This is a genomic window from Acinetobacter sp. ANC 4558, assembly GCF_002135375.1.
GTDB lineage: Bacteria > Pseudomonadota > Gammaproteobacteria > Pseudomonadales > Moraxellaceae > Acinetobacter.
In genome coordinates, this window is record NZ_NEGH01000007.1 from 112,335 (window position 1) to 170,005 (window position 57,671).

At 35.5% G+C, this 57,671-nt stretch carries 45 protein-coding genes and 1 pseudogene (1 of these 46 only partly in view); 24 read left to right on the forward strand and 22 right to left on the reverse strand.

Features of this window, described 5'->3' with window-relative positions:
- The first annotated feature begins 229 nt into the window (after positions 1–229).
- On the forward strand, positions 230–1,672 hold the full coding sequence (locus B9T31_RS10090) for an APC family permease (protein ID WP_086181834.1): 1,443 nt from the start codon (positions 230–232) through the stop codon (positions 1,670–1,672).
- Positions 1,673–1,724: 52 nt separating this feature from the next.
- On the opposite strand, the gene B9T31_RS10095 is transcribed toward B9T31_RS10090, so the two are convergent.
- The 8 genes from B9T31_RS10095 to rplU all read right to left on the reverse strand — a co-directional run bounded on the left by B9T31_RS10095 (position 1,725) and on the right by rplU (position 8,224).
- Positions 1,725–2,186 (reverse strand): hypothetical protein, encoded by a 462-nt coding sequence (locus tag B9T31_RS10095; RefSeq protein WP_139840915.1) that lies wholly within the window; start codon positions 2,184–2,186, stop codon positions 1,725–1,727.
- Between the two features lie 235 nt (positions 2,187–2,421).
- Positions 2,422–2,901, reverse strand: a complete 480-nt coding sequence (locus B9T31_RS10100; protein WP_086181836.1) for a tRNA (cytidine(34)-2'-O)-methyltransferase — start codon at positions 2,899–2,901, stop codon at positions 2,422–2,424.
- Positions 2,902–2,940: 39 nt separating this feature from the next.
- A complete protein-coding gene (gene cysG, locus B9T31_RS10105; RefSeq protein WP_086181837.1) occupies positions 2,941–4,317 on the reverse strand; it encodes a siroheme synthase CysG in 1,377 nt (458 codons plus the stop codon).
- Positions 4,318–4,378: 61 nt separating this feature from the next.
- The gene (serS, locus tag B9T31_RS10110; protein WP_086181838.1) at positions 4,379–5,650 is read right to left on the reverse strand and encodes a serine--tRNA ligase; all 1,272 of its coding nucleotides are present in this window, start codon (positions 5,648–5,650) and stop codon (positions 4,379–4,381) included.
- A gap of 128 nt (positions 5,651–5,778) precedes the next feature.
- Positions 5,779–6,555 carry an RsiV family protein gene (locus B9T31_RS10115; RefSeq protein WP_416202534.1) on the reverse strand — a complete coding sequence of 259 codons (777 nt, stop codon included), beginning with the start codon at positions 6,553–6,555 and terminating at the stop codon, positions 5,779–5,781.
- 183 nt (positions 6,556–6,738) lie between these two features.
- Complete coding sequence (lolA, locus tag B9T31_RS10120; RefSeq protein ID WP_086181840.1) at positions 6,739–7,434, reverse strand: outer membrane lipoprotein chaperone LolA; 696 nt, start codon at positions 7,432–7,434, stop codon at positions 6,739–6,741.
- Between the two features lie 204 nt (positions 7,435–7,638).
- Entirely contained in the window at positions 7,639–7,893 is a 255-nt protein-coding gene (gene rpmA / locus B9T31_RS10125) for a 50S ribosomal protein L27 (RefSeq protein ID WP_054580114.1), read from the reverse strand.
- 19 nt (positions 7,894–7,912) lie between these two features.
- Positions 7,913–8,224, reverse strand: a complete 312-nt coding sequence (rplU, locus tag B9T31_RS10130) for a 50S ribosomal protein L21 (RefSeq protein WP_086181841.1) — start codon at positions 8,222–8,224, stop codon at positions 7,913–7,915.
- Positions 8,225–8,661: 437 nt separating this feature from the next.
- Here rplU and sdsA point away from each other — a divergent pair, with 437 nt between their 5' ends.
- The 6 genes from sdsA to adeK all read left to right on the forward strand — a co-directional run bounded on the left by sdsA (position 8,662) and on the right by adeK (position 18,321).
- Complete coding sequence (gene sdsA, locus B9T31_RS10135; RefSeq protein WP_086181842.1) at positions 8,662–9,639, forward strand: All-trans-nonaprenyl-diphosphate synthase; 978 nt, start codon at positions 8,662–8,664, stop codon at positions 9,637–9,639.
- A 20-nt stretch (positions 9,640–9,659) separates the two neighbouring features.
- Positions 9,660–11,687 carry a site-specific recombinase gene (locus B9T31_RS10140; protein WP_086181843.1) on the forward strand — a complete coding sequence of 676 codons (2,028 nt, stop codon included), beginning with the start codon at positions 9,660–9,662 and terminating at the stop codon, positions 11,685–11,687.
- A gap of 456 nt (positions 11,688–12,143) precedes the next feature.
- Positions 12,144–12,461, forward strand: coding sequence for a phosphatase PAP2 family protein (locus B9T31_RS18035; protein ID WP_228146021.1), 318 nt, complete (start codon positions 12,144–12,146; stop codon positions 12,459–12,461).
- Positions 12,462–12,481: 20 nt separating this feature from the next.
- The gene (locus tag B9T31_RS10150; RefSeq protein ID WP_086181844.1) at positions 12,482–13,717 is read left to right on the forward strand and encodes an efflux RND transporter periplasmic adaptor subunit; all 1,236 of its coding nucleotides are present in this window, start codon (positions 12,482–12,484) and stop codon (positions 13,715–13,717) included.
- Between the two features lie 12 nt (positions 13,718–13,729).
- Positions 13,730–16,909, forward strand: coding sequence for an efflux RND transporter permease subunit (locus B9T31_RS10155; RefSeq protein ID WP_086181845.1), 3,180 nt, complete (start codon positions 13,730–13,732; stop codon positions 16,907–16,909).
- Positions 16,909–18,321 carry a multidrug efflux RND transporter AdeIJK outer membrane channel subunit AdeK gene (gene adeK, locus B9T31_RS10160; RefSeq protein WP_086181846.1) on the forward strand — a complete coding sequence of 471 codons (1,413 nt, stop codon included), beginning with the start codon at positions 16,909–16,911 and terminating at the stop codon, positions 18,319–18,321. The genes B9T31_RS10155 and adeK overlap by 1 nt, the downstream gene beginning before the upstream one ends.
- A 117-nt stretch (positions 18,322–18,438) precedes the next feature.
- Here the strand turns inward: adeK and B9T31_RS10165 are convergent, their stop codons facing one another.
- Together B9T31_RS10165 and B9T31_RS10170 are read right to left on the reverse strand one after the other, a co-directional pair.
- Positions 18,439–19,245 (reverse strand): SDR family NAD(P)-dependent oxidoreductase, encoded by an 807-nt coding sequence (locus B9T31_RS10165; protein WP_086181847.1) that lies wholly within the window; start codon positions 19,243–19,245, stop codon positions 18,439–18,441.
- 38 nt (positions 19,246–19,283) lie between these two features.
- On the reverse strand, positions 19,284–19,946 hold the full coding sequence (locus B9T31_RS10170) for a hypothetical protein (RefSeq protein WP_086181848.1): 663 nt from the start codon (positions 19,944–19,946) through the stop codon (positions 19,284–19,286).
- Positions 19,947–20,128: 182 nt separating this feature from the next.
- On the opposite strand from B9T31_RS10170, the gene B9T31_RS10175 reads away from it, so the two are divergent.
- The 3 genes and pseudogenes from B9T31_RS10175 (at position 20,129) to B9T31_RS18045 (ending at position 25,066) form a co-directional block, all read left to right on the forward strand.
- Entirely contained in the window at positions 20,129–23,023 is a 2,895-nt protein-coding gene (locus B9T31_RS10175; protein ID WP_086181849.1) for a valine--tRNA ligase, read from the forward strand.
- Between the two features lie 63 nt (positions 23,024–23,086).
- Positions 23,087–23,794 (forward strand): annotated as a pseudogene (locus tag B9T31_RS18040) (DUF262 domain-containing protein); the annotation flags it as partial.
- Positions 23,795–24,283: 489 nt separating this feature from the next.
- On the forward strand, positions 24,284–25,066 hold the full coding sequence (locus B9T31_RS18045) for an HNH endonuclease family protein (RefSeq protein ID WP_228146024.1): 783 nt from the start codon (positions 24,284–24,286) through the stop codon (positions 25,064–25,066).
- Positions 25,067–25,178: 112 nt separating this feature from the next.
- Here the strand turns inward: B9T31_RS18045 and B9T31_RS10190 are convergent, their stop codons facing one another.
- Positions 25,179–26,207, reverse strand: coding sequence for a molecular chaperone DnaJ (locus B9T31_RS10190; protein WP_086181852.1), 1,029 nt, complete (start codon positions 26,205–26,207; stop codon positions 25,179–25,181).
- A 961-nt stretch (positions 26,208–27,168) separates the two neighbouring features.
- On the opposite strand from B9T31_RS10190, the gene B9T31_RS10195 reads away from it, so the two are divergent.
- The 4 genes from B9T31_RS10195 (at position 27,169) to B9T31_RS10210 (ending at position 30,343) form a co-directional block, all read left to right on the forward strand.
- Positions 27,169–28,110: a transporter substrate-binding domain-containing protein gene (locus B9T31_RS10195; protein ID WP_086181853.1), complete on the forward strand. Its 942-nt coding sequence runs from the start codon at positions 27,169–27,171 to the stop codon at positions 28,108–28,110.
- A 63-nt stretch (positions 28,111–28,173) separates the two neighbouring features.
- Positions 28,174–28,917: an amino acid ABC transporter permease gene (locus tag B9T31_RS10200; RefSeq protein ID WP_086181854.1), complete on the forward strand. Its 744-nt coding sequence runs from the start codon at positions 28,174–28,176 to the stop codon at positions 28,915–28,917.
- Positions 28,917–29,600 (forward strand): ABC transporter permease subunit, encoded by a 684-nt coding sequence (locus B9T31_RS10205; protein ID WP_086181855.1) that lies wholly within the window; start codon positions 28,917–28,919, stop codon positions 29,598–29,600. Before B9T31_RS10200 ends, B9T31_RS10205 begins: the two co-directional genes overlap by 1 nt.
- A gap of 14 nt (positions 29,601–29,614) precedes the next feature.
- Positions 29,615–30,343 carry an amino acid ABC transporter ATP-binding protein gene (locus B9T31_RS10210; protein WP_171264737.1) on the forward strand — a complete coding sequence of 243 codons (729 nt, stop codon included), beginning with the start codon at positions 29,615–29,617 and terminating at the stop codon, positions 30,341–30,343.
- A gap of 97 nt (positions 30,344–30,440) precedes the next feature.
- On the opposite strand, the gene B9T31_RS10215 is transcribed toward B9T31_RS10210, so the two are convergent.
- The gene (locus B9T31_RS10215) at positions 30,441–31,133 is read right to left on the reverse strand and encodes an HAD family hydrolase (RefSeq protein WP_086181857.1); all 693 of its coding nucleotides are present in this window, start codon (positions 31,131–31,133) and stop codon (positions 30,441–30,443) included.
- Positions 31,134–31,295: 162 nt separating this feature from the next.
- Here B9T31_RS10215 and B9T31_RS10220 point away from each other — a divergent pair, with 162 nt between their 5' ends.
- Together B9T31_RS10220 and B9T31_RS10225 are read left to right on the forward strand one after the other, a co-directional pair.
- Positions 31,296–32,015 (forward strand): phosphatase PAP2 family protein, encoded by a 720-nt coding sequence (locus B9T31_RS10220; protein WP_086181858.1) that lies wholly within the window; start codon positions 31,296–31,298, stop codon positions 32,013–32,015.
- Between the two features lie 114 nt (positions 32,016–32,129).
- Positions 32,130–32,885 carry an RIO1 family regulatory kinase/ATPase gene (locus B9T31_RS10225; RefSeq protein ID WP_086181905.1) on the forward strand — a complete coding sequence of 252 codons (756 nt, stop codon included), beginning with the start codon at positions 32,130–32,132 and terminating at the stop codon, positions 32,883–32,885.
- A 63-nt stretch (positions 32,886–32,948) separates the two neighbouring features.
- On the opposite strand, the gene B9T31_RS10230 is transcribed toward B9T31_RS10225, so the two are convergent.
- From B9T31_RS10230 to B9T31_RS10240, 3 genes are read right to left on the reverse strand one after another with little or no spacing between them, the layout of a single operon-like run.
- On the reverse strand, positions 32,949–34,253 hold the full coding sequence (locus B9T31_RS10230; RefSeq protein ID WP_086181859.1) for an ATP-binding protein: 1,305 nt from the start codon (positions 34,251–34,253) through the stop codon (positions 32,949–32,951).
- A gap of 21 nt (positions 34,254–34,274) precedes the next feature.
- Complete coding sequence (locus B9T31_RS10235; protein WP_086181860.1) at positions 34,275–34,946, reverse strand: response regulator transcription factor; 672 nt, start codon at positions 34,944–34,946, stop codon at positions 34,275–34,277.
- Positions 34,943–36,634, reverse strand: a complete 1,692-nt coding sequence (locus tag B9T31_RS10240; protein WP_086181861.1) for a phosphoethanolamine transferase — start codon at positions 36,632–36,634, stop codon at positions 34,943–34,945. Before B9T31_RS10240 ends, B9T31_RS10235 begins: the two co-directional genes overlap by 4 nt.
- A 438-nt stretch (positions 36,635–37,072) precedes the next feature.
- Here B9T31_RS10240 and B9T31_RS10245 point away from each other — a divergent pair, with 438 nt between their 5' ends.
- The 4 genes from B9T31_RS10245 to putP all read left to right on the forward strand — a co-directional run bounded on the left by B9T31_RS10245 (position 37,073) and on the right by putP (position 41,260).
- The gene (locus B9T31_RS10245) at positions 37,073–37,990 is read left to right on the forward strand and encodes a patatin-like phospholipase family protein (RefSeq protein WP_086181862.1); all 918 of its coding nucleotides are present in this window, start codon (positions 37,073–37,075) and stop codon (positions 37,988–37,990) included.
- Between the two features lie 221 nt (positions 37,991–38,211).
- Positions 38,212–38,682, forward strand: a complete 471-nt coding sequence (locus B9T31_RS10250; RefSeq protein ID WP_086181863.1) for an NfeD family protein — start codon at positions 38,212–38,214, stop codon at positions 38,680–38,682.
- 9 nt (positions 38,683–38,691) lie between these two features.
- Complete coding sequence (locus B9T31_RS10255) at positions 38,692–39,549, forward strand: SPFH domain-containing protein (RefSeq protein ID WP_086181864.1); 858 nt, start codon at positions 38,692–38,694, stop codon at positions 39,547–39,549.
- Positions 39,550–39,766: 217 nt separating this feature from the next.
- The gene (putP, locus tag B9T31_RS10260) at positions 39,767–41,260 is read left to right on the forward strand and encodes a sodium/proline symporter PutP (protein WP_086181865.1); all 1,494 of its coding nucleotides are present in this window, start codon (positions 39,767–39,769) and stop codon (positions 41,258–41,260) included.
- Between the two features lie 62 nt (positions 41,261–41,322).
- Here putP and B9T31_RS10265 read toward each other — a convergent pair whose 3' ends face one another.
- Positions 41,323–42,969 carry an ATP-binding protein gene (locus B9T31_RS10265; RefSeq protein WP_086181866.1) on the reverse strand — a complete coding sequence of 549 codons (1,647 nt, stop codon included), beginning with the start codon at positions 42,967–42,969 and terminating at the stop codon, positions 41,323–41,325.
- Between the two features lie 34 nt (positions 42,970–43,003).
- Positions 43,004–43,720: a response regulator transcription factor BfmR gene (gene bfmR / locus B9T31_RS10270; protein WP_086181867.1), complete on the reverse strand. Its 717-nt coding sequence runs from the start codon at positions 43,718–43,720 to the stop codon at positions 43,004–43,006.
- Between the two features lie 556 nt (positions 43,721–44,276).
- Here bfmR and B9T31_RS10275 point away from each other — a divergent pair.
- The 3 genes from B9T31_RS10275 (at position 44,277) to B9T31_RS10280 (ending at position 48,772) form a co-directional block, all read left to right on the forward strand.
- Positions 44,277–47,108 (forward strand): ribonucleoside-diphosphate reductase subunit alpha, encoded by a 2,832-nt coding sequence (locus tag B9T31_RS10275; RefSeq protein ID WP_086181868.1) that lies wholly within the window; start codon positions 44,277–44,279, stop codon positions 47,106–47,108.
- A gap of 101 nt (positions 47,109–47,209) precedes the next feature.
- Complete coding sequence (locus tag B9T31_RS17780) at positions 47,210–47,374, forward strand: hypothetical protein (protein WP_171264733.1); 165 nt, start codon at positions 47,210–47,212, stop codon at positions 47,372–47,374.
- A 114-nt stretch (positions 47,375–47,488) separates the two neighbouring features.
- Positions 47,489–48,772, forward strand: a complete 1,284-nt coding sequence (locus B9T31_RS10280) for a ribonucleotide-diphosphate reductase subunit beta (RefSeq protein WP_086181869.1) — start codon at positions 47,489–47,491, stop codon at positions 48,770–48,772.
- A 508-nt stretch (positions 48,773–49,280) separates the two neighbouring features.
- Here the strand turns inward: B9T31_RS10280 and B9T31_RS10285 are convergent.
- The 4 genes from B9T31_RS10285 to qatB form a co-directional block, all read right to left on the reverse strand.
- Positions 49,281–53,075, reverse strand: coding sequence for a hypothetical protein (locus B9T31_RS10285; RefSeq protein WP_086181870.1), 3,795 nt, complete (start codon positions 53,073–53,075; stop codon positions 49,281–49,283).
- 265 nt (positions 53,076–53,340) lie between these two features.
- On the reverse strand, positions 53,341–54,069 hold the full coding sequence (gene qatD, locus B9T31_RS10290) for a Qat anti-phage system TatD family nuclease QatD (protein WP_086181871.1): 729 nt from the start codon (positions 54,067–54,069) through the stop codon (positions 53,341–53,343).
- Positions 54,066–55,352 (reverse strand): Qat anti-phage system QueC-like protein QatC, encoded by a 1,287-nt coding sequence (gene qatC, locus B9T31_RS10295; protein WP_086181872.1) that lies wholly within the window; start codon positions 55,350–55,352, stop codon positions 54,066–54,068. The genes qatD and qatC overlap by 4 nt, the downstream gene beginning before the upstream one ends.
- Positions 55,349–55,975 carry a Qat anti-phage system associated protein QatB gene (gene qatB / locus B9T31_RS10300; protein WP_213033233.1) on the reverse strand — a complete coding sequence of 209 codons (627 nt, stop codon included), beginning with the start codon at positions 55,973–55,975 and terminating at the stop codon, positions 55,349–55,351. Before qatB ends, qatC begins: the two co-directional genes overlap by 4 nt.
- Between qatB and B9T31_RS17925 the strand changes: the two genes are divergently transcribed.
- On the forward strand, positions 55,974–56,129 hold the full coding sequence (locus B9T31_RS17925; protein ID WP_213033234.1) for a hypothetical protein: 156 nt from the start codon (positions 55,974–55,976) through the stop codon (positions 56,127–56,129). The two genes, qatB and B9T31_RS17925, sit on opposite strands and share 2 nt — an antisense overlap.
- Here the strand turns inward: B9T31_RS17925 and B9T31_RS10305 are convergent.
- On the reverse strand, positions 56,106–57,671 hold the 3' portion of the coding sequence (locus tag B9T31_RS10305; protein ID WP_086181873.1) for a KAP family P-loop NTPase fold protein. 282 nt of this gene lie beyond the right edge of the window; 1,566 of the gene's 1,848 nt are visible here — the last part of the coding sequence; its start codon lies beyond the right edge, outside the window — the gene reads right to left on this strand; its stop codon occupies positions 56,106–56,108. The two genes, B9T31_RS17925 and B9T31_RS10305, sit on opposite strands and share 24 nt — an antisense overlap.

Sequence of the window (57,671 nt, forward strand, 5' to 3'; positions counted from 1 at the left end):
TGATGTTTTTTTAAACATTGGGCTTTTATATTGTAGATGATGATGCGACTTCTCTTTCGATATGAGTGGCATAATTTCTGCTAAAAAATCTTGGAAGACTACTGACAAAAGTGTGCATTTAAGATAGATTGGCGCTCTTTTGTTTGAAAGCACAGGGGGGATCGTTCGTCTCAAACGATCCTATAGAAACATGACTGATCCTTGATCAACGATTAAGAGGATACCGCCGTTGACTAATATTTCTGGGACTCAATCGGCAGCTAAACTGCAAAAAACGCTAGGTCTCTGGCATATCATTATTATTGGTTTAGCTTATATTCAGCCTATGACACTGTTCGATACTTTCGGACTGGTTGCTGAAGAGAGTAATTCACATGTACCAACCTCTTATATTATTGCCTTAGTTGCAATATTATTTACCTCTATTAGCTATGGTCATATGATCCGTCGTTATCCATCGTCGGGTTCAGCATATACCTATGCTCAAAAATCTATTCACCCGAATGTTGGCTTTATGGTGGGGTGGTCATCACTGCTTGACTATCTGCTCTCTCCAATGGTGAATATTATTCTGGCTATTATTTACTTAGAAGCACTTTTTCCTTCTGTAAACCATTGGGTTTGGGTCATTGTTTTAACTGCCTTTATGACTGGGGTTAATTTACGAGGTGCTCGCTTCGTCGCAAACTTCAACAGTTGGATTGTATTTGTACAGCTTATTGTAATCTCAATATTTACAGGATTACTCTTCTACAAATTAAATGCAGGCTTTAATGCTGATGGTACATTAACTGCTGAAGCACCTCAATTATGGAGCTTAGAACCTTTTTGGAATTCTCTAACATCCGTAGGTGCTTTAATTACGGGTGCAACATTACTGTGCTTCTCGTTTACCGGTTTTGATTCACTGAGTTCGCTTGCAGAAGAAACAAAAGATACTGAAAAGACTTTACCACGTGCAATCTTTTTAACCGCCTTAATTGCAGGTGTTATCTTTATTATCAGCTCTTACTTTATGCAATTATATTTTCCAAATAATCCAGCCACATACTTTAAGGATATTGCAGCGACTCAGCCAGAAATACTTTTGGTTGGAAATGGATTATTTTCTCCATTTACGCTCCACATGTTCCAGTTATTTATTACCGTAACATTCCAATCACTTGTGCTTTCTTTTGCAATTGTGACCGTGATGGCTTCTGGTATTTCAGCACATGCTGGTGTCTCTCGCCTCATGTATGTAATGGGTCGCGATGGTGTAATTAATAAGAAAATTTTCGGACATATTAGCCCTAAAAGTTTCACACCATCATACAACATCATGATTGTTGGAGCAGTTGCTTTGACAGCTGGATTCATGGATTTAGATATTGTAATTTCCATGATTAGCTTCGGTGCTTTAACTGCATTTACATTTGTTAACTTATCGGTAATTTCACGATATGCCTTAAGAGATGGACGCACCAAAAGCTTTAAAGAAATCTTTAGTTTTGTGATTATTCCACTTTTAGGCTTCATTAGTATTTTTGCAATGTGGCTTGAAATTGAAGAGACCGCTTTAAAATATGGCTTATGGTGGGCAATGTTTGGAATCATGTACTTAGGTTATAAAACCAAAGGATTCAAACAACCTGCACCACAACACAATGAATTTGATGATACTCACCACTAATCATCAAGCATTTAAAAAGGCGCTTTATGCGCCTTTTTAATATTTTATCCATTTATTTAACAATGCAGTTAAAGCCCATTTTTGTTGGAATCGTATTATTTTTTATTCCTAGTTGTTGAATAAATACTTGACGATTTTCAATATTTTTCTGATCAGTATCACTAAGTGACTCTTGGTTTTGACGCAAGAGTAAATAGGTATCATTAATCACACTTTGGAAAATATTACATATTTGCACTCTTTTAGATTGTTTCAGCATTTTACCTTGCCAAGTCCATTCAAAATCATCACGTGTGAGACGGCTCCCCCATTCTTCAATACTGGCATTTAAGCGTAATTTCATTACTTCTAATTTTTGTTTCGTATCTTCTTGTGTTAAAGATGGAAATGCTTGCTCTACGCTAGATATCTCAGATTCAGTAGGTGCTGCATGAACCATACAAAAGCTAGATATTGAAAATAAAATAACAGCGAGACTACCTTCAATAGGCTTTAAAAGGTATTGTTTGACCATTAAAAATATACTCTCAGTTTTTAAAATTCTTTCCAGCATATTCTTACATAAAATAGATGATATTTAATACAAAATATTTATTTGAATACCTAATCGAAATACTGTGATTCAGCTGCATCATTTATACAAATAGATTTTTTATTTAAGCTTATCTTTATGATAGTACATCACATACTTATTTTACTAATTAAAAAAGGTTACCACATGATAACCTCATTTAATCAAATTCAAAATTTTAGATTAATGCTTTAAAGTTCTGTTGACGCCATGCTTCATATAGAATAATTGCCGTTGCATTAGACAAATTTAAACTACGAGAGGTTTCTGCCATTGGTAATCTAATCCAGTGTTGCTGCGGAAACATCAACCTCACATGCGCTGGTAACCCACGTGTTTCTGGTCCCATGAGTAGCGCAATTGATCGATTTAAATCTGATGTGTGTGGTGTTTCAACACCTTTGGTTGTCAATGGATAGATCGCATCCAAATCAACCCCCTGAGATTTTAGATTTGCAATACACTCATCCAAGTTTTCCCAAATTTTCATTCGAGCATACTCATGATAATCCAAACCAGCACGCTTAAGCTTTTTATCATCCAACTCGAAGCCTAAGGGCTTAACTAAATGTAACTGCGCACCTGTATTTGCACATAAACGGATAATGTTTCCCGTATTACTTGGAATTTCAGGTTCATACAATACAATATGTATCACAGTTGTTCTCTACTCTTTTCTTCAATATGAATAAGTGTTTTAATCTTGCCACTTCAATTGTTCGCGTAAAGTTACAACTTCACCAATAATTGTTAAAGTGGGTGCTTGTATCTGGCTATCTGCAACTTTAGTGACGATATCTGCCAAAGTTCCAATGACTACCTTTTGTTCAGGTGTTGTCCCTTTAGAAATTAATGCCACGGGCATATTAGATCTTTGACCATGCTCAATTAATTTTTGACAAATTTTTTCCAGTCCCATCAACCCCATATACAAAACTAAGGTTTGGTTTTCATACACCAGTTCATTCCATGGCAATTCTGGTGAGCCTTCTTTAAGGTGCCCCGTTAAAAATCGTACACTTTGCGCATAATCTCGATGAGTTAATGGAATTCCTGCATAAGCAGAACAGCCTGAAGCCGCTGTAATTCCTGGAACAACCTGAAAAGCTACATTGGCATCGAATAACTCTTGGATCTCTTCACCACCACGACCAAAAATAAACGGGTCTCCGCCTTTTAAGCGACAAACTCGCTTACCCTCTTGCGCATATTGAACCAACAAGGCATTGATACCTTCTTGTGGTACAGCATGATTTGATCTCGCCTTCCCAACATAAATTTTAGTTGCATCTCTACGGCACAATTCTAAAATAGGCGTAGACACTAATCGGTCATAAATCACAACATCTGCTTGTTGCATAAGCCGCAGGGCTTTTAAAGTTAATAACTCAGGATCACCTGGACCTGCTCCAACCAAATAAACCTCGCCTTTCGGAGTGTTCCATTCAACTAAAGCTTGTTCAATCAAAACATCTGCTTCACTGATTTGATGATTAAATACTTTTTCTTTCAAAGAGCTTTTATATAAATTTTCCCAGAAAATACGACGCTCATCTGGGTTTTGAATTACTTCTTTTACACGGTTTCGCCATTTTCCAGAAAATTCAGCGAGTGCTCCCATTCCATGCGGAATAATAGCTTCAAGCTGCGTTCTAATTTGTCGTGACAGAACTGGAGAAGTTCCATTACTTGCAATAGAAATAATCAAAGGGGATCGATCGACAATTGCTGGAACCATAAAACGGCAATGTGGCGGATCATCCACACTATTTACTAAAATATTTGCTGCTTCACATACTTCAAATACAAGCCGATTTATTTCTGCATGATCTGTTGCCGCAATTACCAATCGATAATGACGTAGTTCAGCAGTTGCTTTAAATTTTTCCTGAAAATACTGACCTTGACGCTGTTGGATCAATTTCAATAAATCAGCTTGAATTTCTGGTGCGATAACATCGATTATTGCACCAGCTTTTACTAAAAGTACTGCTTTACGATAAGCAATATGACCACCACCAACAATCAAACAGCGCTGTTGTTGCAACTTTAAAGAGATTGGAAAAATATCCACCAAATAACCTCAGAACTTAGCTGATTATTGAGCTGATCATTAGATAAAACATAGACTGACTTTAATCAATATACGCCACGCCACCCATATACGGGCGTAATACTTCTGGAATTTCAATCGAACCATCTGCACGCTGATAGTTTTCCATAACCGCAAGCAAAGTACGTCCAACCGCTAAACCAGAACCATTTAATGTATGAACAAATTCAGTTTTCTTTTGATCGGCACGATAGCGTGCTTTCATACGACGTGCTTGGAAATCTCCCATGCATGAACAAGATGAAATTTCACGATATGTATTTTGACTCGGTACCCAAACTTCAAGATCATAAGTTTTAATTGCACCAAAGCCCATATCCCCACCGCAAAGAACAATCTTACGATATGGTAGACCAAGTGCTTGCAAGATACCTTCAGCATGCCCTGTTAATTCTTCTAAGGCCTGCATAGATGTTTCTGGTTTAACAATTTGCACCATTTCAACTTTATCAAATTGATGCTGGCGAATTAAACCACGCGTATCACGACCATAAGAACCTGCTTCACTACGAAAACACGGTGTATGAGCTGCATATTTTAAGGGTAAACGCTCAGCATCAATAATTTCATCACGCACAAAGTTCGTTACAGGGACTTCTGCAGTTGGAATTAAATAAAGCTCTTTTTCACCTTGAAGTTTAAATAAATCTTCTTCAAACTTTGGAAGCTGCCCTGTACCACGCAATGAATCTGCATTCACTAAATAAGGTACATAAGCTTCTGTATAGCCATTTTGCTCAGTATGCGTATTGAGCATAAATTGCGTTAAGGCACGCTGTAAACGCGCTAATGGTCCTTTCAATACACTAAAACGTGTTCCAGTTAATTTTGTCGCTGTTTCAAACTCAAGCCCACCCATCATTTCGCCTAAATCGGTATGATCTTTAATTTCAAAATCAAATTGGCGAGGTGTTCCCCAAGTTAAAACTTCAACATTATCATCTTCATCTTTACCTTCCGGTACAGACTCATGTGGTAAATTTGGAATTGAAAGTGATTTTATTTCTATTTCAGCTTGTAATTCAGTAAGTTCGACTTCAGCAGCTTTAATTTCATCTGCAATTGCACCCATACGTGCCATAATTTCTGAAGCATCACCGCCTGCTTTTTTAATTTGGCCAACTTGCTTTGCACCAGCATTACGTTCAGCCTGTAAATTTTCAGTTTTGGACTGAATTTCTTTACGACGAGCTTCTAATGATGCCCATTCTTCTACATTAAGCTGGATTCCACGTTTAGAGAGCGCTAAATTAACAGTCTCAATATCATTTCTAAGTAATTTTGGGTCGATCATAGTCAATCTTATGTAAAGAAAAAAACTAACCGTAGTGTAAGCGCTTCACACTAAAAAATACAGTAAAAGCGCTTATACCAAGTCATATTCAAGAACGAAAATAATAAAAATATCTTTATTCTTATTATTTAAGGCATTTTGTAGTTCGGTAAACTTGGTAGATATTCTGGTTTAATGAGTACTTGACTCACCTGATAAGGCAATACCAATTCTGTCATTCCTTCGGCATAACTTGCTAACTCATATAATGGATAAACAAAAACAATACCATCAGCACCATAATAAAAGTTATCACTCAGCTGAAGTTTTTCTCGAGTAATCGAATGATCATTCAACCAATTAGAATTCGCATCATATAATGCATTTATAACCTTTCCTTCCACACCCTGAATCAAAATATCTTGTAGCGATATCCGCTTTTTGTGTGTTAAATCAAAATTCACATATTCTGCATGTGACAAACCATGTGCAGCCCCAGAATTAAAGGTATATGAATTAATAACAAATGTCGCAATATTATACCATTGATTCATATAGCGAACGGTCATGCTACTTTGGTTTAAGCTCGCATCCTTTGCAGACAAGTTTACTTTTTCATTTGGCTCAGTAGAAAATGCAATTGGCTCAGTTTTTTTAATACGATTGTCAAAATACTCATTAATCCAATCTACATTGGTATTGACGGTCTGTAAGTTAAACTGTGTACAACCACTTTCAACACACACTTCAGGCTTAGCCAATTCTACCGTTACCGTTTTTGATTGGATTAAAGGAATTTGATTCAGTTTTTCTTGTTGTACCGATTCTGCTTTATCTATTACAGGTTCATTACGAGGTTTACATCCTGTCAATAAACCAATTGAAAGTACCATTGCTGTAACCACGCCCCAAGTCTGGACTTTCATAAGCTCCATACTCACTCCCTTATAATAAAATACATGAACCGAACTATACAAATTACGAAAAAAAAATGCATTAGCAGCCCATCATATCCTGATGTATTTTTGTGACAATTTTATTTTTTGTTATTCAACCCTAAAAATAGAACATGCCGTCTAAACACAGCATGTTCTTCAATAAGTTTCAAACTATTGATCAATAACATCCGTTCCTTTAGGTGGGTTAAATGTAAACGTTGAAGCAGGAATTGCCCCATTTACATTAACTTGACTAAATTTCACATAGGTTGTTTGACCTAATGAGTCTTGCAATACCATCAATGAAGGCTTATTTTTACCATTGAAACTAATGGTTAGACTTTGAAATGCACTTTCTTTATTTTTAGGAAGTAAGGTGTAATAGGTTTTAGATTTATCAGGCTGTGTGACTTTATAAGCTTCCATAATCTGATTGGTATTTCCGGACAACAATAAGGCTGGAGTATTTGCAACTTGATCATCTAAATCTTGTCGAATTGCTTGTTGTAAATCAGGATCATAAATCCACACCACTTTACCTGATGAAATAATGGTTTGATTTACTGGTGATTTAATTTCCCAATAAAACTTTCCAGGGCGCTCAACCTTCATCACACCCGTAAATGTCTGATTCATGTGTTGTGCAGTTAAACTCTTATTTTGAGTCGCTTTTGCATTATGCACTTTAGTGGTTTGCTCAAAATTCGCAGTCAAACGTTGTAAACCAGATAATTGATTGATCAAACTTGCAGCTGCTTGTTGCTCCGATGCTGCAACTGGCGCAGCAAATACAGTTGTACTCATTATTGGCACTATACTTAGCGTACCCAATACGAAAGTACATACAGCTTTACGAAGCATATTCATATATTCCACCTTTTATGTTTGCTTAACGCAATTATTCATTTTGATATATTAAACCAATTAAAACCAACAAATTGAGAGAAAATAAGAAGATTTGTATTATTATTCATAGTAATGATGTACATCTCTTCATCATTATGGAGAGAATCTATTTAAAAAATTCAAAAAAAATCCCACTCTACAGTGGGATTTTTATTCTATTAAAGCTTAAGCTTCAACAGTTACGTAGCGACGGCCAAATTGACCTTTCACTTCGAATTTTACTACGCCATCAGCTGTAGCAAATAAAGTATGGTCACGACCCATACCAACGTTTGCACCAGCGTGGAATTCAGTACCACGTTGACGAACGATGATGTTACCTGCAGTTACAGTTTGACCACCGTAAACTTTAACACCTAACATCTTAGGATTCGAATCACGACCGTTCTTAGTAGAACCACCGGCTTTTTTACTCGCCATGTCTTATACTCCTAGTGAATTAGCCTGAAATACCAGTAATTTTCAACTCAGTGAACCATTGACGGTGACCTTGTTGCTTACGGTAATGCTTACGACGACGCATTTTAACAATACGGATTTTGTCGTGACGACCATGGCTAACCACTTCTGCAGTTACTTTAGCGCCAGCTACAACTGGAGCACCGATTTGAACGCTATCACCATTTACAACTAATAATACGTCATCAAACGTAATAGTCGAGCCAGTTTCAGCTTTCAATAATTCAACTTTAAGGGTTTCACCCTCAACTACACGGTGCTGTTTACCACCGCTTTGGATTACTGCGTACATAATGTACTCCAACATACCCGTGTTGTCGTGTCGATAAAGGGATATATCGATCTTAGGACGAACACCACTGGGGGTTATATAAGGGCAAAGATTTTAAGTGATATTCATACAAACAACAAGTCATTTGCTGAAAATATTAACATAAGACCCGAGAATACTTTATAAACAGTTGCTTTGCTTCACATTTCATAGTATGTAAGAGCAGACAAAACATGCTATTTATTCTAAAAATGATCGTTTCGTGAATAATACTGCATATTTGTTTAACAACAATCTAAATAATGACCGTTATTCAGCTTTTATAATGTGAAACGTTATAGATTAAAAAATTATTTTTTGACAAACTTAGTAAACATTCATTTTCGGTATACTATGGACTCACTTACCAAATTATACTTTTCAACTTTTAATATTGAATAAATGAGGTTCTCCTTCACATGGCCATCGATTTTAAGCAAGATATCCTCGCTCCTGTTGCCACTGATTTTGCCACGATGGATACATTTATTAATGAAGGGATTACCTCTAAAGTCGCACTTGTTATGGCAGTGAGTAAACATGTAGTTGAAGCTGGTGGCAAACGTATGCGTCCAATTATGTGCTTACTTGCAGCAAAAGCATGTGGTGTACAGGACTTAGAAAAACATCGCAAACTCGCAGCAACAATTGAAATGCTTCATACTGCAACCTTGGTTCATGATGATGTTGTTGATGAATCTGGTCTACGTCGCGGTCGCCCAACAGCAAATGCAACATGGAATAATCAAACCGCTGTACTTGTTGGTGATTTTTTAATTTCTAGATCATTCGACTTATTGGTTGATTTAGATAATATGACTTTACTCAAAGATTTTTCTACAGGAACCTGTGAAATTGCTGAAGGTGAAGTACTACAATTACAATCGCAACATCAACCAGAAACAACTGAAGAAACATATCTTGATATTATTCATGGAAAAACCTCTCGCTTATTCGAACTTGCCACTGAAGGTTCTGCCATTCTTGCAGGAACAAATCAATACCGTGAACCTCTAAAACGTTACGCTGGTCATTTTGGTAATGCTTTTCAAATTATCGATGACATTTTAGATTACACCTCTGATGCTGAAACATTAGGTAAAAATATTGGTGATGATTTAATGGAAGGTAAACCCACTTTACCGTTAATCTCTGCATTACAAAATACAACTGGCGAAGAGCGTGAGCTGATTCGTCGTAGTATTGCCACTGGTGGGACATCAGATTTAGAACAAGTGATTAAAATTGTTCAAAAATCTGGGGCTTTAGATTATTGTCGAGAACGTGCGAAAGAAGAAACTGCTTTAGCCATTGAAGCTTTACACCAACTTCCTGACAGCCAATCACGGTTAGCGCTCGAAAATCTTGCCTTACTCGCACTTGACCGTATTCAATAAAATATCGTTTTTATTCACTTATGCATATTGAACTGAATGATTTATTCTTAAAAATGCAAGAACAGCTAGATCAACATGCTGTTCTTGAAGACAATTTATTGATTGACTTAATTAATCGAATTCGCCCCAATAATACATTCGATACAGATGAGATCCATCAAAAAATTAATGCATTCATACATACATTATTAATTACACCGACCTCAGCCATAACCTTACAAAGTTTTGTTTTAAAGCTCATCAGTCAATATAAACAAGTTAGTCTTTATGCAGATACTGGAATTCTATCTTTAGATGGATTTTGGAATCAGCTATTTCAACGTTTAAATGCACATTTCCTCCCCCTCATTAACGATTCAAATCAACTTCAAGATTTAGTCCGACGTGTCTTTCATGATCGTAGTGATCAATATTGGTTGGATAATATTACCGATTCTGAGTGGGAACAATTATTTAGCATTCTCAATCAAAACCATGCCAATCAACATGAAAAAAGAAGCATTCACGCCGATCTGATTAAAGCCTTAACGGTTCTTTCCTATCGAGTCAGTGGCATTGGATTATATCCAGAATTTATTAATGCCTACCCTGAACTCACTGAATATGAATCGCCCTTTCTGGTTCAAAACCGAGAAATTATTGAATTTATTCAGCAATATAAAATATTGCATCATCACCATGATCAAATCAATGCAATCATTCCACCTGATGCATCGCAAGCGATGGTGATGCTTGAACAATGTCGTGATGTTGTATATAAAATTCGTCGAGCAACTAAACGTATTGGCGTGAGTATTAGTCTGACCTACTTACTTTCATTGCTAGAACAATGTTTAGATCGTATTGAAATTATTCTCAACCTCATTGTTGAAAAAAATGAAGTTCGCTATCCCTCGTTGGGGCAATTACTCACAGATACCACCACTGCCATTTACAATGAAACAAGCGTGCGTTCATTACTCGCAACGAATAGTGAACTTATTGCCTTACAAGTCACAGAAAATGCAAGTAAAACGGGTGAGCATTACGTAAGTACTGATAAAAAAGGCTTCTGGGGAATGTACAGATCTGCTGCAGGTGCTGGAATTATTATCGCGTGCATGGCAACCCTTAAAACATTAATGGCAAGAGTTACACTTGCTCCCCTCATGCAAGCCTTTTCATACAGCATGAACTATTCTTTAGGCTTCATGCTGATTCATGTTTTACATTTTACAGTTGCAACCAAACAACCAGCGATGACTGCCGCAGCGCTAGCCTCAACGGTTCACCATCGTAAAGGTTCAAAAACGGCACAAATTGCAGAACTTGCAGCACTGATTATTAACATCATCCGAACCCAGTTTATTGCAATATTAGGAAATATTTCCATTGCAATTCCTGTAGCAGCATTCATCGCCTTGTTCTGGGATATGGCACTGCATGAACCCTTATTAACCCATGCTAAAGCGGCAAAATCTCTACATGATTTAAACCCATTTACCTCTTTAGCCATACCGCACGCAGCCATTGCAGGAATTTGTTTATTTTTCTCAGGATTACTTGCAGGCTATTATGACAATATGGCGGTTTATCGAAAAATTGGTCCTCGTATTCAAGCGGATCAACGTTTAAAACGATATTTAGGACAAGCTCGTTTAGATAAATTTTCACATTATATTGAACGCAATCTAGGTGCATTAGCGGGGAACTTCCTTTTTGGAATTATGCTCGGTAGCATGGGAACCATCGGTTATATTTTAGGTTTACCGCTAGACATTCGCCATATTGCTTTCGCTTCTGCTAACTTTATTCAAGGACTAATCAATATCAATGATTCGCCCGATATTGGTTTAATTATTATTTCGTTCTTAGGTGTTTTACTCATTGGCTTAACCAACTTATTTGTAAGCTTTACCCTGACCATTATAGTTGCTTTACGCGCTAGACGTGTTCGCTTTGAACAATGGAAACCTTTAGCCAAACTCGTACTTACCCACTTTTTAACAAGACCCATAGATTTCTTTTGGCCCCCTAAGAAAAATCTACAATTAGATGAACAGCAATAAGCTTGGTTGATCATAAGAAATAGCAAACGTATAAAATAAAAAAATAATTTTTTTTACTTACATGAGATATCGATGCTTGAAATAAAGTGTACTGATGGGTACACTTTATTCAGTTTAATTAGTCATCTTCTAATTAATTACAAATTGCAGGATTATCGTGTGCCAATTTATTTAATTGTTCTCGGCTTTTTTTTGTTAATTTGTAGTTATTTAATACTGAATATGCACTTTTTATATACTATAGATTTAGTAACAGTGGAATGGTTTAGTCACCATAGAACACAAAAATTAAATGAAATTTCTACGATATTGTCATTTATTGGTGCTCTACCTTTTGTATCATTTATAATAACGTTATGCTGTTTTTATGCTAAGTTATTAAAAAAATACAAAAAAATCATGTTCATCTGTATCGGATTTTTTGGAAGCGTTACGTTTGCGTGGATATTGAAATTTATGATATCTAAGTCTCGTCCACCAGAAATGTATCATCTTGTAGAGGTATTTGGTTCTTCCTTCCCTAGTGCGCATAGTGCATATGCTGCAGCAATAGGATGTTTAGCAATCTATACCAATATGCAATCTCCCAAATATAGAATGATTCTTCTCTGTTCTGTCATTTGGATGATAGTCATGGGGGTTTCTCGTATTTATTTAGGTGTACATTACCCATCTGACGTTTTAGCTGGCTGGGGTATGAGTTTAGTATATGTTTCAGTGATCTATCTAATCTTCATCAAGTTAGATAGTACAAAATTTTTTAGTTTTAGATAAAATCTAATCGAGGTGGAAGAATGATGTCGGCAAAGTTTTGGGCGCCAGCCCTAACTGCTTGCGCATTAGCAACAAGTATTGCACTTGTTGGTTGTAGCAAAGATCAAAAAGACGCTAAGCAAGCAGCGGCTGCCCAACAAATGCCACCAACTGAAGTTGGTGTTATTGTTGCTCAGCCACAAAGTGTTGAACAAACAGTAGAGCTTTCAGGTCGTACTTCAGCCTTTGAAATATCTGAAGTTCGTCCGCAAACAAGCGGTGTCATTCTAAAACGCTTATTTGTTGAAGGTAGTTATGTTCACGAAGGTCAAGCATTATATCAATTAGATGCTCGAACCAATAATGCAGATTTAGAAAATGCAAAAGCGACATTGAACCGTCAGCTCGCGAATTTAAGTATGTTACGTGTAACAGAAAATCGTTATCGTCAATTAGTAAGTTCGAATGCAATTTCAAAACAAGAATATGATAATGCGGTTACGCAAGTAAAACTTGCTGAAGCAGATGTCACTTCGTCAAGAGCTCAAGTAAAAAATGCAGAAATCAATTTAGGCTACTCAACGATTCGAGCACCTATTTCTGGTCAAACGAACCGTTCAACGGTTACAGTTGGAGCATTAGTTACTGCAAATCAAGCAGATCCATTAGTTACTATTCAACGTTTAAACCCAATTTATGTTGATATTAACCAATCAAGTGCTGAGCTATTACGTTTACGTAAGCAATTGCAACAAGGCAGTATTGATAATAGCTCCAATCCAACTGTTAAATTAAAGCTTGAAGATGGCAGCTATTATCCTGTAGAAGGTCGTTTAGCATTCTCTAATGCAAGCGTTAACCAAGACACTGGAACAATACTTTTACGTGCAACCTTTAATAATCCTCAATCTGAATTATTACCTGGGATGTTTGTCAACGCACAAATTGTACAAGGCGTTATTCCAAATGCTTATTTGATCCCTCAAGTTGCAGTTTCACGTACACCAACTGGCCAAGCTATGGCAATGTTGGTTAATGCAAAAGGACAAGTTGAGTCACGCCCTATCACGACAGCAGGTACACAAGGCCAAAACTGGATTGTAACTCAAGGCTTAAATACAGGTGACAAAGTCATTGTAGACGGTATTGCAAAAGTTAGACCTGAACAACAGGTCGTTGCTAAGCCTTATCAACCACAAGCCGCACCATCACAAGGTGCTCAACCTGCAAAACAAGCAGAGGCTAAACCTGAACAAAAAGCTACTTCAAACACATAAGGGGTAGACTGAATGGCTCAATTTTTTATTCATCGCCCTATTTTTGCATGGGTGATTGCATTAGTCATTATGTTAGCGGGGATTCTCTCGCTCATTAAAATGCCTATTGCACAATATCCAACTGTAGCACCGCCTACAGTCACTATTTCTGCAACTTACCCAGGTGCATCAGCAAAGACTGTTGAAGACACTGTAACTCAGATCATTGAACAACAAATGAATGGTCTTGATGGATTACGTTATATCTCATCAAGTAGTTACGGTAACGGTCAAGCATCCATTGAAGTCACATTTGAGCAAGGTGTAGATCCAGATATTGCACAAGTTCAAGTACAAAACAAACTTCAATCTGCAACCGCACTTTTACCGCAAGAAGTTCAACGTCAAGGGGTGAAAGTTACTAAGTCTGGTGCAAGTTTCTTACAGGTTATTGCATTCCACTCTGATGATGGAAGAATGTCTGCTGAAGACATTAAAGACTATGTAAACTCTTATCTTTCTGAACCGCTTAGCCGTGTTGCAGGCGTTGGTGAAGTACAGGTCTTTGGTAGTTACTATGCAATTCGAATTTGGTTAGATCCAGAGAAATTAGCAAGCTTCCAACTAACACCAACAGACGTTTCTAATGCTGTATCAGCGCAAAATGCGCAAGTTGCTGTAGGCCAAATTGGTGGAGCACCAGCCGTTAAAGGTCAAGTCCTGAATGCAACGGTTAACGCTCAAAGCTTACTACAAACACCTGAGCAGTTTAGAGATATCTTTCTTAAAAATACCAGCAGTGGTGCACAAGTTCGCCTAGGCGATGTTGCCCGTGTTGAACTTGGTGCGCAAGACTATCAATTTGATTCTAAATTCAATGGTCAAGCTGCTGGTGGTGTTGCAATTAAGCTTTCAACTGGTGCAAATGCACTAGACACAGCTGTAGCGGTTGAAAAGCAATTAGAACTTTTACGTGCCAACTATCCAGAAGGCTTAAAAGATACGATTGCTTTTGATACTACACCATTCATTAAAATTTCTATTGAAAACGTTGTACATACGCTGATTGAAGCTATTGTACTTGTATTCTTAGTCATGTTCTTATTCTTACAAAACTGGCGTGCAACGATTATTCCAACACTTGCAGTGCCTGTCGTTGTACTAGGAACATTTGCAGTTATTAATGTATTTGGTTTCTCAATTAATACGCTGACCATGTTTGCCATGGTTCTTGCCATTGGTCTTCTGGTCGATGATGCAATTGTTGTTGTTGAGAACGTTGAGCGTGTGATTCAAGAAGATCATCTTGATCCTGTACATGCAACAGAAGTTTCTATGAAACAAATTTCTGGCGCATTAGTGGGTATTACGAGTGTTCTTTCTGCTGTATTTATTCCAATGGCGTTCTTTGATGGAACGACTGGTGTCATTTACAGACAATTCTCGATTACACTTGTTACTGCAATGATTCTTTCATTGTTAATTGCATTAACTTTTACACCAGCATTATGTGCGACACTTTTAAAACCACATAATCCAGATGTAAAACAAAGCAATAGTTTACCAGCACGCTTCTTTAGATGGTTTAATAAATCATTTGAAAACCTGAGCCAACGTTACCAAAATGGTGTCAACCGTATGACGCACCATAAAGTCTTCTCTGGACTACTTTATGTTGCTGTTATTGGTATTATTGTTCTATTGATTAACAAGCTTCCATCCGCTTATCTACCAAGTGAAGACCAAGGTGTAATTATTACCCTTGTACAATTACCAGATAATGCTTCATTACAACGTACTGAAAAAGTCGTTGACCAAATGAGTGCTTATTATCGAGAGAAAGAAAAAGATGCAGTTGAATCAGTCTTTAGTGTTTCAGGCTTCTCTTTCTCAGGTGTAGGCCAAAACGTTGGTGTTGCCTTCATTCAGCTTAAAGATTGGAAAGATCGTACTACACCTGAAACTCAAATTGGTGCAGTCATTCAACGTAGTATGATTATGAATGTGTTGTTTAAAGAGGCAACTTACATTTTACCAATTCAATTACCTGCAATGCCTGAGCTTGGTGTAAGTGATGGTTTTAACTTAGAACTACGTGATGTTGGTGGTAATGGTCATGAAAAACTAAATGCAGCACGTGATGCTGTTCTTGGTATGGCTGCAAAAGATCCTCGCCTAATGCAAGTTCGTCAAAATGGTCAACGTGATAATGCACAATATCAAATTAATGTTGATCAATCTGCTGCTGGTGCAATGGGTATCAACTTAGCAGATATTAACCATACGATGAGCATTGCTTGGGGTGGCGCATATATCAATGACTTCATTGACCGCGGTCGTGTGAAGAAAGTCTATATCCAAGGTGAGGCAAGTTCGCGTATGATGCCAGATGACTTAAGTCAATGGTATGTTCGCAACAACCAAAATACAATGGTTCCGTTCTCTACCTTTGCGACAGGCGAATGGACTTACGGTTCACCGTTACTTCAACGTTATAATGGTGTTCCAACAATTAACATTCAAGGTTCAAATTCGCCGAGCGTCAGCTCTGGTGATGCTATGCTTGCAATGGAAGAAATTGTTGGAAAATTGCCATCTATGGGCTTCCATGGTTTCGATTATCAATGGACCGGTATTTCTTTAGATGCTCAAGACTCATCATCTCAAGCGCCTATTGTTTATGCACTTTCATTACTGATCGTATTCTTATGCCTTGCTGCGCTCTATGAAAGTTGGTCAATTCCATTCTCTGTTATTTTAGTTGTGCCTTTAGGGGTCATTGGTGCAGTTGTACTCACATTTGTGACCATGATTCTCAAAAGTGACCCTAACCTCTCAAATAACATCTATTTCCAAGTTGCGATTATTACGGTCATTGGTTTATCTGCAAAGAATGCGATTCTTATTGTAGAATTTGCAAAAGAACTCCAAGAAAAAGGTGAAGAATTGTTCGAAGCAACAATGCATGCTGCAAAAATGCGTTTACGTCCAATTATCATGACCACCCTTGCCTTCGGCTTTGGTGTTTTACCTCTTGCACTAAGTACAGGTGCTGGTGCTGGTAGCCAAAACTCAGTAGGTTATGGTGTATTAGGTGGCGTACTTTCTTCAACTTTACTTGGTATCTTCTTTATTCCAGTATTCTTCGTTTGGATTAGAAGTATATTTAAGTACAAACCTAAAAAATTAAATAATCAGGAGCAATCATCGTGATGCAAAAAGTATGGTCTATTTCAGGTCGTAGCATTGCGGTTTCTGCACTTGCGCTTGCTTTGACTGCATGTCAAAGCATGCGTGGCCCAGAGCCCGTAGTACAGGCAAATATACCTAGCAATTATACTAATGCTTCTGGTAATTCCATTGCTGAACAAGGTTATACCGATTTCTTTGCAGACACACGTTTGCTTCAAGTCATTGATATGGCCCTTAAAAATAACCGTGATCTACGTACTGCTGCTTTAAACATTGAGCGTACTCAAGAACAATACCAAATCTCTAGAAACAACCAGTTGCCAACCATTGGTGCAAGTGGCAGTGTCTTACGTCAAGATACTGTAACTGCAAGCTCTCCTTATACCTCATATAATGTGGGATTAGGGGTAACTGCCTATGAGCTAGATTTTTGGGGGCGTGTCCGTAGTCTTAAAGATAGTGCTTTAGATAATTATCTTGCGACCCAAAGTGCACGCGATGCAACGCAAATTGCGCTGATCAGTCAAGTTACTCAAGCATGGTTAAGTTATTCTTATGCCAATGCAAATTTGCAATTGGCTGAAAAAACCTTACAAAGTCAGCAAGAAGCATACAATCTCAACAAAAAACGCTTTGATATCGGTATTGATAATGAACTTTCAGTACGTCAAGCCCAAATTTCTGTTGAAACTGCACGCAGTGATGTTGGTAATTACAAAACACAAGTTGCTCAAGCAAAAAATGCGTTAAATTTGCTTGTTGGTCAACAAGTTCCTGACAATTTATTATCGACGCAGCGTGTTACGCAAGTCACTAAAATTGATTCTATTGGAACAGGTTTACCAAGTGATTTATTAAGTAATCGTCCTGATATCCGTAGTGCTGAATTTAAATTGTCTGCGATGGGTGCCAATATTGGTGCAGCAAAAGCAGCCTTATTTCCAACCATTACCTTAACAGGTAATGCTGGATATGCATCTACAGATTTAAGCGATTTATTTAAGTCTGGTAGTTTTGTTTGGTCTGTAGGACCTAGTCTTAATCTTCCAATTTTTGACTGGGGCACGCGCCGTAGCAATATTAAAATTGCTGAAATTGATCAAAAAATTGCATTGTCTGACTATGAAAAAAGTATTCAGTCTGCCTTTAGTGAAGTCAATGATGCACTTGCTGTTCGTTATAATATCAACGAACGCTTGTCAGCACAGCGTCGTTTAGTTGATGCAGCAAATACCACTTATAAACTTTCAAATGCACGTTTCCGTGCAGGTATTGATAGCTACTTAAGTGTATTAGATGCACAGCGCACATCTTATTCAGCTGAACAAGGTTTATTGTTGCTTGAACAAGCCAATTTAAACAACCAAGTTGAGTTATATAAATCTCTTGGTGGTGGTGTAAAAGCAACATCGACTAAGCAAGATGCACAATAAGATTTAAATACGAATAAACATCGTAAATTATAATTTACTCTTCAAAAGCTCACTTCGGTGAGCTTTTGATGTTTTAATTGCTTCAATATTTATATCGATTCTATTGTACTTAAAATATTATTTCACTTTTGCTTTTCTAATCATTTTATACAATGTACTTGGTGACACTCTAGAAATCCATGTACCTAACAATTCTTTAGCTCCACCGACCACAATATATTCTTGACCATTTAATAATGCTTTCATTGATATTTGGGCAAATTCTTCTGCTTCTAAACCATTTTCAATGGCTTCATCTTGATGACCTTGGGGTTGACCAGCACCATTCAATGCATTAAATGACACATCAGTTTTAACGAAGCCAGGGAAAATGACGGATACATCAACACCTTGATCTGCCACTTCTGCACGTAAGCTATTGGCCCACATATGAATTGCAGCTTTTGCCGCAGAATAACTCGCGCGATATTGTGTTCCTAATAATCCAGCCACACTCGATACAAAAATCACACGACCAGACTTTTGCTCTAAAAGTGTCGGTAAAACAAGTTTCGTGAGAAAAATTTGAGAAAAATAATCAACCTCCATAATCTTACGCTCGGTCTGCATACTCGTTTCACTAATCAGCGCTCGTTGACTCAGTCCTGCATTATTAATCAGCCAATCAATTCGTCCTTTATCTCTTAACACACGTTGATAGGCCTCTATAACTTGCACTTCGTTCGTTAAATCAGCGGTAATCACCAAATGTCGTTCAGGATGAAGTAAAGATAAACGTACTTTTTCTAACTCCTCAAATCGACGTGCCATTAAAATAACTTCAGCACCTAATGCTGCACATTGTTGTGCAAGTGCTTTTCCCAAACCTGATGATGCACCCGTAATCCACACAACTTTCTTTTCTAAATGCTGAAGTTTTGGCATAGCTTTATCCTTATCAATAACAATGCTTTAATTTAACTTTATTTTTTAGATATTTTCTTTAAAAAACCCATAAAATAATGAAAATATGCCTGTGATGTTTGTACATTAAAATGATCAGCTATTTTATCGATTCTCTTATATCCCAATTGAGTGGTTAAATTAATCACCCCATTTAACGTTTTATCAACCACCAAATTAAACTTCAACATTTTTTTCGGTTCACGGATTAAACAAGTTACGCCCTCATCAATAATTTTTAAAAATATATCAAAAGTTTGACGAATAAAAAGTGTGTTACCCAAGTCTAACTGTGCGACACAATTTAAAGCATCTAAAGCCAAAGCCTCATCTAAAGGATAGGTTAAAAACCAATCTCCCTCTTGCTCTTCCATCTGTTTATAAATATATGTAACCATTGGCAATAAACGTTCATTACTAAACAATGAAATTGACCAAGGCATATATTTTTTTAAATTATTGGTAATCTGTTCCAGTGTATGTTCTGTTTCACCCACACCTTTAAAGTTTTGCGCGGTAATCACACTAAAAACTTGATCAATCACTTCACAGGAAATTTCTGTTAAAACATCGCCAAGTGGCTTCGCTAAATTACTTTCCTCACCCTGATGTAATTGCTGATATATTTCTTGAAATTTGTGAAATGTTTGATCCTGCAATTTTATATAAATCCAATAACTCACTTACATCCCTCCAATTCCCATCATAAATATCAATTCAAATCTCCTTTACTCTTTATGGCATAGAACGCACTTTTTTCCTACTTTTCGTTGTCAATATTTAACATCGTGCACACATGACTAAGATGTCATTTTTTTTGCTACAATAGTTCTAATTTTTCATTCACTTTTAATCTGTTCCGACTATGACTAATTCTGCGCAAAATATTGCTACGACTTACGATCCTACTGAGATCGAAAAAAAATGGTATAAAACTTGGGAAGATAAAGGTTACTTTAAACCTTCAAACCAAGGTGATTCATTTTGTATCATGATTCCACCACCAAATGTCACTGGTAACTTGCACATGGGTCATGGTTTTAACAATGCCATTATGGATGCCCTAACACGTTATAACCGCATGTCAGGTAAAAATACATTATGGCAGCCTGGTACTGACCATGCTGGTATTGCAACGCAAATGATTGTTGAGCGCCAATTAGGAGCTCAAAACATTAGTCGTCATGACCTAGGACGCGAAAAATTTATAGAAAAAGTCTGGGAATGGAAAGAACAATCGGGCGGGAATATTACCAATCAAATTCGTCGTTTAGGTTCTTCTGTAGATTGGTCACGTGAACGTTTTACCATGGACGAAGGCTTATCTAATGCAGTTAAAGAAGTTTTTGTAAAACTTCATGAAGATGGCTTAATTTATCGTGGCAAGCGTTTAGTAAACTGGGATCCTAAACTACAAACCGCCCTTTCAGATTTAGAAGTAGAAAGTGATAAAGAAGAACAAGGTTCTTTGTGGCATTTTAAATATTTCTTTGAAGATAAAACACTTCGTACCCACGATGGTAAAGATTATATTGTCGTTGCAACCACGCGTCCAGAAACATTATTAGGCGATACAGCGGTTGCTGTAGCACCAGATGATGAACGTTACACACATCTAGTAGGTAAAAATATTATTTTACCAATTACAGGTCGTGCCGTTGCGATTGTACAAGATGAATATGTTGAAAAAGAGTTTGGTACAGGTTGTGTGAAAATTACTCCTGCCCATGACTTTAATGACTACGACGTCGGTAAGCGTTGTGAACTTGAAATTATTAACATCTTCAACAAAAATGCAGAAATCTTAGCTGAATTTGAATACATTACCAAAGCAGGTGAGCAAATTTCTAAAACCATTCCTGCTCCTGCGGATTATATTGGTTTAGAACGTTTTGCTGCACGTAAAAAATTAGTTGAACAAGCGGAAGCTGAAGGCTGGTTAGAACAAATTCAACCTTATACCCTAAAGCCCCCTCGTGGTGATCGTTCTGGTGTTATTGTTGAACCGCTGCTGACCGATCAATGGTACGTTAAAATTGCACCGCTTGCTGAACCTGCAATTAAAGCAGTCAAAGAAGGTGATATTAAATTTGTTCCAGAACAATACAGCAATATGTATATGTCTTGGATGAATAACATTCAAGACTGGTGTATCTCTCGTCAATTATGGTGGGGACATCGTATTCCTGCATGGTACGATGCTGAGGGCAACATTTATGTTGGTCGTGATGAAGCTGAAGTTCGAGCGAAACACAATTTACCTGAAAATCTTACACTCAGCCAAGATGAAGATGTTTTAGATACATGGTTCTCTTCTGCACTTTGGACATTCTCAACATTAGGTTGGACAGGTGATGAAGCAAAAGACAAAGAAAACTATTTCTTAAATACCTTCCATCCTACAGATGTTTTAGTGACTGGTTTTGATATTATTTTCTTCTGGGTTGCACGTATGATCATGTTTACGTTGCACTTTATGAAGAATGAAGATGGCACACCACAAGTTCCATTTAAAACAGTCTATGTACATGGTTTAGTTCGTGATGGCGAAGGTCAAAAAATGTCAAAATCTAAAGGGAACGTACTTGATCCCTTAGATTTAATTGATGGTGTTGATCTTGAAACCTTAGTACAAAAACGTACAACAGGGTTAATGAATCCAAAACAAGCCACAAAAATTGAAAAATCGACACGCAAAGAATTTCCTGAAGGTATTCAAGCTTACGGTACCGATGCACTTCGTTTTACATATTGTGCACTAGCCACGACAGGGCGTGATATCAAGTTTGATATGAAACGCATTGAAGGTTACCGTAACTTTGCCAATAAAATTTGGAACGGTACACGCTTTGTCCTCATGAATGTTGAAGGTCAAACTGTTGGTCAAACTGCCCGTCCTGACTTATGGGAATTACCTGAACAGTGGATTATCAGTCGTTTACAAAAAGCAGAAGCTGCTGTTCAACAAGCATTTGCTACTTATCGTTTAGACTTAGCAGCTCAAGCCATTTATGAATTCATTTGGAATGAATATTGTGATTGGTATGTTGAACTGACTAAACCCGTTCTAAACGATGAACATGTATCTGAAGAACGTAAAGCTGAAGTTCGTCGTGTGTTATTGGCCGTTATGGAAGCATCTTTACGCCTTGCACACCCAATTATGCCGTATTTGACTGAAGAAATTTGGCAAACACTTGCACCAATGATCGGACTTGGTGGCGAAACTATTATGCTTGCGCAATACCCAGTTGCAGATCAAGAAAAAATCAATGAACAAGCTGAAGCAGATATGCAATGGCTACAAGGTTTAATTGGTGCTGTACGTAATATTCGTGGTGAAATGGGCTTAGGCAATGCACGTTTATTACCTGTATTGCTTCAAAACACGACAGATGCTGAAAAAGCACAAATTGCACGTATCGAGCCATTAGTTAAAGCTTTAGCTAAAGTTGAAAGTATTACGTTCCTCTCAAATGCTGAACAACCACCATTGTCTTCATCTTCTGTAGTGGGTCATGTCTCTGTATTTGTTCCAATGAAGGGTTTAATTGATCCGAAAGCTGAATTGGGGCGTCTACAAAAAGACTTCGACAAGGTTCAAAAACAGCATGACCAAATTGCAACTAAACTTTCGAATGAAGGTTTTGTCGCAAAAGCTCCTGCTGCTGTGGTTGAAGGCGAAAAAGTGAAACTTGCTGAGTTTGCTGACCAATTAGCGAAGATTAAAGCCAATATGGAGCAAATTTCAGCGCTTTAATTCATTGATTATTCATTAAATAACAAGTATAAAGAGTTGATTATTCAGCTCTTTATTTTTAATATGCAAAATCAATTACAAACATTAGCACAAATATTCAGCGACTGTATTTTTCGTATTCCAGATTATCAACGAGGATATGCTTGGACAGAAAAGCAGCTTAAAGATTTCTGGAATGATTTAAAACAAATTAAAGAAAGAGAAAATCATTACACAGGCGTAGTAACATTAGAAATTGTCCCTGAAAATATTTATACGAAATGGGATAATGATTATTGGATAATAAATTCAAGAAGTTATACGCCATATTATATTGTCGATGGGTAACAAAGGCTAACTACTTCTATAATCTTAATTCAATGTATTTTAGAAAAGATACCAGATGATGAGCTTTTAAATTTTACAACTAAAGATGATATTATAAAAAGATTTATTTATGAGTCTAAAGATAAAAAAATAACGCGCTCTTATATATTTGGTTACGAACATGATAATCCAAGCTATGAATTTTTGATAACTCAAATTTTTGGTGAAAAAATATCAAATAATTCATTCAAAGAAACTATTTATACACAAAATCTTCTTTTTGCAAAAAATTACTTTATAGAAAAAATTAAAGATTATGGAACAGAAAAACTTGAGAATTTATACAAGAAAATCACTCAACAATTGTTATTTAATACATTTACAATTACACAAGAAGTAGATGTATGTGTTGCTTTTGAGACAATGAATAATCGTGGTAAGCCACTTAGTTATTTGGAGTTATTAAAAAATCGTTTAATTTTTTTATCATTAAAGTTAGATGATGACGAAGATGATAAAAAACAACTTAGAAAAACTATTAATGATTGTTGGAAATCTATTTATCATAACCTAGGAAGAAATAAGGATAAACCACTCGCTGATGATTTATTTCTTCAATATCACTACCTTATACATTTTGGGTCAAACTTATTAAAAACAGATAGTGAAGGTTTTATTGGTATTCGAGCTCCCCAATATAGCCATCATGGTGATTTTTACACTCAGGGATTATTGGAGCAAAAATTTACTTCAGAAAATGTTTATTTGAATGATGAAAATAAAATTGATTTAAACTATATATTTGAATATACCCAATCGCTACAAGAAAGTGTAGAAACTTGGTATAATATTTGGAATCCTATGGATTCTAACTATTCAGACGAAGAAAAAATATATTTGGATAAGATCAATAGAATTGACTCAATTTATTTTAGACCTTTAGTATTATTATTTATGCAAAAGGTTCAAAATGAATTAACTAGAATTGAATTCCTTAAAACGATAGAGAGATTTTCTTTCCTCATAAATATAACTGATCGGTACGTTATAAAAAATTATAGTAAATTTAGGACCATACAATCTCTAGTATTAAAATTATGCAATGATTTTAAAAATGAAGATATTGAAGCGGCTCAATTAACCTTAAATCTGAACGAAATTTCTAGCAAAATAAAAAGTGAAAGTCTACTGCCTATTTTAAAACAAACTCTTAAAAACCATAATTTTTATGAGTGGGATATGATAAGGCATTTTTTATTCGAATATAATCTTTCATTACAACATAAATCGAAAACTGAAAGATCTAAGATTAATTGGTCTGAATTCACTGAAAATTTCGAAAAAGACTTTATAACTATTGAACATATTTACCCACAAAATACAAGATCAGCTGAATGGGCTATATTTAAAGATTTTCATGCAAAAGAAAAGAAAATTTTAAGAAACAGTTTAGGTAATTTGCTTCCATTATCTCAACCTAAAAACTCATCTTTATCTAACAAACCATTTAAAGACAAAATAAATGGCAAAGAGGGTTCATTTATTGGCTATCGTTTTGGTTGCTATGCAGAAAATGAAGTATCAAAATTTTCAATATGGACTCCTGATAATATTTTAGATCGTGGAATTACATTATTAAATTTTTTGGAAAAACGTTGGGGGGTAAAGCTAGGTACTGAAGAAGACAAAATTTCTTTGTTAGGTCTAAATTTTTTGTCTGGAAAAAATAAAGTTTAACGTTTACCTCCACATTAGGAGAGAGTAATCTTTGTGAATCCTACTATTGTTAATAATCAATAAAAACACCTTCTCCTATCAGGAGAGGGTTAGGGAGAGGTGCTTTTAAAAACTACAAAACCTGATGCTCCAACAACATCTCTAATCCACTCTCTTTACCCATATACAGCAGGCGTTGCTTTTCAGCTTTTAATTGCTGCTTCACTACAGAAACATCTGCATCAATTTGCTTATATAACTGTTCAATATTCAATTGACCTTTCGACTTCTGCACTGCAATTTTGGCTTTCTCTGACCAGACTAAAGAATCAATGAGTTCTTGAATCTGTTTTTTTAACGTTTGGCTTTGTGCTTCCAAAGCCTGTTGGTAAAATTTGATTTTCTCGTTACTTAAAGCATTATTTGAGCCATTTTTACTTTGCTCGACTTCCAATTGAAGCTTGAGTAAAAAGAATAAATCTTCCTGTTCATAGGCTTCATTGACACGTTGTAAAATTTCAGTTTTTTCTATCTTTTTATTTTCATCGAGCTCACGGTCTGGGTGAATCATCGAAGCAATTTTTAAATATACCGTCTTAAGCGATTGCCCCACTAACTTTTCAGCTTTCATTTGTTTATCTTGCTCACGTTTTTGCTTTGCCTGCGCTTTCGCTTGCACATATTCATCAGTATTCCAATCTTCAAACACTTCATCTGCGCGAGCTTGAGTTGAATCTTCTATACATTCCCCTATGTTCTTTCTATTTTTCTTATTCTGTGCATATTCTTCAGCTTGTTCATAATATGTAAATAACTGATTCACTTCATCTACTTGAGTTTGATTCAACATTCTAGAATTTTTTAAAAGACGTGCTAAAGACCCAATTTTATTGTCTACTTGTGCAATATCAGACTGATTTAAATGATAACAACTTAAACCTTTCCAAAGCATCTGCATTTGTTCAAACCATACAGTATATAAGGCACGATATGCTGGCATTAATGCGTTTTGACTATAATTACGAATGTCTTCTTGAGCCTGTTGCCAAGCGCCTAACAACAATTTTTGTTGTTCAATTTCATCAATCAAACGGTTTAACTTTTGATGTTGCGGTGAAACTTCAAGAACAATTCGATCAGTCGGTTTAAGTGCAAAAGACATATCTATATTAACAATGACAACATGTTGCTATTATGCCTACCTAAGTGACATTCGACTATAATACCAGTGATTTTTCCAACATCTCACAATATTCCAATAGCATCACTTGAAAACTCAAAACCTTTAAAAAATTAAGTCCATTTAATACTCTATTCTTTTTCATCATCCGTATTGTGTTGATTGCCGTTTAACTCAATCACTAAAACAATTCATAACAGTAAAATCAGCAATATAAAATACCGTTACATAAAAAATGACTTCACAATATATGAACCAATTGTTACTTTTTATTCAAGCTCATTTATTTATAAAGTTCGTATTAATACTTTAATCTAATAGCATTATTTAAAATAAATCACTATACTTATTAAACGCTATTTAAATTTATTTATTATATAAAATAACATAAGCTATAAAAATATAAATAAAAAACTAAATGATTTACGTTCCTCCCACTATATTTAAAATAAAATTTGTTATATTAATAGAATGTTCTCATTTTAATAAACTTAAGATCTTTATTTTAAATGTAAGTTAAAGTATGGTGTCAATAATACACATGTTACAAATATATTTTTATATTCTTTAGATAAAATATTATTTATGTGAATAAAATTAAATATAGTAATTCATGTATTCACAATGACTTTAGTTACAAAATGTTACGGCTAAATTTTATATTTTAACTTTATTGCCTGTTTTTAATACAAAACATGTCAATAAAAAATGCTGTAACCCTTATAAATAAAAGACTTTTGAAAATCAAAATGAAAACTGTGTCACCATTTTAGCTTAACAAAATCACAAAATTATTCTACTTGAGGAAGTACTCTTAAGTCGCATAATATAAAAGAGATGTAACTCTTTCGTAAATGGGAATACATCTTTTATACACAAAGAGAATTTCAAGAATCGAAAAAGTTAATTAGAGAAATAATTATATTAAAACGGAGTTTTATAGATGACATATCAACGCACCACACTATCAGTTCTTTGTGCTAGTGTTCTCATGCTAGGTTTAAGTGCATGTAGTGATAATAAAAAAACAGCAGAACAAGGACCCAAGTCTGAGGCAGCATCAACTTCAGGAACATTAGACAAAATCAAACAATCAGGAACGATTGTCCTAGGTCATCGTGATTCATCCATTCCTTTTTCTTATATTGCAGATAATCCAAATCAACCAGTTGGCTATGCACACGATCTTCAAATGAAAGTCGTAGAAGCAGTTAAGCAAAAGCTCAATATGCCAGACCTTAAAGTCCGCTACAATCTTGTCACCAGTCAAAACCGTATTCCACTTGTTTCTAATGGTACGGTCGATATTGAATGTGGTTCAACAACAAATAACAAAGAACGTCAGCAACAAGTTGACTTCTCTGTTGGTTTCTTTGAAGTGGGTTCACGCCTATTAACAGCAAAAGATTCAGGCGTTAAAGATTTTGCTGATCTAAAAGGCAAAAAACTAGTGACCACTGCTGGCACAACATCTGAACGATATATCCGCCAACATCAACAAGAACTTGGAATTGGTGAAATTATTTCTGCAAAAGATCATGCTGAATCATTCCTCATGCTTCAAAATGGTCGTGCTGCTGCATTTATGATGGATGACATCTTACTTGCGGGTGAAAAATCTAAAGCAAAAGATCCAAATAAGTGGGTAATTGTTGGAACGGCGCCAATTCATGAAATTTATGGTTGTATGCTACGTAAAGGAGATACTCAATTTAAGCAAGTCGTTGATGATGCAATTAAAGGTGCATATAGCTCTGGTGAAATTAACGAGATGTATAAGAAATGGTTCTTATCACCAATTCCACCAAAAAATATTAATCTAGACTTCACAATGTCTGATCAGGTTAAGGCGCTCATCAGCTCGCCTCATGACCGTGACCAATAATACAAAACAATAATATTTTATTTCAGGCAGAAGGGATTTTGCCTGAAATCATTCGGAGTTACTATGAATTATACTTGGAACTGGGGAGTTTTATTTCAGTCCACAGGTGTTGGCAGTACAACTTACTTCGATTGGGTTCTCATAGGAATCGGTTGGTTATTTGTGATTGCCATCGTCGCATGGTCTATTGCTATGGTACTGGGAAGTATCTTGGGCATTATGCGCACCCTACCAAATAAAACTGCACGTGCAATTGGCACAACTTACGTTACTATTTTTAGAAATGTTCCATTACTTATTCAATTATTTATTTGGTTTTATGTTGCACCAAATTTTCTTCCAGGTCCAATCAAAGACTGGTGGATCAATGATTTAAGTGCAAATACATCAGCCCTTATTTCAGCAAGTGTAGGTTTAGGTCTATTTACCGCAGCGCGTGTATGTGAACAGGTTAGAACTGGTATTGAAGCCTTACCACAAGGACAGATCAATGCTGGCTATGCGATGGGCTTTAGCACATTCCAGCTTTATCGTTATGTAGTTCTCCCACAATCATTCCGTACAATCTTACCCCCATTAAGTTCAGAGTTAACCAACTGCGTAAAAAATACATCTGTCGCATCTCTTGTTGGTGTAGCAGAAATAATTACTCAAATGAAAACCATTAGTGAATATACGCAAAGTACCATTGAAATTTACACCTTTATTACTTTAATTTTTATTATTATTAATGTGTGCCTCATTCAAGGCATGTTATTGCTTGAGAAGCGCTTGCGTATTCCAGGCCTAATCGCAGGAGACAAATAATGGAATGGCTCACTGCATTTTTTTCAGACTTACAACTCTCAGCCCCTGCATTATGGTACGGTTTTAGCGTCACACTTAAAGTGCTTGTTATTTCAACCATAGGCGGTGTTTTCATTGGTACAATTCTCGCACTCATGCGATTGTCCTCAATTTCTGTATTCAATTGGATTGCAAAAAGCTATGTAAACTTATTCCGCTCGATACCTTTGCTGCTTGTACTCATGTGGTTTTATTTTGCAGTTCCCTTTTTCTATACCGCATTTACAGGAAAATATCTAGCAATTGATACGGCACTGGTTTCTAGTATTGTTGCCTTTATGCTGTTCGAAGCAGCTTACTTTTCAGAAATTGTACGTGCAGGTATTCAATCTATTCCACGTGGACAAACCTCTGCTGCATATGCACTCGGTATGACCTATGGCCAATCGATGCGTTTGATTATTTTACCTCAAGCATTTCGCAAAATGACGCCATTATTATTGCAACAAACAATTATCTTATTCCAAGACTCAACTATGGTTTATGCAATTGGTTTATTAGACTTTTTCCGTACCAACTATATTCGAGGTGACTTAATGTCACTATTAACTCAATATATTTTATTTGCTGGATTGGTTTATTTTACAATTAGCGTCATCGCCACATACATTGTTAAAAAATTACAACGGAGGTTAACTGTATGACCGACAATAACATTATGATCGACCTCCAAAATGTCAGCAAATGGTACAACAAAGATTTTCAAGTCTTGACTGACTGTACTGCCCAAATTAGACAAGGCGAAGTCGTTGTAGTTTGTGGACCTTCTGGCTCAGGAAAATCAACACTCATTAAAACAGTCAATGCATTAGAACCATTTCAAAAAGGCGACATTTTTGTAGATGGTACATCAATTACAGATCCTAAAACTGATCTAAATAAGTTACGTAGCCGTGTAGGCATGGTATTTCAACATTTTGAGCTCTTCCCACATTTGAGTATTACCGAAAATTTAACGATTGCTCAAATTAAAGTTCTTGGTCGGAGTGAAGAAGAAGCAAAGAAAAAAGGATTAGCCTATTTAGACCGTGTAGGTTTAAGTGCACATGCAACTAAATTCCCTTCTCAACTTTCTGGTGGCCAGCAACAACGTGTTGCTATTGCACGTGCATTGAGCATGAATCCTATTGCCATGTTATTTGATGAACCCACTTCTGCACTAGATCCAGAAATGATTAATGAAGTATTGGATGTTATGGTTGGGCTTGCTAAAGAAGGAATGACCATGATGTGTGTAACACATGAAATGGGATTTGCTCGTCAAGTTGCCAATCGTATTATCTTTATGGATCAAGGAAAAATTGTTGAAGATTGTAGTAAAGATGAATTCTTTACCACACAGCGTAGTGATCGTGCACAACAGTTCTTAGATAAAATCTTGCACTAACCATCAAGTATAAGACAAGGTAGATCATCATTTACCTTGTCTTATTTCTTAACGAATTAATTAGAAGAATAACATCACATAAAACTTAAAAAACAAATCAAATACTTGAGATAAAATCTAACACTTGATTTAAGTGAGTGATTTTATTTTTAATATCTATATCGGCAACATGAAATCCATCCATGTACAATGTTTTCATTCCAACATTTTTTGCACCTTGTATATCATTGATTGGATGATCACCAATAAATAAACACTCCGATGGTTTAACATTTAATAATTGACTTGTATGTAAAAAAATTTCAGGTGCTGGTTTACTTATGCCAACTTGTCCAGAACTTACAATCGCATCAAAATAATGACTCAATCCTAAGTTATTTAAAATCGCAACTCGTGATAAATGTGCCCCATTAGAAACAATTGCTAATTTATATTTTTGTTCCTTCAATCTCTTCAGTAATTCTTCTGCATCTGCCATGCTCACCGCATTTTTTGCAAACTGTTCCGCCCAAAATTGCGTTAATTCTTTTAAACTAGGTGCATTATGCCATTCTAATTCTTGTAAAAGCACATACGCAATTGATTCCCCAATACTAGGATATGTCAAAAGTTCCTTTTTAGGATAACCACCATTGTCGATGCGACGAATTACCTCAATGATCTGATTAATATTACTATTCATTAAATATTCTTGGTAATATTCTAATAAGCAGATCGCATAGCGATGAATACTTTGATCTCTATGCGTTAAAGTATTATCCAAATCAAATAAAACTGCGCGAATACTCATCTAAATTTATCTTTAATTAAGTACGGTTAAAGTAACATCAAATGAATGTTACAATTTTATTTTTCTTCGATATCGATATTCATACATCAGAATAAGCTCAATTTTAAGTTTTATTTAATTCTTTACTGGTTCAATATAAAAAAAGTTTATTGTGTTTATTTTATGCAAAGTCAAAAACAATTCATTCTCAATCAAAGTATTATTCTACTATTGGGGTTCTTATTATTGCAGTTCTTTTTCCCTATCGCAGGAACCATTGATATGATCCTCATTTCACCTTGGATCACCTCATCTGGAATATTCTATTTAAAAGATAATTGGTACCTTGCAGAATTAAGCCATCACTATCTGAAAAATATCATCATTTTATTTTATGCGATTATATTCTTCCTTTGGATTGCATCTTTCCGATTTTCACTACTAAAAAAACAATGCGTTAATTTCGGCTACTTTTTCTTTGTTTCCATGATCTGTACAATCACAATCGGAATATTTAAAGCGCATTCAGCTCATGCCTGTCCATGGAATATGACTCTTCCATCCTCTCAAGGATTTATCTGGAACTTTTCTTTAATAAATGGGCATTGTTTTCCAGGTGGCCATGCCTCATCTGGTTTTGCATTAATTACCGGTTACTTTGTCTATCATAAAAAATTTCCTAAATATGCATATTTCTCGCTGATAATTGGTCTTATTCTTGGCTTTATTATGGGATGGACACAAATGATGAGAGGCGCACATTTTTTAAGTCACAATTTATGGACACTTTGGATTATTTTATTTATTAATTATATTGTGATATTAATAATACCTAAATTTAATGTTCTAATTAAATATTATTCATCACGCTCAAATAAAACATCAAATATTAATTCTAGATAAGCATCTAACCCTATGATATTTTTACAACAACTCTATTATCGATTAATATATAAATCATTTTGTTAAATACACATTATGTAGATGACTCAAATTTATTCTAATTTCTTAAATGAAATGTCGCCAAAGCAAAAAAACTCTATTCAATCTTATGATATTAAGAATCAAAAAGTTTGGCTCAAGAAAGCATCTTCTCGCCATTCAACGTGGATTTACTTACCACTTTCTTGGATATCTAAATTATTAAACTTAAATATGTTAAGACCTGTACCTAATTATGGTGGAGCACGCGCAATACAATGTGAAGTTTCACGCATAAAACAACTTGCTCAACTCAACATTTCTGTACCAACAATTTTAGCATTTTCTTCCGAAGCTGTTTTATTACAAGACTTGGGACAAAATCACACGTCCCTACTGCAATTACAGACGGCTATAGCAAGTGAACAAACATCAGAAACTCGCCTTTCTTTATATTTTGAGGCTATACAACAAATACAGCAAATACATGATTTGAATGGTTATTTAAGTGAAGCATTTTCTAGAAATATTTTAGTTGATCAAAATCGAAAATTTTCATTTATTGATTTTGAAACCGACCCGAGAGAAGTTTTATCATTGCAAGAATGCCATATACGAGACTGGTTATGTTTTATTTTTTCAACAGCGAGTTGCTTTCAAGAAAATGAGTTAGAACAGATCAGTGAATTCTATATTAATCACCTATCTCATCAGCCTGAAATTTATCACTCTATTTGCCGTGTAGGTAAAAAAGTACAATGGATATTAAAGTTTAAGCCCGAAAAGTTAGGTGGGGATGGCCGTCGGCTCAGAAAGTGTATTTTATTACTTTCTTTATTAAATAAAAAATAAACTTCATCTTCTATTCTTCAACGCTACAAATTAAGTAGGCTAAGCTAATCCTACTTAATTTACTTAAAATGTAATTGTGACTTTTAAACCACCTAAATTTTCACTTTTAGAAAAATATAATTGACCACTATTCTTTTCTACTGCTTTTGCAACAATTGATAATCCTAAACCACTCCCAACCTCTACATGATTCTGCGTTCGATAAAATCTTTGGGTTAGTTTTTCATATAATTGTTCATCAATTCCCGCGCCACTATCTTCCACAATAATCGTAACATGATGGTCATCTTGTCTTAATACTACGTTGATAATACCTCCAACTGGTGTGTATTTAATTGAATTATCAATTAAATTAAAAAGAATAGAATGAATTGACGACTCTAATGCATATAACTGAATATTTTGATGTTGAACGACCCCTAAATCGATTTCTTTTTGCAAGGCAAATTGAATTAATTGCTCCACACAATTCATTGCAATAGCATTCAAATCAATCGCTTTAAAGTTTTCTAATTCATTTAATGATGCATCTTGCTTTGCAAGACTTAAAAGTTGTATGACAAGATGTTGAACCCGATCTAGACCTTTACTTAGATTAGCAATTGCAGGATCATCCTGTCTTTGCTGTAACAAAATTTGCATTTGTAAATTGAGCGCTGTAAGAGGGGTTCTCAGCTCATGGGCCGCATCTGCAACAAATTGTTTCTGCTCATTTTGCGCCAATAAAATACGATCAAACAAATAATTCATTTCTTTAATTGTTGGTAATATTTCTTCTGGATAACTTTCCATTTTAATCGGTTCTAATTCATTTGCTCCACGTTTTGACAGTTCTTCTTTAAAGTCTTTCAATGGTTTTAAATTTCGACTGATTCCCCAACTTAATGCAAATAATATAATAGGCAAAAATAAAACATAAGGAATAAACATATTAGAAGCTAATTCTAAAGCTAAATGTTGGCGAACGGACTTTTGCTGACTTACCTGAATTTGATAGTCTTTTAGTGGCAGTACATAAGTATGCCAAACACCATGCTTCGTCTTATGTTTATAGAAACCTGCTTTTGCAACGGGTTGTACTAATAAACCTAATTGATGTGATAAATGCTCTTTTTCATGATAAGACCATACATCAACAAACAAATCTTCTTCGTGATAACGTTTTCGAATATCCACTTGACTCTGTATCGGCTTCGGATCGTGATGCGCAACGCGTTCAGCTAAATTTTGCATTTGTGCATCTAATATTTCATTAATTTCTTCCAAAGCAATACGATAAGCTGCAAATATTAAAATACATCCCAAAAGTACACTGACAATTGAAACATAAATGATGAGCCGTTTTTTTAATGAATAGGCAGAATTCATATGAATATCCTATTTCTTTAATTAACCCAAACGATAACCTAAGCCACGAATTGTTCTGATAAAATCCTTTCCTAATTTTGTTCGTAGATGATGAATATAAACTTCGATGGTATTACTATTAATTTCAGAGTCAAAATCATATAACTTATCTTCTAAATTTGCTTTAGAAAATATTTTATTAGGATAGCTTACCAATGGAACTAAAATAGCCCATTCTCGTTTAGATAAATCAATGAATTCTCCTTTAAATTTCGCAGAATATTGTTCAATATCTAAAATTAAATCACCATACTGTAAAATATTACTTTGCTCTAGCGTATTTGCCAATAAACCACTACGACGTAATAATGCATGAATTCTAGCAAGTAATTCATCAAACTCATAAGGCTTAACTAAATAATCATCCGCCCCTGTATTTAAGCCTTCCACTCGATTATGCAATTGATCTCTTGCAGAAATAATTAATACTGGCAGTGAAGCAAAATATTGTCTAACCTGTTTTAAAACTTGCATGCCATCCATCATCGGCAAGCCTAAATCTAACAAAACTATATCAAACTGCTCTTTTTGAAGTTGTTTTAAACCATCAATTCCATTGTTGACCCATTGCACATCAAATTGATGAAACTTCAATAAAGTCATCGTTGACTCTGCAATCATAAAATCATCTTCTATAATGAGAATCTTACTCATATTTTTTTCTCTGCACTTACTTTATTTTCACACTGTTCCAACATATTTAACTGGTGATCAATTACACCTGTTTTTACATCAAGCAAGCTCAACAATGTTGGAAATAAATTATCTTGGCTGAGCTTTTTTTGTTTTTGCTCAATTAAGCAAGAAATTTGTATGCGTTGATTTTGCTCCCATGCTGGAGAAAACCACATTAACATTGGAATATGTGTTTGCTGTGTTGGTGCAATGGCGTAAGGTGCACCATGTAAATACATCCCTTTTTCACCCGTAGACTCGCCATGGTCTGATAAATACCAGAAACCCGTTTGAAAGCGTGATACTTCTTTTAAAGTATCAATCATTCTGCTGAGCACATAATCTGTATACACAATAGAATTATCATATGTATTTACTAATTCTATCTCGCTACATCCTTGAATTTCATTTGTTTCGCACGTAGGTTTGAACTTTTGGAAGTCCTTTGTTGATCTTTTAAAATAAGCAGGCCCATGGCTTCCCATTTGATGTAATACAATTAAACGTGATGTTTGATCATTTTCAGGAATATTTACTATATATTCTTGTAATGCATCAAGTAATATTTCATCTAAACATTCTCCTTTAGCATCACACCACTTTTTTTTCATCTCATCAGTAATCGTATAATTTTCAACACGATCGCATGCACCTTTACAGCCTGAATTATTCTCAATCCACGTAACTTTATAGCCAGCTCGTTGTGCAATATCAAGCAAGCCCTCTCTATGACTTGCAAGTTGTTCATCATAATTTTTGCGTGGCATACCTGAGAACATACAAGGAACCGAAACTGCGGTTGCTGTTCCACATGAACTCACTTGTGAAAAATTAATAATATTCTGTTTAGATAATTCAGGATTTGTATTCTTCGTATAACCATTTAAAGAAAAGCTTTCTGCACGAGCTGTTTCTCCGACAACAAGCACCATAAGCTTAGGTTGATTGGCCTGTACACCAATTGGTTGAACTTGATGTGCATCTTCACCATAACGAAGAAGGGGTAGATCATTTTTTGGTAATTTTTTACGATAATATGAAAGACTAGACGCTATCACATTTTGTGGTGAAATCATCCCCTTTAATTCGCGATTTTCACGAAAAATACTAGATAAATCCAAATAAAAACTAAATACTAATCCGATAATGACTAAAAGAGAAATTCCAGATATTGTTAATTTTTTCCACAACAATGTGATTACTGGCTCAGATTTTATACGCACCAGTGAAATGATTAATACAGGTAAAATAACAAAGAATAATGTCCATAAAGCATATTTTATTGAAAGAAGATCTCGTACTTCGCGTAGATCTGTCTGAATCATATTTTGTATTTGATCAGAATTAATGATAATTCCAAAATTACTAACAAAATAAGAACTAAAGCCACCCAATACCACTAAAAAAACGGCAACGGCTTTTGTTGTCCATTTCCATGTTAATAATTGCAAAGCAAAGTTATAAATTGCAATGACAATACAAATCGTTGCTAATAAAAATAATTGTTCTTTAAAGCCCTCATAAGGTGTAAGCATTTTTATTTTATTAAAAAAGCTTAAATTAATCACTAAACCGATCCATATCGCTAAAAGCAAATTAAAAGTTGTTAAGCTTAAAGACGGTATTTTGTCTTTGAATACTTTCAGTTTAGGTTTTAAATTTAGCATCTTTCTCATACAGCAATTTAGGAGGATTACAGCTTATTGGGTTAAACTTAAAATATACTTAAATTTTATTTATTCATATAAAAGTCCATTATATTTCTATAAAAAATTTTAAATAACTTTAATATTCAGTCTATTATTTTTACTAAAATAAAAATATTGAATCAAAAAATTATCTTATTCCATACAATAATGAATTACAAGCAAGGAAAAATTGAATACATTTTCAAATTATATGACAGCCCTCTAGCTTATTTTAATGCAGCATAAACTTATTTCTATATTTGGAGATAATGGATTTCATCCTATCAGGAAATCTACATTGAAATTTCTTAACACCGTAAATCATTACAAATGCCTATGAAAAAATACTAGGCAAAATGACTTTTTTTTGTTGATATATGCAGTTGATTTATCTTTTTATTGTTTTAATAAACATATATGAAACTTATTTATCTCTCATTTTTAACTTTATTTAGTCTAGCCCTTGCTGGCTGTGATAAAGCAGTAAAAACACCTCCGTCGATAACCTCTTTTAATGCGCGTGAACCTGTTATTGCTGTTGCACTTGGCGGTGGTGGTGCAAAGGGATTTGCACATATTGGCGTTTTAAAAGTTTTAGAATCTCATGGAATTAAGCCTCAAATTGTCACGGGTACAAGTGCAGGTAGTTTTGTTGGTAGCTTATACGCAAGTGGTAAAACGCCTTACCAACTTCAACAATTGGCATTAAATTTTAAAGAATCTGATATTCGAGATTTGACCATCAGTCGTCAAGGTATTTTACAAGGTCAGAAATTACAAGATTTTGTGAATAAAAATGTCGGAAATAAAGCTATTGAACAATTTCCTATTCGCTTTGCTGCAGTTGCGACTCGCTTAGATAATGGAAAGAAATCTGAGTTTATTAAAGGTAACGTGGGACAAGCCGTACGCGCATCCTGTAGTATTCCTAATGTATTTGTTCCAGCAACAATAGGCGGTGTTCAATATGTTGATGGTGGATTGGTCAGCCCAATTCCAGTAAAAACTGCAAAAGCGATGGGTGCTGATATTGTGATTGCTGTAGATATTTCTGCACGACCTGCAGCAGGAAAATCTGGAAATATTTTTGGATTACTGGATCAAACCATTAATATCATGGGGCAACAAAGTATTAATGAAGAATTGGATCAAGCCAATATTGTGATTCAGCCAAAGGTTGGTCATATTGGTACACTTGACTTAAAAGCAAGTAATGAAACAATTCTAGAAGGGGAAAAAGCAGCTCAAGCACAAATTCGTGCCATTCAAAAAGCAATTACAGATTTCAAAAAATCTCCTGCAGCACTCAAGCCTGCACCGAAAGCTCGGTTTTAACGCAATATCATCATTTTTCACAGCACATTAACTAAATAAATACTTATCATTCAACTATATGATCATTAAATTTCTATATCATTTAATGATCATTTTATTATTTTCTATATCAATAAAAATGAACTATATTCATCGCCCCTTTCATCTGTTACATTAATAGAAGATTAATATCCATAGTTCATGCAGTGGTTTAGGCTACCGCAAGCATAAAGAGAATATTTATGGAATTCGTTTTAGAACCTTGGCATTGGTTTGTTTTGGGCGTTATTTTAATTCTTTCTGAATTATTACTCCCTGCCTTTGCTGCACTGTGGTTTGGTATCGCCGCTATTTTGGTGGGTATTTTAAATTTAATATTTCCAACAATGGGTTTTACCACCCAATTGGTTATTTGGATCTTTTTAGCAATTTGCTGCACCATTTCTTGGTTTAAATTTATTAAGCCCTTGTCCGTGGATAAAACTAAAGCGGGGTTATCTCGTGAAGCAACCATTGGGCAAGTGGGTATGGTCATTCAAATTAATTTGGATCATGATCAAATTAAAGTTCGTTTTCCCATGCCCGTTTTAGGTTCTGATGAATGGAATTGTCGTACACAATCCATTGTTCAGGTTGGTGATCGTGTTCGTGTCATCGATATTTTAGGTAATGATTTAATTGTTCAATTGAATAGCATACAAAATGAAAAGTGAGTATATAAAATGACACCTGGTGCAATTATTCTGTTAGCCATTTTAGTTTTTGTTGGTGTGACTATTTTTAAAGGAGTTCGTCTTGTACCCCAAGGTTACTCATGGATTGTACAACGCTTAGGAAAATATCATCAAACGCTTAAACCTGGACTAAATTTCGTTATTCCTTATATTGATGAAGTTGCTTATAAAGTTACTACTAAAGATATTGTATTAGATATTCCGTCTCAAGAAGTGATTACCCGCGATAATGCGGTTTTACTCATGAATGCTGTTGCCTATATCAATTTGACGACTCCTGAAAAGGCGGTCTATGGTATTGAAAACTATTCTTGGGCAATTCAAAATCTAGTTCAAACCGCATTACGTTCAATCGTGGGTGAAATGGATTTAGATGATGCACTTTCTTCACGTGATCATATCAAAGCAAAGCTAAAAGCTGCTATTTCTGATGATATTTCTGACTGGGGAATTACACTTAAAACAGTTGAAATTCAAGATATTAAACCATCTCACACCATGCAAGCTGCAATGGAAGAACAAGCAGCAGCAGAACGTCAACGACGTGCAACTGTAACTAAAGCAGATGGTGAAAAACAAGCTGCGATTTTAGAAGCAGATGGACGTTTAGAAGCCTCTCGTCGTGATGCTGAAGCTCAAGTGGTCTTAGCTGAATCTTCACAACGTGCAATTGAAATGGTGACTTCGGCTGTGGGGGACAAAGAAATCCCTGTCGCTTATCTATTAGGTGAACAGTATGTGAAAGCCATGCATGATATGGCTAAATCAAATAATGCTAAAACCGTGGTTTTACCTGCAGATATATTAAATACCATTCGTGGCATCATGGGGCGTGGCGGTCACTGAACTCCATAAAACCTAAATACCATTTATTATAAAATAGACAGTATATTCACTGTCTATTTTATTTTATGCCTATAATTATGCATTTATTCTAAAATTGTGCTTAAATTCTGCTTTCAATGTTATTTTGGCTATTCAAACCACTTCATCAAGTTTGTTCTTCTTCACAAACATTAAAATTTAGGGGTTTATGTGCCATCTACTCACACACGGATACCGTATGAGCTTCCTAAACCCAACCTTAATTACATTTTTCTTTTATATTGTCGCCATGATCGTGATTGGTCTTCTGGCATATAGAGCAACTAGCAACTTTTCAGATTACATTCTAGGCGGTCGTCGGTTAGGAAGCTTTGTGACAGCACTTTCAGCAGGTGCATCAGATATGAGTGGTTGGTTGCTTATGGGACTTCCTGGCGCCATCTTCTTATCTGGTCTTTCAGAGTCATGGATTGCTATCGGGTTGATTATTGGGGCATGGATTAACTGGTATCTTGTTGCTGGCCGTTTGCGTGTACATACTGAAGTTCAAAATAATGCACTCACCTTACCCGACTATTTTTCTAATCGATTTAATGACCATAAGAAAATATTACGTATTGTATCGTCATGCGTTATTTTAATTTTCTTTGCAATTTATTGTGCTTCAGGTATGGTCGCAGGCGCACGACTTTTTGAAAGCATGTTCGAGATGTCATACAGCACGGCGCTTTGGATCAGTGCAATTGCAACAATTAGTTATGTCTTTATTGGCGGCTTCTTAGCTGTGAGTTGGACAGATACCATTCAAGCGGGTTTAATGATTTTTGCTTTATTATTAACCCCGATTGTTGCATTACTATCATTTTCTGACTTATCTCAGCTTTCAATTGCCTTAGACGTAGCTCGCCCACAAGCCACTGAACTTATGGGAAACTTAAGTTTCATTGCTATTATCTCATTATTAGCATGGGGATTAGGTTATTTTGGTCAACCTCATATTCTTGTACGATTTATGGCTGCAGATTCTGTAAAATCTATTCCAAATGCGCGTCGTATTGGTATGGCTTGGATGATTTTATGCTTAGTCGGTGCTGTTGCTGCCGGTTTTATTGGGATTGCCTATTTTCAACAGCATCCAGAGCTCGCTGGCATTGTCAATGCTAATCCTGAAACTGTCTTTATGGAACTTACAAAAGTTCTGTTTAATCCTTGGGTTGCAGGTATTGTTCTCGCGGGTATTTTAGCTGCCGTAATGAGCACACTCAGCTGTCAACTTTTAGTCTGCTCTAGTACATTAACAGAAGATTTCTATAAAACCTTTTTACGTAAAAATGCGTCTCAAAAAGAACTCGTTTGGGTTGGCAGACTCATGGTTTTGCTCATTTCTATACTTGCAATTTTCTTAGCTTCCAATCCAAATTCTAAAGTTCTTGGCTTAGTCGCTTATGCATGGGCTGGATTTGGTGCAGCATTTGGTCCTTTAATTATCCTTTCATTATTTTGGAAACGCATGACATTGAATGGAGCAATTATTGGAATGTTAGTCGGTGCTATCGTTGTGATTTTCTGGAAAAATTTCTTTGCAGATACAGGACTTTATGAGATTGTTCCAGGCTTTATTCTTTCATTCCTTAGCATCATTGTGATTAGTTTATTAGGAAAACCACCAACTCAAGATATGACGGAACGTTTTCATCAAGCAGATCAATTGTATAAAGAACACATAAAATAAAATCTGTTTCAATTGATAAAAAGAAGCATCATACATGCTCCTTTTTATCAATTTATATCTTATTACTTAAACGTACTTTTCTTTTTATTCTTGAATCGTCTTGCAGGCCAAGTCATCGTAAATCTTGCGCCACCTAAATCTGGACTTTCATCTACTGCAATGTTTCCACCAAACCAATAAGCAATACGGCTAACAATAGAAAGTCCTAGACCATAACCACCCGATGCTCGTGTACGGCTCCCATCTAAGCGTGCAAAGGCTTCGAATACACGGCCTCTATCTTCTTCAGGAATACCACAACCATCGTCTTCAACACAAATATATGCTAAACCTTGGTCATTAATACCACCTCGAATCAGAACTTTATGATCACAATAACGAACCGCATTGCCCACTAAATTTTGTACAACACGATGTAAATAACGATATTCCGCATCCACCTCTAAAGTAGCGGGAGGTGCATCTAAAATAATTTCTTTTTGAGTCTTTAAAGCTTCTGTTTCATGTACAACTTGATCTAGAACTTCAGCCAATACAACGCGTTCAAAATCAAATGATGGCGTCCCTTGCTCCAGTTTTGCATACGTCATAATTTCATCAATCAAATTATTCAGTGCTTCAATATCTTTATCGATTTGCTCAACTTGATGTAATCGATCAAAATAATTCTCTTCTTCTGCCAGCATTTCCATGCCAAATCGAATACGTGCAACAGGTGTTCTTAATTCATGCGAAACTGCACGCATCAATTCTCTTTGTGCTTCAATCAAACGCTGTATATGATCAGACATACTATTATAGCTAGATGCTAATCCTGCCATTTCATCAGCACCACTGACTGGTAATCTTAGACTTAAATCTCCAGATTTCATTCGATTTAACGCATAATTTACTTCACGTAATTTTCGTTGAATTGGTACCAATAAACCATAAATACCCAAGCTCAAAACAAATAAACTCAGCAAGGTTACCCCTGCTGCAAGAGAAAATGGCATCCAATTAAAAACTGGAATCGGTCCTATAACTAAAACTTGACGTGGAAATTTAGGTTTAGGTGATAAAATCGTAATAGTCGTACCATTTTCACTGGTACTATCTCGATATAAAACAATACTATTATGATCTAATAAAATACGACTGGTTTGTTCTGAATCTAAATTTAATTCTAGAATGTTTTTTATATCAACTTTATATCTAAAATATTTTTGAATTTTTGCTAATGTTTCTTTTTCTTGCCCTGGATAATAAGCCAAATAATCCCAAATAAAGGTTGGAATTGCACGCATCTGACGCTCATCCAAATCCTCGACTTTAACACTCATATACAACAGGTGATTGGGATCCCCTTTGATTCCCATCACAATATAAGCCGTTTGGTTTTGGGCATCATATCGAATAACAGCTTGCAAATTTGCCAATCGCTGTTTTTCTGTACGGGTTAAATCAACTTTACTAGTTTCTAGATAATAAATAGGCGCATCTATTAATGCAGATGCATCAGAAATCCAATCCAGTTTATCTTGATGAGTGGGCTGTCTAGCAACCCCCTCACTGATTACATATGAAATACCATCAGTTAAAGATTGGCGATATTCCTGCACACGATTATAGTTTACAATTTGAACAAATAGATATCCAAATAATGCCACTAACACCACTAATATGACTAAGCCGCCATAAATACGCAAGAATATGCTTTGCTTAAACACGAATCGTCCTTATTAGTAGGCTTTATATTGCAAACTAGATACCATTGGTTTCTTTAACAAATAAATAACCTTTACTACGTACCGTTTTAATACGTTTCGGATTTTCTGGATCATCGCCAATTTTTGGACGAATTCGTGAAATACGAACATCAATAGAGCGATCTTGCCCGTCGTATTCAATTCCTCTTAGACGCTCAAAAATATCTTCTCGTGACAAAATACGACCCGCATTCGAGGCTAAAAGCCATAATAAATCATATTCAGCACTGGTAAAATCAACTAAATCTCCATTTAATGTGACTGATCGACCACCGTTATCAATCACTAAATCATCAAATTCAATACGTTGAGATACTTCATCATCTGGTGCTTTGTCTGTACGGCGTAATAATGCTCGAATACGGGCAAGTAATACACGAGGTTGAACGGGTTTCGCAACGTAATCATCTGCTCCCATTTCTAATCCTAGTACTTGATCCATATCTTCAGTACGTGCTGTTAACATCAAAATAGGTTGATGATAATGTGGTCTAACTTCTCTACAAATCGTTAAACCATCAGCACCTGGAAGCATCACATCTAACACGACTAAGTCAGGTTGCTCTGCAATAATACGGCGAATTGCACGATTTCCGTCTGGCTCAACCCCCACTTCAAGCCCATTACGGATTAAATATTCTTGAGTTAAACGTGCTAAACGCTCATCATCCTCAACAATTAAAATTTTAGGTAACTTTTCTTCTTGGCTCATTCAAACGCCCCTTTATATTCATCTTTATGTATTCTTTAAAAATCCAAAAGATACACCCAAATAATAATTCCAATATACACAGGTTTACATTGTAAACAAGATTCTATTATCTAAAGTTATACACCATCGTAGTATTTTGTAATATTTTGGCGAAACCTTGATGATTTAGATGGAGCTTATCTTATTTTCTCTAAATATATCGTTACAATTTTATAAAACATATGAAAAGCTTAGCACTTGGTTAGAAACTGTTAGATCAAATGCATTGTTTTAAGTTATCCACATATTTATCTATAAGCACTTAATTCTGAGTTTGCTATGCTATATCCTTACCGCATAAGGTCTCTACAAAATTTATCGAAAGTTGTTTTTTTTTGAAAGAAAAATAATAAAATGTCAATATTGATATACACGAAATTTTCCCGTATCTTGTGCCTAATTCCTAATTAAACCACTAAGTCTTGTGTTTTGGTCTTCTAATTCTGTGGTTCTTTTTTCACCCAGTTTTATAGTCGATTAACATAATAATAGACGACAAAATGGAGCTATTCTGACAATGAGCCTAATCACATCCACACCTGGTAAAATTCAGGTGATCAAACGTACTGGGGACGTTGCTATTTTCGATGCAGAAAAAATTTCTGTGGCTATCGGAAAAGCATTTTTGGCTGTTGAGGGTCAACAAAGTGCAGACTCTAGCCGCATTCATGATCGTATTTCTCAACTTACCGAGATGGTATTGAATACATTTCATCGTCGTCTACCTTCAGGTGGAACGATCCATATTGAAGAGATTCAAGATCAAGTTGAACTTGCACTTATGCGCACAGGCGAACAAAAAGTTGCTCGTGCTTATGTTATTTACCGTGAGCAACGTTCTGAAGCGCGTAAACAAACTGGTGCAAATCATCATCCAACATTACAAATTACAGACATTAATGGTCAACTCAAACCACTTGATCTAAGTCAATTAGAAGCAACCATTACTAAAGCTGCTGAAGACTTAGAAGGTATTGATGTTAAAGCGATTATCGATGAAACCGTTAAAAACTTATATAACGGTGTAAAAGAATCTGATATTTCGACCACCATGACGATGGCAACACGTACACGTATTGAACAAGAACCAAATTATACTTATGTGACTGCACGTTTACTTTGTAATGACCTTGTTACAACAGGTTTAGAGTTTTTAGGTTTAGCGAAAGATACGCATGAAGGCGATGCCTTAGAAACCTTCTTAAAAAGAGGAATTGAATTAGAACTCATTTCTCCTGAATTATTGAATTTTGATCTTGCTAAATTAGCAGCTGCAATTCAACCAGAGCGTTCTAATCAATTTACATACTTAGGTCTACAAACATTATTCGATCGTTACTTTATCCACTCGGATGGTATCCGTTTTGAATTACCGCAGCTTTTCTTCATGCGTGTTTCTATGGGTCTTTCGCTCAATGAAGAAAACCGCGAAGAACGTGCAATTGAATTTTATAATTTATTATCTAGTTTCGATTACATGGCATCTACGCCAACTTTATTTAATGCAGGCACATTACGTCCACAGTTATCAAGCTGTTATTTAACGACCATTGCCGATGATCTATATAATATTTATGGTTCTATGCGTGACAATGCCCTACTTTCTAAATGGGCTGGTGGTTTAGGTAATGACTGGACGCCTGTTCGTGCATTGAACTCTTATATCAAAGGCACAAATGGCAAATCTCAAGGGGTTGTTCCTTTTCTTAAAGTTGCCAATGATACAGCCGTTGCAGTTAACCAAGGTGGTAAACGTAAAGGTGCAGTTTGTGCTTACTTAGAAACTTGGCACTTAGATGTTGAAGAGTTCCTTGAGCTTCGTAAAAACACAGGTGATGACCGTCGTCGTACACATGATATGAATACAGCAAACTGGGTTCCAGATTTGTTTATGCAACGTGTATTTGAAGATGCTGAATGGACCTTATTTACACCATCTGAAACACCAGATCTTCATGACTTAATAGGTTTAGAATTCGCTGAGCGTTATGCATATTATGAAGGTGTGGCGAAAGAACAAAACATGTTACATAAGAAAGTTCGTGCTAAAGATTTATGGCGCAAAATGCTTTCTATGTTATTCGAAACAGGTCATCCTTGGATTACCTTCAAAGATGTTTGTAATTTACGTTCACCACAGCAACACGTTGGTGTGGTTCACTCCTCTAACCTATGTACAGAAATTACCTTAAATACCAATCAAGATGAGATTGCCGTATGTAACTTGGGTTCAATTAACCTTGTGCAACATGTTAAAGGTGGTGTACTTAATCGTGAGAAACTTGCACGTACTGTTAAAACAGCTGTTCGTATGCTCGACAACGTCATTGATATTAACTATTACGCTGTTCCGCAAGCACGTCACTCAAACTTAAAGCATCGTCCAGTTGGGATGGGCATCATGGGCTTCCAAGATGCACTTTATGAAATGGGCATGGCTTATGGTTCAGATGCAGCTGTTGAATTTGCAGATGAATCAATGGAAGTGATTAGCTATTATGCGATTCAAACGTCAAGTGATTTAGCAATTGAACGTGGTGCTTATGAAACATTTAAAGGCTCACTGTGGGATCAGGGTATTTTACCGATTGACTCTTTAGATTTAGTTGCGAAAACACGTCCAGAACGTATGTATGAAGTGGATCGTACTCAACGTTTAGACTGGGATACTTTACGTGCTAAAGTTCAAAAAGATGGTATGCGTAACTCAAATGTCATGGCAATTGCACCGACTGCAACCATTTCAAATATTTGTGGTGTATCTCAATCTATTGAGCCAACCTTCCAAAACTTGTATGTGAAATCAAACCTGTCTGGTGAGTTTACTGTAATTAACCCATACCTTGTACGTGCATTAAAAGAACGTGGTCTTTGGGATGCAGTAATGGTCAATGATCTAAAACACTTTGAAGGTTCTGTACAAAAAATTGCGCGTATTCCTGAAGAATTAAAAGCAATTTTCGCAACAGCCTTTGAAGTTGAACCACGTTGGATTGTTGATGCTGCATCACGTCGTCAAAAATGGATTGATCAAGCACAATCACTGAACTTATACATTGCTGGTGCAAATGGTAAGAAGCTTGATATTACCTATAAAATGGCTTGGTTACGTGGTCTTAAAACAACGTATTACCTTCGTGCATTAGGTGCAACATCTGCTGAGAAATCAACGATTAACACAGGCACTTTAAATGCAGTGAAAGCAACGACAGTCGCTGCACCTATAGCAACGGCAATTGTACCTGAAGTGAAAGTAGCAGCACCTATTGAAGAAGAAGGTTTTTCACAAGCAGCACCTGTACCAGAAGCATGTTCTATTGATAATCCAGACTGTGAAGCTTGCCAATAATTGGTGAGCCTCTCAAAATTATTCCCATCTGAAGATGTTATTCTTCAACGTTTTTGAAAAAATGGAAATAATTTAAAAATCGATAACAAAGGATAATCACCATGATGCATATGACACATAACTACATGTTAGGACTAGCAGCCTTGGTCATTTCCTTTGTTGTATTATTCTACGTACCAATTGCTTATTTTTGGATTAAAGTAAATAAACAACAGCGTAATCAAAATAAGTCTTGTGGATCAAAAAATTCTATTGAACAAAAATAGAACTTTCATCGGTAAAACTTAATTTTGCTTACACAATTTAAGCGTATAGTAAGACATCTAAGCGAAGCTAGATGTCGATATAAAAGATATAAAGCAACGTAGAGAGAATTTATTATGTCTATCCTAAGTTGGGACGATTTCGAAGATGATTCGCAAAAACCAGCTGCACCATCACAGCAGTCTGCGCCCGTCGAGCCGCAAAAAGCGACTCACACGCAAGTGGTATCTGATACAAACCAGTCACAGAAGAATGTGGCAACTGCACAACCCACTCCAACCAGTGGAAATCGAGCAACAGATTCAACCGATTCATTGGCAAGAGCATCTGCTTCCCTAAGCCAATTAGATGTTGCACCTGGTCTTGAAGAATTAGAAATGGGTGCACAGCGTGTACAAGTTGATGATAAAGCAATGATCAACTGCCGTGCTGACTTAAATCAATTGGTACCATTTAAATATGAATGGGCTTGGCAGAAATATCTAGACGGTTGTGCAAACCATTGGATGCCTCAAGAAATTAACATGACCCATGACATTGCGTTATGGAGATCTGAAAGTGGCTTGACTGAAGATGAACGTACCATTGTCATGCGTTCTTTAGGGTTTTTCTCCACTGCCGATTCTTTGGTTGCGAATAACTTAGTATTAGCAATTTATCGTCATATTACCAATCCTGAATGCCGTCAATATATTCTTCGTCAATCGTTTGAAGAAGCTATTCATACGCATGCCTATCAATATTGTATTGAATCTTTAGGTATGGATGAAGGCGAAGTCTTCAATATGTATCGTGAAGTTCCATCTGTTGCACGTAAAGCAGCATGGGGCTTAAAATATACGCAATCTTTAAGTGATCCGACCTTTAAAACAGGCACACCAGAAACTGATCAAATTTTACTTCGTAACTTGATCGCTTTCTATTGTGTACTTGAAGGTATTTTCTTCTACTGTGGATTTACTCAAATCTTATCGATGGGTCGTCGTAATAAAATGAATGGTGTTGCAGAGCAATTCCAATACATTTTACGTGATGAATCTATGCATTTGAACTTTGGTATCGATATGATTAACCAAATCAAAATTGAGAACCCTCATCTTTGGACTGCTGAATTCCAAGAAGAAATTATTCAAATGATTCTTGAAGGGACAATGCTTGAGATTGAATATGCACGTGACACAATGCCACGTGGCGTATTGGGTATGAATGCAGGCATGATGGAAGAATATTTGAAATTCATCTGCAACCGTCGTTTAAGTCAATTAGGTTTACCAGAACAATTTGCTGGTGCAACCAATCCATTCCAGTGGATGTCAGAAATGATGGATTTACGTAAAGAGAAGAATTTCTTCGAAACACGTGTAACCGATTACCAAACAGGTGGTGCGTTAAGCTGGTAAGCAATACGCGTCACCGTAAGACGACATATAAGTTTTCCTTAGCGACAAATGAAATTTCCTTGAAATAAAAAATAGAGCCATTAGGCTCTATTTTTTATTACTTGATTGGAGGCGATAACTTTCGGAATTTCGATATCTTAAAGCCTTCAGGTAATGGTCGCTGAATGACAGATAATGCAAGATTTCTGACACATATTTCGAGATTGTTACGTTAATGTGAAATCATTCATTAATGTTATCAACAGAAATAAAAAAGAGCCTCATGTGATCTTTCTAGTTGAAAGTGTATAAATTGAAGAGAAAAAACAAAATAAGTAATCTTATCAATGAATTACTTATTTTTTATTTATGTATATAAATAAGCTATATTGGAAATATTTATTAATCTCATAAAGAAATTAAAGAATTTCTATCTCATTTTTGGACAATTTCGTATTACGAATAGAAATAAAACAAATCCAGTTTGCATGAGAAAATGTATGGAAAAATTCAACCGCATTGAACAAGTTTATAGTTCAATACTTTTTTCACAGTAAAAGTTAATGATGACATGATAAATCGAAACAGTAATGTTACCACGTTGAAGTTCTTCTTTCCCCATCCAAAAGGTGTCTGAATCTTCACCATTTACAGTCTCAAGAACATAACCATTTACTTTGGAAAAACCTTTGTGCTGACGTTGTTTTATGTGGTTCTTATACTTATCTAAGAGAGTGACAAAATCTTTATCGAATGCATATACGACAACAAATATCGTATTAAAGCCCTCTTGATCATACCCCGCCAACTTATCCATATGGTCATTGATCTCGGTAGTACCCCATTTAAGAAGGCGAAACGCTTCAAATAACGCAATACGTCTACTTTGATTGTTATCTACTATAACGCCATCCACCTCACCATAGCTTTTACCTGAAGATGAACTACCTATTTGACTTTGATCCGAAATATGAAGTGGAGAGCTTTTTTCTCTCATGTTAAAAAGACTACAAAACCATTGATTAATTCGATCTTCGTTTGCTGGCTTACTAGAATATCCAGATGAGGATTCCTCATCTTTAACAGGTATGTAAATATTTTTACTGCGACTAAGCAATTCTTTAGAGACTGAAGAAACTGTTTCAACTAAATACTCTTCAACAGTGCTGTTATTTGTTATCTTCACATATGTTTCGACATCACTACCGTTAATCAGTTTAAAGCTATTTGCTAGTTGCTTAGGACTTCTTTGATTCCTTTCTGCAAAACGATCGATATATTGCGTAGCAGATGACTCCTTCGCTAAAGCATTCATTATAGAGTCGTTGATTTTGGCTAATTCATCTGACAGAGCTTCGTATTGACCTAGGAATTTAATATAAGCTGAAAATGCTATATCTGCTTCTTTTACGAATTTATGCTTGAGCAGTAATTCACAGTAAGGTGCAAGTAACTGAGGAAGAAATTTCTGAGCTGAGCTCAATAGTTTCCATGTTTCCCTCATTGAACTGATGTCATTAATCGTTAAGTAAGCATACATTACTCCTGATATCCACGGTAATGGATAACTCGGGATATCAGACCATTGTGCTTTTGCCGACTGTTTTACTTCTGACAAAGCCTTTCGAATCAAAGTAATATTTGAAGCTTCATGATGGTTAGCAAGATACGTATGTAATAGCATTAGAATATGTTCTGGGTTATTAGTATCTTCGACCAATCTTTCCAAAATACGAATGCTCTTATTGGTATCTTTATCGATTAAATAGTATGCTAGATAGTAGCGTCTAAAATGTTCACATTCGTTGTAATGATTTTTCTCGTTATAGGTAAATGGAATAGGGATATCGTTAATATGAGATTGAAAATCAGGGTCGTATTCATCTTGATTAACAGCCAATAATGTAACGTCTAATTTATATTGATAACACTTTATCAATTGGCGTTTTTCAGCAAAGAGGTGATGGTGCTGATTTTTGAACCTACCTTCATTCAGCTCATGACTAGCTTGAGTGAGAACGGTCAGAGCTAGGTCAAATTCAGAAGCACTGTATGCTGATACGAATGTTTTTTCTAAGACATCTAAAGAGCTTTTATCAATATTGTCTACTGCGAGTTTTGTGATTGCTAATTTGATAAGCTCTTTTCTTGCAGGATGAATACAAGCCTCCATCAATTGGAAAAGCTGTGAGTTTGTTAGGATCTCGTCATTTGAATCAAGAAAGCTTTCGAAGTCTGAATCATCGATTTTGTTTATGTAGACACAAAAATCAGGCCATAGATCGTAAGCATTTACTCCAATAGTGTGAAATAATCCAACTCTTTCATTAGTACCAAAGCCTAAATTGTCAACGATAGATATATTTCTTTTATGCAGTTTATTTAAATGTTGGCAAGAGTCATGATTTGCAACCGACATCAGTATTTGAAAGTAACAACTTATAGCTCTTTTCGCTTCATACGGAGAATCATTTGCGCATAGCAGAGCAGATGACCAATCAGTTTTATGTCTTTTAGAAATTGACAATATCCGTTGTACATTATCTTCAATAACTAATTTGTACCAAGGGAACTGTTTAATAAGGATTGAAGCATCTAGGTTTGATTTTTTCCCTTCAAGATTTAATATCAGATCTTGCTCTAGCTCATTAGTAATAAGGTTAATTAATTCACTTATATACACCTGAGCGGTATCAAGAGAATTCCTATCGATGAAATCATATAGCCACCATAACAAAAAATATTTGTTATTACTGAGATTAAAAATCGCTGGATTCGGATAAGCGTGTTCGCTTAAATCCACTTTTTTAATACTATCAATCATTGATAGTATTTGATTAGGCTGTTGATGCTTTAAAAAGTTGTCAAATAATGTGTAGTAATGTGAATCTTTAAAGTCATTTTTAAACAACTGTAAGTTATCAGTTAATACAAAAACAATATCAATAAAGTCTTCACTACAATGAAAGTTGTTAGAATTTTTTTCTGAATATTTTCGGGAAATAAAAATCTCTAATTCTTCTAAAATGCTGCGATTTTCAATCTGATTCGCAATGTCATTATAGAAATAGGAAAACCAAAATATTGCGAAGTTACATGTATCTATTCTAGATAGGAGAAGGCAGAAATATTTAGGTAATAATCGAAATCGAAACAAATCACTAAAGAGTAATTGTTTAAGTAAAGGGTGTTCCAAAGAAAATTCAATCAGTTCTATAAGTTTATGAGGATAAAATAGCGAATGGTTATCAATACAAATGCTTTCCTCTAAAAAATCCGAAACTAACCAACTATAAAAGTATCCAACCCTGTGGTGATAAGTTCTGCTTTCTAAATGCTCCTGTATCTGAGAAAATTCATTTTTACTAACCTGACGTGATAAATGAGAATTAAAGGAAGGCAGAGAGCTTTCTGTAATCACATTTTTTCTAGGCTGGTTTACACATTTGTCAGTATTATTCGTTGTTCCGCTCGTTGGTAAAAGGTCAATTGACATGGTTATCACTGGAGTATAGTTGCGAACAATGTCTGAAAAAAAATTACTATTTGATATTGAACGTGTTAAATCTCTAGGTACAGGTAGCTCTAGTAAATGTTTTGTCAGCTCGACTGTATAAGCTTTGTACTCTTCTTCTGATGTCACATAATTAAGAATAGGGAGAGCACAACTACACGTTAATCGCATGATACGTAGCCATTTTCCAAAGGCTTCATTAGCGTTAGCGGAGTTGGAAAGTAACATCTGCCATAAAAAGGTACTAACTAACTGGTTAAGGTTATGCTCTCTTCCGTTAAATACATAAAAATTATCTTCTTTTTTAACATAGTTGAATAAAATGGATGTGCTAGGGAATTCTCTATCCCATATATCTTCCGACACACAGAGGTTAGTTTTTTTATATCCTTCCTGACCGTGCTGGATATGTTGTAAAGTTCTAAGAGTTTCTATTATGGGAACTAGAGAGTCATCAACTTGCCGCTCAAGGTCGTGTTCTAAGTTACAAGTAAGCAAAAGGAAATCAGCCTCAAATGTTATAAGGCAGCATTTTTCTAAATATTCAATTTCAATGCCTTTGTTAATCTGTACAAGTTCGCCATTACGTTCCCATAACTTAGTACCATCAAGAAGCCCAGTTACACAGTTTCTATCTAGAGGTTCTGTCGTAAGTGAAGAGTACATTAAAAATGTTGCTAAATCCTCAGCTTCTTTTTGTTGTTCTAAACTGTAGAATTTCTGCGAATCAGATGGGGCTCGTGTGGATAGCTCCAAAAGAGATTTAATCTTCGACCAATCCCTTGAATGCTCGACATGATTTGCAGCCATAGTACAATCTCTAAATTTAAACGAATAGATAGAAACTTATATTATTTAATTCAACTATATAGGTATATGATACATCGAAAATTCAATAAGATTCCTATCAATTATTTAGAAATTAATGCAAAGGGATAAGGCATTTTACCTATGACTCTTCATGCCAAACCAAGATATTAATCAACTATTAGGAAAAGTAGGTCAAAAATGGTTATATGTGTTTAGAATTTTGGTGGCTATTCAACCATGATTTCCTCAACATCCTTAAATTTTTCTAACTTAATAATAAGTTAGAAAAATTATTATGAATCAATCTTTCTATTTCGCTATATGGGATTTTTAAAATTTCACTTAATTGTTTGAGTGCGATTGCAACATCCCACGGCATTGCAGATACTTTATTAACTTGAGCAAATGGTCCATCCGTTTCTGTTATTAACCTATCAATAGGTATTTCCTTGACGAGCTCTATAGCACGTTTACTTTTTAACATTGCAGGTCCCACACTAAACCAACAGCCCAGACTTATTGCTCTTCTCAACTCAGTCTTATTGCCTGTAAACCAATGTAAAATTGGCACTCCAGCTTTTGGATACTTTTCAATAAAGTTTAGAACTTCGCTAGTTGCATGACGACTATGAATACTAAGTATTTTTCCACCAGCGTTTGTACATGCTCTTAAAATATGTTCAAAAACCATCGTTTGTATATTCCAATGATCTTTAAATTCCTTTCCACCATCCAAACCAATTTCACCAATATATCTAGTTTTAGAAATCAATCGATCAAATAAAGGGAGTTCTGAATATCGCTCATGTGCAATTTGAGGATGTAGTCCTAATGCAGTCTTTATACGAGGAAAATTGATACTAAGTGCATTCGTTCCCTCCCATGCACTTGGTGTTGTAGTTACAGATAGAACATACATATTCATGTTTACGATATTCTGTATAACATGAACCACATCAGGATAGAGGTCTAAATGTGCATGAAAATCAATCATACTAAACCTAAATCTCCAATAAATTTTTGCATTTCTAACAAACCTCTTTCTACAGTATCTTGATGTTTTTGCTTATCTTGATCAGGTATTAAATTAGAGCTCAAAGATGCACCAATCCACTTTGAAGTGCCTAACTCTTGCCTATTTAAAATTGCTATACGCATAGAAAACACATCATCAAATCGTGCATAATTTTCATTATCTTGACTTAAATCATCAAACTTGTATTCAGTTTGATCATAATCTTTGCCTTTCCAGTGAAAAAATGATGCTCTTCGTACCAAGCAAGGTACACAACGGCCACAATGAGTATTTTTATAGACCCCGTAACGTCCACAGCTAGTTGTAGTATGAGCTAAATTTTCAAGAATAGATTGATCCAAACATTGTTCTAACATTTCTCCTTTCGTAACGAATTTATAAGGATTGCATATCAATATATTTAATCCGCAATTATCTAAGATTTGTTGAAATAAATTTAGTACTACAGGATGTGTCGTTCTCGTACTTAAACTTCCCACACGAGCAAGTGTAATAGGAGGATTAATTGATATATAACCATTCTCACAAACATAGAGTGTTACTGTTTCATTTTGTCTATGCATATCTAATGATGATGCAATCAATACGCCATATGTTAAAAAGATCATAGATCTTGATCTCTGGGAGGCGGGTGTTTCTGGAAATGGTACTTTAACATTATGATTTGTCATAAATTGGGCTAAATTACCTAATTTCTTAGCAAAATCTTGTTGGTTTTTACCATCACCTCTTACAGTTTGGGTTACTACATATGGTTTATAATTTTGTTCAACTAAGTCTATAACACCAATGAAGCTATCAAGCCCACCAGATAATAAGGAAACGCAATCTTCTAATTGATAAAAGGCATCTTTATGTAATTTGGGATATTCTCCACCACCAACAAAATTTAACTCCCATCTATCTGTTGTAAGAAAACTTAAAAGGGCTTCTAATAATTTTTTTTGTTCATTCCAAAAAATACTATCTATTACTGAAATTGTTAACTCAAAATGTCTTGTCCAACCATCAGGGCTTTTTTTTCGATGTCCGGCTTGATCTGCAGCAATCACAGATAATGCAATAGATACAAGATCCCATGCTTTTTCATGCGGAATAAGCTTACTATCATAAACTTCTCGTAAAATTTTTGCCCCAATACACCCCTTAGACTTATCTTGTGTATATTCAAATAGTATTACATCTAAGTCGCTATTAATTTCAGAAAAATTAAAATCTTCTAATGCGCATGTAATTTTCATTCGGCATACCCCTCAAAAACTTCAAATGTTTCACGTATTGAATTATCCACAATATTTTTTATCTGATCTGAAGCTAATGGAGTTCTTTCATTAATATTTTTTCTAAACGATTCAGCCACAGTTTGCCTTACGTAGTCTCTTATTTCTTTTAATCGGCTTAGTCCCAAAGTTGCATTCGGAGCTTTACTTAGGATAGTTTTACTTAAGTCTAAATTTATCCTTCTAAATACATCATCACTAACAAATCTTTCTAATGCGAATAAGCGCTGTGAGTCATCTAAATTTTTAAGATCAGCTTCAGGAAATTTTTCTAATAATTCACATAATGCATTTTTAACAGACTCTCTACTAGCCTCTGTATCTTGAGTACCATCAACAGGTGCAACAACCTCAACTATAGCATCCATAACCTCTTCAGCGGACTTTCCAGTTAGAAGAATTGGATCAAGAGCTCCGCCACTTTGTGTAAAAGGATTTTGTTCCGAACCTAAAGCATTAAATAATGTTGTCGCTTTCTGTGTTGTTCCTGACAGACGGCTTGTAGCCGTTCTACTACCTCCATATCCTTTTTTTATGTATTGGCCAATACCCTTACGCATACTGGAAGCTTGACCACCTCCCATGAAGTTACCAAGATTTCTTCTAGCAGGTCCAAATCTTCCAGGTTCTGCTATTGGTGAGTTAGGTGCAGCCCATGACGGTACCATTGGAACATTAGATGGAGATCCGTTACTTGATTGTGATGTTCCCATTTTACGATCTCCTATTATTTCTTGAGCTAATTGCATTTTTCACAGGTCGAGAAATATATTCACCATCTTTCCATTGCTCAAAGACAGACTTAGACCAGTTTTGATCAGAGATTTTTGGAACTATGCTTGCTTTAACTTGTATTGGTGGTCGATCTTTGAAGAAATTAGCTAATCTTTGCCCTAAAACCTCATCTACTTTAGCAAGGACTAAGGCCGACTCCAAAATATCGGGAGCCCCCCATTCGGTTTCTTGCTGTGCTTTGATTAATACTTTATCCATTAAGATATTAAGTTCATGCCTACCAATTAATCTCAAACTATCTAATAAAGAGCCAGCCATGGATGATTGATTTAATAATGCCTCTAGCAATCCAATAGCTTCAGTTGATAATCGATCTTCTTTAGTAATAAATGGTGCATGTTCGCGGCTTACATATAAAACACCTCGCAAATCTTCATCCGCAAGCATAGGTTGTAATTTTAACCAATCTTTTACAAATGAATCATCCCAATGATCACTAACATTAATATCTCTACCAGCTAAAGCTTCACTCTCCCATTGTTTTAAAATAGTAGGTTTCCCACTATCATGGTTCATTACAGAAGCTAAAAGCTCTGTATAAGCTTTTGGATGTGCACAACGCTCAAACAATAATATTTTGACTAACGCCCCCTCATCTAAAGTTATCCCTTGACTTCTTGCCATTGCTAATCTAATTGATAATGCATTCATAAATCTTTTTATTAAACGAGGATTTCCGGCAATACCAGTAGCCTGCGTCATAAGTACTGCTAATCTATCTGCTAATTCTAATTTCAACTCTAATTCTGAATTAATTGTTGCATTTTGATTTTTTACAAAATTAATATCGACCCGATTACCTTGCCAAGCCTTTCCTAATTGTTCACAAATTTTTTGTTGGAGGTGATCTTTATGTGAATCAGGCAAAGTACTATTATCAATAAACATCATCATCATATAAGCACGAACTTCATGAGTTCCAAGAGGCGGTACTCTTATAGGCACTTGTATAAGCTTGTCAAAATAATTAATAACTAATTCATCTTCTATTCCTGAAAAATGCTTTTTGACCGCATGTTTAATCATTTGATCATCAGCAGCAATAACAAAAGCTGTATGCGGTAAAAATAGTAATAAACGTATAGCTTCTAAAGTAGAGATTGTTGTTTCTGGCAGACAACGATCTAGGTCATCGATTAAAACAACTAAAGTTACACCCATTTCATCTAATAGATTTTCAAAAGTATCTCTTAAAGCCTGAATTTGTTTAGGGGGCGTTTTATCCCTTGCCTCTTTAATATACTTTTTACCCTCTTGCTCAATCTGATCAGCATCGATAGATGCTGGTTCAGAATCACTCTCCGAATCAGTAAAAAGTTCTAAAGTTTTACCCACTACTCCATTCAGAGGAATACCAGTAAAGACTGATGCTGCCGTTGCTGCAGTCATAGCCATTAACCGAAACCATTTAATCCTTTCAAAGAGCTCGCCAATTTTCTCTGAGAATCCTTGCCTCTTGGCAGCTTCTTCAGCAATTTTAGCTAC

What these genes read in the sequence shown, in the direction of transcription:
- serS (WP_086181838.1), bottom strand. Translation starts at nt 5,650, where the DNA reads ATGATCGACCCAAAATTACTTAGAAATGATATTGAGACTGTTAATTTA.
- B9T31_RS10140 (WP_086181843.1), top strand. Translation starts at nt 9,660, where the DNA reads ATGCATATTGAACTGAATGATTTATTCTTAAAAATGCAAGAACAGCTA.
- adeK (WP_086181846.1), top strand. Translation starts at nt 16,909, where the DNA reads ATGCAAAAAGTATGGTCTATTTCAGGTCGTAGCATTGCGGTTTCTGCA.
- B9T31_RS10190 (WP_086181852.1), bottom strand. Translation starts at nt 26,207, where the DNA reads ATGTCTTTTGCACTTAAACCGACTGATCGAATTGTTCTTGAAGTTTCA.
- putP (WP_086181865.1), top strand. Translation starts at nt 39,767, where the DNA reads ATGAGCTTCCTAAACCCAACCTTAATTACATTTTTCTTTTATATTGTC.
- B9T31_RS10225 (WP_086181905.1), top strand. Translation starts at nt 32,130, where the DNA reads ATGTCGCCAAAGCAAAAAAACTCTATTCAATCTTATGATATTAAGAAT.
- qatD (WP_086181871.1), bottom strand. Translation starts at nt 54,069, where the DNA reads ATGATTGATTTTCATGCACATTTAGACCTCTATCCTGATGTGGTTCAT.
- B9T31_RS10230 (WP_086181859.1), bottom strand. Translation starts at nt 34,253, where the DNA reads ATGAATTCTGCCTATTCATTAAAAAAACGGCTCATCATTTATGTTTCA.
- rplU (WP_086181841.1), bottom strand. Translation starts at nt 8,224, where the DNA reads ATGTACGCAGTAATCCAAAGCGGTGGTAAACAGCACCGTGTAGTTGAG.
- B9T31_RS10235 (WP_086181860.1), bottom strand. Translation starts at nt 34,946, where the DNA reads ATGAGTAAGATTCTCATTATAGAAGATGATTTTATGATTGCAGAGTCA.
- B9T31_RS10245 (WP_086181862.1), top strand. Translation starts at nt 37,073, where the DNA reads ATGAAACTTATTTATCTCTCATTTTTAACTTTATTTAGTCTAGCCCTT.
- qatB (WP_213033233.1), bottom strand. Translation starts at nt 55,975, where the DNA reads ATGGGAGGTGGTCAAGCTTCCAGTATGCGTAAGGGTATTGGCCAATAC.
- B9T31_RS10275 (WP_086181868.1), top strand. Translation starts at nt 44,277, where the DNA reads ATGAGCCTAATCACATCCACACCTGGTAAAATTCAGGTGATCAAACGT.
- B9T31_RS10115 (WP_416202534.1), bottom strand. Translation starts at nt 6,555, where the DNA reads ATGAAAGTCCAGACTTGGGGCGTGGTTACAGCAATGGTACTTTCAATT.
- lolA (WP_086181840.1), bottom strand. Translation starts at nt 7,434, where the DNA reads ATGAATATGCTTCGTAAAGCTGTATGTACTTTCGTATTGGGTACGCTA.
- sdsA (WP_086181842.1), top strand. Translation starts at nt 8,662, where the DNA reads ATGGCCATCGATTTTAAGCAAGATATCCTCGCTCCTGTTGCCACTGAT.
- B9T31_RS10210 (WP_171264737.1), top strand. Translation starts at nt 29,615, where the DNA reads ATGATCGACCTCCAAAATGTCAGCAAATGGTACAACAAAGATTTTCAA.
- qatC (WP_086181872.1), bottom strand. Translation starts at nt 55,352, where the DNA reads ATGAAAATTACATGCGCATTAGAAGATTTTAATTTTTCTGAAATTAAT.
- bfmR (WP_086181867.1), bottom strand. Translation starts at nt 43,720, where the DNA reads ATGAGCCAAGAAGAAAAGTTACCTAAAATTTTAATTGTTGAGGATGAT.
- B9T31_RS10165 (WP_086181847.1), bottom strand. Translation starts at nt 19,245, where the DNA reads ATGCCAAAACTTCAGCATTTAGAAAAGAAAGTTGTGTGGATTACGGGT.
- B9T31_RS10280 (WP_086181869.1), top strand. Translation starts at nt 47,489, where the DNA reads ATGTCTATCCTAAGTTGGGACGATTTCGAAGATGATTCGCAAAAACCA.
- B9T31_RS10095 (WP_139840915.1), bottom strand. Translation starts at nt 2,186, where the DNA reads ATGGTCAAACAATACCTTTTAAAGCCTATTGAAGGTAGTCTCGCTGTT.
- B9T31_RS10195 (WP_086181853.1), top strand. Translation starts at nt 27,169, where the DNA reads ATGACATATCAACGCACCACACTATCAGTTCTTTGTGCTAGTGTTCTC.
- B9T31_RS10220 (WP_086181858.1), top strand. Translation starts at nt 31,296, where the DNA reads ATGCAAAGTCAAAAACAATTCATTCTCAATCAAAGTATTATTCTACTA.
- B9T31_RS17925 (WP_213033234.1), top strand. Translation starts at nt 55,974, where the DNA reads ATGAAGTTACCAAGATTTCTTCTAGCAGGTCCAAATCTTCCAGGTTCT.
- B9T31_RS18035 (WP_228146021.1), top strand. Translation starts at nt 12,144, where the DNA reads ATGATATCTAAGTCTCGTCCACCAGAAATGTATCATCTTGTAGAGGTA.
- B9T31_RS10155 (WP_086181845.1), top strand. Translation starts at nt 13,730, where the DNA reads ATGGCTCAATTTTTTATTCATCGCCCTATTTTTGCATGGGTGATTGCA.
- B9T31_RS10285 (WP_086181870.1), bottom strand. Translation starts at nt 53,075, where the DNA reads ATGGCTGCAAATCATGTCGAGCATTCAAGGGATTGGTCGAAGATTAAA.
- B9T31_RS10175 (WP_086181849.1), top strand. Translation starts at nt 20,129, where the DNA reads ATGACTAATTCTGCGCAAAATATTGCTACGACTTACGATCCTACTGAG.
- B9T31_RS18045 (WP_228146024.1), top strand. Translation starts at nt 24,284, where the DNA reads ATGCAAAAGGTTCAAAATGAATTAACTAGAATTGAATTCCTTAAAACG.
- B9T31_RS10200 (WP_086181854.1), top strand. Translation starts at nt 28,174, where the DNA reads ATGAATTATACTTGGAACTGGGGAGTTTTATTTCAGTCCACAGGTGTT.
- B9T31_RS10240 (WP_086181861.1), bottom strand. Translation starts at nt 36,634, where the DNA reads ATGCTAAATTTAAAACCTAAACTGAAAGTATTCAAAGACAAAATACCG.
- B9T31_RS10255 (WP_086181864.1), top strand. Translation starts at nt 38,692, where the DNA reads ATGACACCTGGTGCAATTATTCTGTTAGCCATTTTAGTTTTTGTTGGT.
- B9T31_RS10205 (WP_086181855.1), top strand. Translation starts at nt 28,917, where the DNA reads ATGGAATGGCTCACTGCATTTTTTTCAGACTTACAACTCTCAGCCCCT.
- B9T31_RS10215 (WP_086181857.1), bottom strand. Translation starts at nt 31,133, where the DNA reads ATGAGTATTCGCGCAGTTTTATTTGATTTGGATAATACTTTAACGCAT.
- B9T31_RS10150 (WP_086181844.1), top strand. Translation starts at nt 12,482, where the DNA reads ATGATGTCGGCAAAGTTTTGGGCGCCAGCCCTAACTGCTTGCGCATTA.
- rpmA (WP_054580114.1), bottom strand. Translation starts at nt 7,893, where the DNA reads ATGGCGAGTAAAAAAGCCGGTGGTTCTACTAAGAACGGTCGTGATTCG.
- B9T31_RS17780 (WP_171264733.1), top strand. Translation starts at nt 47,210, where the DNA reads ATGATGCATATGACACATAACTACATGTTAGGACTAGCAGCCTTGGTC.
- B9T31_RS10250 (WP_086181863.1), top strand. Translation starts at nt 38,212, where the DNA reads ATGGAATTCGTTTTAGAACCTTGGCATTGGTTTGTTTTGGGCGTTATT.